The sequence below is a fragment of the Pseudomonas sp. LFS074 genome (assembly GCF_047978165.1).
GTDB classification, from domain to species: domain Bacteria; phylum Pseudomonadota; class Gammaproteobacteria; order Pseudomonadales; family Pseudomonadaceae; genus Aquipseudomonas; species Aquipseudomonas putida_P.
The window spans coordinates 2,963,274-3,018,652 of record NZ_JBFPFV010000001.1 but is presented as its reverse complement, the minus strand read 5'-3'; the positions used below and the strand labels follow the sequence as shown (position 1 = coordinate 3,018,652).

Here is a 55,379-nt window from a genome sequence, read left to right as displayed (position 1 = left end):
ACTCCGCACGCAACTCCACATGCACCTCGACACTGTCCAGGTTGCCATTGCGATACAGATGAATCTCATAAAGCTCTGAAAGCTGTTTTATTTTTAATACCTGCTCCTCGATCTGCGTGGGGAACACGTTGACCCCGCGAATGATCAGCATGTCGTCACTGCGGCCGGTGATCTTGCCGATTCTGCGCATGGGCCGGGCGGTGCCGGGCAGCAGACGGGTAAGGTCACGGGTGCGGTAGCGCACCATCGGCAGCGCTTCCTTGCTCAGTGAGGTAAACACCAGCTCGCCCAGCTGGCCGTCCGGCAACACTTCGCCGGTGACTGGGTCGATGATTTCGGGGTAGAAGTGGTCTTCCCAGATGGTCGGGCCGTCCTTGGTCTCGATGCATTCCATCGCCACCCCTGGGCCCATGATCTCCGACAAGCCATAGATATCGAGGGCGTTGATACCCAGACGCTGCTCGATCGAGCGGCGCAGTTCATCGGTCCAGGGCTCGGCACCGAAAATGCCCAGGCGCAGCTTGAGGTCGTGCGGGTCGATGCCCTGGCGCTCGATCTCGTCGGCCAGGTTGAGCATGTAGGATGGGGTGACCATGATGATATCGGGCTGGAAGTCGCGAATCAGCTGCACCTGCTTCTCGGTCTGGCCGCCGGACATGGGGATGACTGTACAGCCCAGGCGCTCGGCGCCGTAGTGCGCACCAAGCCCACCGGTGAACAGGCCATAGCCGTAGGAAACATGCACCTTGTCGCCTTTGCGCCCGCCACCGGCACGGATCGAGCGGGCGACCACATTGGCCCAGGTGTCGATGTCGTTCTGGGTGTAGCCGACCACCGTCGGCTTGCCAGTGGTGCCACTGGAAGCATGCAAGCGCACCACGTCTTCCTGCGGCACTGCGAACATGCCGTAGGGGTAGTTGTCGCGCAGGTCGTTCTTGCCGGTGAAGGGGAACTTCGCCAGATCTTCAAGGCACTTGAGGTCATCGGGGTGGGCGCCGCACTCGGCAAAGCGCTGACGGTACAGCGGCACGTTGTCATAGGCGTGCTTCAGGCTCCAGCGCAAACGCTCCAGCTGATGCTGGCGCAGGGCGTCGACGCTGGCGGTTTCCATCGGGTCCAGCAGGGCACGATCGGCATCATGGTACATATTCATGGCTTCACTCGAATTGTTCTTGTACGCCGCGCGCCTGCGGTTGCAGGCCGCGCGGTGAGTGTCATGGAGGCAGCATATACGGCTGCGTTCAGTTCGGTAACAGGCGGATGGTGTGAACCGCTCAGAGGCGCTCGATGACCATGGCAATGCCCTGGCCAACGCCGATGCACATGGTGCACAAGGCGTAACGACCGCCCGTCTCTTCCAGCTCGTGCAGCGCCGTGGTCACCAGCCGCGCACCGCTCATGCCCAGCGGATGGCCCAGGGCAATCGCGCCACCGTTGCGGTTGACCCGCGCGTCGTCGTCAGTGAGGCCTAGCTCGCGCAACACGGCCAGACCTTGTGCGGCGAAGGCCTCGTTGAGCTCGATGACATCCAGGTCAGCCAGCGACAACCCAGTCATTTCAAGTACCTTGCGGGTTGCCGGCACCGGGCCGATGCCCATCAGCCGCGGCTCAACCCCGGCCACGGCCATGCCGAGGATGCGACCGCGCGCTTTCAGACCATGCAGGCGGGCAGCGTCGCTGCTGGCCAGTAGCAGGGCGCAGGCGCCGTCATTGACCCCTGAGGCATTGCCGGCGGTTACGCTCCCCCCCTCTCGGAATGGAGTACCCAGCTTGGCCAACTGCTCCAGCGTCGTGTCGCCGCGTGGGTGCTCGTCATGCTCGACCACTTTGGCCGGGCCTTTGCGCTGCGCAATCTCGACCGGCACGATTTCCCGGGCCAGGCGACCTCGGGCCTGCGCTGCGGCAGCCTTGTGCTGGCTGCGCAGGGCGAAAACATCCTGGTCGGCGCGGGAAATACCAAACTGCTCAGCCACGTTCTCGGCAGTTTCCGGCATCGAATCGGTACCGTAGGCGGCCTTCATCCGTGTGTTGACGAAACGCCAGCCGATGGTGGTGTCGAACAGTTCCGCCGTGCGACCGAATGCCTGTTCCGACTTGCCCATTACAAACGGCGCACGCGACATCGACTCCACGCCGCCAGCCAGCATCAGCCCGGCCTCACCACAGCGCAGGGCGCGGGCCGCATTGCCGATGGCATCCAGGCCAGAACCGCACAGGCGGTTGATGGTAGTCCCCGGCACTTCGAGCGGTAGCCCGGCCAGCAGGCTGGCCATGTGGGCCACGTTGCGGTTGTCTTCGCCTGCCTGGTTGGCGCACCCGAGGATCACGTCATCAACGGCCTTCCAGTCCAGTTCGGGGTGGCGCTGGATCAACGCCTTGAGCGGGACGGCCGCGAGGTCGTCGGCGCGAACGCTGCTCAAGGCGCCGGCATAGCGGCCAATGGGGGTGCGCACGGCGTCGATGATCAAGGCATCGGCGAGGGTCGGTTCAGTCATCTTGCGTCTCCTGCGCCAGCACGGTGCCGCGCACTTTGTAGGATTTGCCATGGAACATCGCCACCAGCTCACCGCGCTGGTTGTCGATGCGCACGTCGTACAGGCCGGTACGGCCTTTGCGGCTGACTTCGCTGGCGTGAGCGGTGAGCACGTCATCGCGCAATGCCGGGGCCAGGTAGTCGATGCTGCAGCCCAGCGCCACGGTGGCTTGGTCGTAGCTGTTGCAGGCGAAGGCAAACGCCGAATCGGCCAAGGCGAACAGGAAGCCACCATGACAGGTGCCATGGCCCTGAATCATGTCGGCACGTACCGGCATGCGCAGGCTGGCCCGGCCCGGCCCGGCATCCAACAGGCTGATGCCCAGGCCCTGAGTGGCCTGGTCGCGGGCGTACATGGCGTCGGCACAGGCTTGTGCCAGTTCCACTTCAGTCATGCAGGGTGCCTCCTTTGGCTTCGCAGCGGCGCAACAGCAGGGAAGGGCGGTAGCGACTCTCGCCATAGCTGCGTTGCAGGTTGTCCAGTACGCGCAGGGTGTGGCCAATACCGATGTTCGCGGCCCAGGCCAGAGGGCCGCAGGGGTAATTGACGCCGGCGCGCATGGCCAGGTCGATGTCGGCAGCGCTGCCGACACCCTGCAACACGGCATCGGCGGCTTCGTTGGCGAGCATCGCGACGGTGCGCAGTACCACCAGGCCTGGCAGGTCGGCGACGCCGGTCACTTTAAGGCCTGCGCGCTGCAGCAGGGCAACGGCTTGGTCGCGGGCACTTTCGCTGGTATCGGCCGACCAGCTAATGGCGATACGCGTGGCGCTGCCGTAGTCCAGCGCCAGGTCGAGCAGCACCAGGTTACGCAGGCCGTCTTCACGGGCGCGTTGGCTGGCCAAACGGCCGTCGGACAGGGCCAGGGTGGCATCGCCCACCTGGATCAGGCCGCTGCCGGCGCGCTGGGTCACGGCAATGCCGCTTTGGCGCAGGCGTTCGGCCAGCGGTTGCATCACGCCCAGGCAGCCCTCGACAACGCAGGCACCTGCAATGGCGAGGCTGTGCAGTTCGGCAGGCTGGGGGCGTTCGGCGCCCTCGGCATAGCTATAGAAGCCCTGGCCGGTCTTGCGCCCAAGGCGACCGGCGTCCACCAGTTCTTTCTGCACCAGTGATGGCTGGAAGCGGAAATCACCATAGAACGCATCGAAAACCGAGCAAGTGACAGCGTAATTGACGTCGTGGCCGATCAGGTCGGTGAGTTCGAACGCCCCCATGCGGAAGCCCCCGGCCTCGCGCAGCAGCGCATCGAGGCTGGCGCAATCGGCGGCACCTTCTTGCAACAGGCGCAGGCTTTCGGCATAAAACGGCCGCGCCACGCGGTTGACGATAAACCCCGGTGTAGAGCGCGTGTGCACCGGCTGTTTGCCCCAGGCCTGGGCAGTGGCATAGATGCATGCGGCAACTGTCGGGGCGGTTGCCAGGCCAGACACCACTTCGACCAGCGCCATCAATGGAGCAGGGTTGAAGAAGTGCATGCCGACCACGTGCTGCGGGCGCTCAAGACCGGCAGCAAGGCTGGTGATGGACAGCGACGACGTGTTGCTGGCAAGAATGCAGTCGGCGCCGCACAGGGTTTCGAGCTGACTGAACAGCGCCTGTTTCACCTGCAGGTTTTCGACGATGGCTTCAATCACCAGGCCGGCATCGGCCAGAGCTTCGAGCGTATCGACCGGGCACAGACGGGCGCTGATCGCTTCCCGTTCAACGGCCTGCAGCTTGCCCTTTTCCACTTGCCGGGCCAGCTGCCGATCAATACCCGCCACTGCCTGGGCAGCTGCCCCCGGGCGGTTGTCATAGAGCTTCACTGGGTGGCCGGCCTGGGCCGCCACCTGGGCGATACCGGCGCCCATGGCACCGGCACCGATCACCGCCACCTGCACATTGCTTGCGAGTGCGCTCATGTTCAGCGCCCCTTGAAAACTGGCGTGCGCTTGTTCATGAAGGCACTCACGCCTTCGCGGTAGTCCTCGCTGCGCCCGGCCAGGCGCTGCAGGTCGCGCTCCAGCTCCAGCTGCTCGTCAAACCCATTATCGAAACTGGCATTGAGGCTGCGCTTGATCAGGGCCAGGCCGTAGGTGGGCTGGGTGGCGAGCTGGCGGGCGAGGGCGAGGGCTTCGTCTCGCAGTGCGGCATCATCCACCACCCGGTGGATCAGCCCCCATTGCTGGGCCTGCTCGGCGCCAAGGCGCTCACCCAGCATGGCCAGGGCCTTGGCCCGCGCCATGCCAACCAGGCGCGGCAGCAGCCAGGTGCCGCCAGAGTCCGGCACCAGGCCGATCTTGCAGAAGGCCTGGATGAAGCTGGCGGAGCGGGCGGCCAGCACCAGATCGCAGGCCAGCGGGATATTTGCGCCAGCGCCGGCAGCCACGCCGTTGACCGCACAGATCACTGGCAGCGGCAGGTCGCGCAGGGTGCGCACCAGCGGGTTGTAGAACTTGTCGATCGACTCGCCCAGGTCCGGTATTTCGGCGCCGGGGGCAACGTTGCGGTCGGACAGGTCCTGGCCGGCGCAGAAGCCCCGGCCTTCAGCCGTCAGCAACAGCACCCGCGCTTCACTGCTCTGGCGTACTTGCTTGAGTGCTTCGCGCACTTCCATGTGCATGGCGGTGTTAAAGCTGTTCAGTTGCTCGGGGCGGTTCAATGAAAGGAGGGCAACGCCGTCCTCGATGGAAAACAGGATGTGCTGGAAAGTCATGACAGACTCGCTCCGTCAGTCGAGGGAATGATGTTTAGCGGCCCTGGAAACGAGCCTGGCGCTTTTCCTGAAAGGCCCGGATGCCTTCGTCCCGGTCGGCGGTACCGGCCAGCAAGGTGAACGCATGGCGTTCGAAGCGCAGGCCACTGGCCAGGTCGGTATCACCGGCCTTCAGGAGCGCCTCCTTGGCCAGGCGCACGGCAAGCGGCGCCTTGGCAGCGATGCTGCGGGCGACCTGCATGGCGCGCTCGACGGTAAGTTCGGGCTGGGAAATTTCGCTGACAAGGCCCGCCTGCTGGGCGTGGCGAGCGGTGATTGCTTCACCGGTCAGAACCATCTGCATGGCCAGCGGCTTACCGACGGCACGCAACAGGCGCTGGGTGCCGCCGGCACCGGGAATGATGCCGAGGTTGATTTCTGGCTGGCCGAAGCGGGCATCGGTGCCAGCGATGACGATGTCGGCGCACATCACCAGTTCGCAACCGCCACCCAAGGCGTAACCATTGACAGCGGCAATCAGTGGCTTGGTGAATGCCGCGATGCTTTGCCAGTGGGCTACGCGCGGATCATTGAGTATGCCGACCAGGTCACGCTCGGCCATTTCCCGGATGTCGGCACCTGCAGCGAATGCCTTGGCGCTGCCGGTAATCACAACAGCGCCGATCTGTTCGTCGCCAGCGGCTGCCTGTAACGCAGCAGCCAGTTCTGCCAGTAGCTCGGTGCACAGGGCATTCAAGGCCTCGGGCCGTTGCAAGGTAATGAGCTGAACGCCGTGTTCGGGCGCCTGCACAGCGAGATATCGCGGCATGTCGGGTTCCTCTGGCTGCACGCACGGCACATCGTGGGGCCGGCATTTCTTGGAATTGTTTGCAGGGGCGTGATGCGGGATCACGACCAGGTGCGGCCAGTATATGCATTACGCGATACATAAATGCAACATTCAAAAATGCATCTCGTATCCCTTTATTGTATTTTTTGCCAGCATCATCGACCTTATAAATTCTTGATGAAACGTTTGATCAAGGCATTTAGGCAGACGATTTGCCACTTTCTTTCAGCTTACTTGGCCTGACTGAAGCGATACACGATCTACCCGGTTGACGACGAAATGTCTTGTGATACAAGATCGAATGGCATTTCAAATCATTTCAGGAGCTTTGCCATGCCTTGCTATCGACTGGACGGCCTGACGCCCGTGGTTCATCCCACAGCCTACGTGCACCCCAGCGCGGTCCTGATCGGTGACGTCATCGTTGGCCCTCGTTGCTACATAGGCCCTCTGGCGTCGCTGAGGGGCGATTTTGGCCGCATCGTGCTAGAGGAGGGCGCCAACCTTCAGGACACCTGCGTGATGCATGGCTTCCCAGGCGGTGACACCGTAGTGGAGCGCAATGGGCACGTCGGCCATGGTGCCGTGCTGCACGGATGTCGCGTGGGTGAGGACGCCTTGATCGGCATGAACGCGGTGGTGATGGATGGCGCCCACGTAGCGCCACGCTGCATCGTTGCGGCCACAGCGTTCGTCAAGGCCGGCTTCGAATGTGCCGTGCAGAGCCTGGTGATGGGTTCGCCGGCTCAGGTCAAGCGCCCATTGACCGATCAGGAGCTGGCCTGGAAGCAGCGCGGCACCGCGCAGTACCAGCATCTGGCGCAGCGTTGCATGAACAGCATGGTCGAATGCCCGCCGCTGGCCGAGGCAGAACCGGGGCGCCCACGCATGGAAGACTCCGGTGTCAGGCCCAAGGGCCAGGCAAGCGCATGAACCTGGCAGTGACACGCCATGGCCAGGCGGCCCGCCGCACAGGTATAGTCGGTGCTTTCTCCGCGCACAGTTCGCCCATGAGCAATCTTGCCCCACTGAACAATTTGATTACCCGCTTTCAGGAGCAGACGCCGATTCGCGCCAGCTCTCTGATCATCACGTTGTACGGCGATGCCATCGAGCCCCACGGCGGGACAGTCTGGCTAGGTAGCCTGATCAATCTGCTGGAGCCGATCGGCATCAATGAACGGCTGATCCGCACATCGATCTTTCGCCTGACCAAAGAAGGTTGGCTTACCGCTGAAAAGGTTGGCCGGCGCAGTTACTACAGCTTGACGGGCACTGGCCGCCGACGTTTCGAAAAAGCCTTCAAACGCGTCTACAGCCAGAGCCAACCCGCTTGGGACGGCGCCTGGACGCTGGTGTTACTGTCACAACTCGAGGCTGGCAAGCGCAAGGCGTTGCGTGAAGAGTTGGAATGGCAGGGGTTCGGCGTCATGGCTCCGAACCTGCTGGGCTGCCCAAGGGCTGACCGTGCCGACCTGGCTGCCACGTTGCGCGACCTTGAAGCCAGTGACGACAGCATCGTCTTCGAAACCCACACCCAGGAGGTTCTCGCGTCCAAGGCCATGCGCGCTCAAGTGCGAGAAAGCTGGCGTATCGAGGAGCTGGGGGAGCAGTACAGCGAGTTCATCCAGCTGTTCAGGCCGCTGTGGCAAGGTTTGAAAGAGCAACAACTGCTGGATGCGCAAGATTGCTTCCTTGCACGCACACTGCTGATACACGAGTACCGCCGCCTGCTGCTGCGCGACCCGCAACTACCGGACGAGCTGCTGCCAGGGGACTGGGAGGGAAGGGCTGCGCGACAACTGTGCCGCAATCTCTATCGGCTGGTGTTTGCCAAGGCAGAGGAATGGTTGAACGCTGCGCTGGAAACCGCAGACGGACCATTGCCGGATGTGAACGAGAGCTTCTACAAGCGTTTTGGTGGGTTGGCCTGAAGAAAAAGTGCAGGCATTAACCTGACCTTTTATATAACTACGCTAAATGACTATTTAGTGTAGTTATCGTCAATAATTCACCAATAAATCGCACCAAAGCAGGTAAAAGCATCTGCCAACCACACAAATACGCAACATCAAGCTGCCGCCGCTTGCTTGAAAGGAGCGGGCGGCGGGCTTTGGTTACCCTGCAACCAGTCACAGTAGCGGGCCACGCCTTGCTGGACTGTCAATGTAGGCGCCTTGTAACCAGCAGCGCGCAAGCGCTCCAGGTCGGCACAGGTGTAGCACTGGTATTTGCCACGCAAATGATCAGGAAATTCGCTGTACTCCAGCACCCCCTCAAGCAAGGCCATATCAAGCGACAAAGGGGGTAGGTCTTGCCGTTCGCGCAGCCGATTGATCACAGCCAGAGCAACGTCGTTGAATGGCTGGGCACGACCACTGCCAACATTGAATATGCCACTGAGTTGTGGTCGCTCAAGGAAGAACATATTGACCTTGACCACATCCTCAACAGAGACGAAATCCCGCAGATGGCCACCGCTGGGGAAGTCCCCATAGCTACCGAACAAGCTGACTTTTCCGCGAGCCTGGTACTGATTGAAGCAGTGTAAGGCCACTGAGGCCATCGGGCCTTTATGCTGCTCATGGGGCCCGTAGACATTGAAATAACGCAAGCCGACGACCTGGCTGCGAGCCGCCGTCAGTTGCCGGCGCACCTGTTGATCGAACAGAAACTTGGAATAGCCATAGACGTTCAGCGGGCGTTCACACTCACGCTGTTCGCTAAAGATGCGTCCTGCGCCGTATACGGCGGCCGATGATGCATATAGCAGCGGGATTTCCTGGTGCTGTGCAGACGTCAGCAACTCACGGCTGAACCGGTAGTTGTTGTCCATCATGAAACGACCGTCGCCTTCGACGGTGCTTGAACACGCACCCTGGTGCAGAACGGCGCGCACCTTGCCAAACTGGCCGCGACCGAACCGGTCGAGAAAATCGTCCTTGTCCAGGTAATCGGCAATTTCACTGTCGGCCAGGTTGCTGAACTTGTCGCCATCGGTCAGATCGTCGACGGCAATGATATTGGTCTCGTTGCGTTGGTTGAGTGCCTGAACGAGATTGCTGCCGATGAATCCCGCGGCGCCGGTTACGATGATCGTCATGCCAGATTCCCCGTGAGGGTGCGGAGCTCGCATTTTACTCAAGGTAATGTGAGCCAACCTTAACCTGGATCAATTAAGCCAACGGTTTGAATGAGTGAGGAGCTTGTGCTGGCTTAACATCTGGCCGTCCACGGTACGGCACTGAAATATGAGGTTACTCATAATGCATATTATGTTAAATAGTGTATTTGAGGGGACGACTCCACTCAGCGTCCTCAACTCTTAGCACGGCATCAATTAACGCTATCTGTAACCCTCACTGATTAAGTGGAAACGTGAGCGAGTTAACCGGAAAGCCAGGAACATCAATCTGCTGTGTCTCACAGCTGACGTACTATCTCAATCCGGTGGCTACCTACAGCTCAGTGCTTAATCGGAAACAACCGGCCTCAAGCCATTGATTTCTCGTATCTGCAGCCAACGAGAAATTCTTTTTCGTGTGTACTGTGGCGAAAGTAAATTGGAAAACAGAATTCACCCAGTCCCAGCGCTGACGCAGATTCCTGTTTTCTATCAATTTGTTCTCGCGCCGAAATTGCGGGCCTGTGCCATAGCCTGGCCTTTTGCTGAAAATTAATCGGACAATAATCCCTCTGCATCGACTGATGCGCCCTGATGTTTGCTTTCGCGGCATGTGCTGTCTAAATTTCAGCCCCTGGGATATCTAAGACTCGGGACTATTTCCCTTCGCGATTGCTGGGCCGTGTTCGGACTACAAATTATGAGTTTGAGATTTCATGCCTTGCTGACGCACCCCGACTCGCCTGCCGAAGGTGCGAGCGGAAGATCTTGCGCGGAAAAAAAGCTGGTGAACGTTTACATCGAAAGCCTTCCGCCGGCTTTGCGGGCTCAAGAAAGCCAAGCACTGATGGCTGATTACGCGATTGCTATAAGGGCTACGCCAAATTATACCCGCTGGAATATTTCGGTTTTGGAAAAGTTTTTACTGTGGAGCTTCATTGTTGCAAGGAAATCCCTGGCAGAACTGAACAACAAAGACGTCCTAGATTTCTTGAACTTTTGCAAGAATCCTCCTGAGTCATGGATATCCAAGCATGTCAAGAGATTTATAAAAGAAGATGGTGCTCTAAAGCCCAATCCGAAATGGCGCCCATTTAATGCCCCCTTACGTTCGCCTGACACCAGATGCGTTATTAATAGATTTTTTGCTCTGTGTTCTGAGTCTATTGGTCTCGTGTACTGTCCTCTTCCCCGCTCTGAAATCCCACGAAATAATACATGTTGCTGCAGTTCAGCAGAGTCTTGGTGCCGCAATTATCTGGATGAATTTAAAGAAAACACTAAAGGAAAGGCGGGGTTAGAGCTTGGCTTGCTTTTGTTTGCCACCTCATTTTACCTCAAAATACCCCTGAGAGATTGCGCTGACTACCTTACCTGGGATTGCTTTGATTTATCAGATCGGGACAATGGTCGATTCAAAGTCAACACGGGTCAGGGATCTATTGCTGGTGAGATTCCTGAGGCTTATATGGAGTATTTTTTTCGTTGGAGAAGCATTTCTAAGCTGCCGGCTTACCCTACAACAGATGAAATTCGACCGCTATTTCATTGCCGAGCCAGAAATTACTCGGCAGCGTATATCCCCAAGCTTGGTTCAAGTGGCTTGATTCCAACTAAAATGTTAAGAGCCTTTCTTTTGGGGTGCGCACGATGCCGAGCGCATGGAAGTCCCTGGCAGAGTGGTTTTGATAGGAACAAGCGGCACAGATCAAGGCTAACTAACAAGAAATTAGACTTCTCTGCTATCAATAAGTTTTACCAAGAGGCTGCTGGGCTAAGCCTTTGCACACCTGCCACACCAGTCCCTTTGTATCTCGTGAAAAATGAGATTGCGGCCCCGCTTCCTATAAAGGTAATAACCTATTTATTAACTTCATTTAATCCGGCGGCAAATGGGGATATCTGCTCGGCTGGCGCATCACTGTTCCATTCGTTTATCAACATGGGGCCTAATCACCTTAAGCTTCGAGCATTCGAAAAATTGACTCTGTGGTCGGTGCTTATAGCTGGCAAAAGTCCGGCTAATCTAGTTGGATCAGATGCCGAATCATTCTATCTTTACTGCCTGAACCCTCCGGCACAGTGGGTCGGCGCGAGGATCTATCCTAGATCGAGCATTTTATGGCGGCCATTTCTTAAACTTCGGCCGGGAAAAGAAAACTCAGCAGACCTGGCTCCAGTTAGGCCGCGAAGCAATACCGCTAGGCCATCCCAAAGACGTTGCCGCAGGCTTTGCTTTGCTACTCTGCCCAACCTTTCCAGCCGTTCAATCCTGGCAATCATCAGTGTGATGCCACGTCGTGCACGTTGGCGGCGTCCATTCCTTCTCATAAACCGGTCTCCAAATGTCCCAAGCTGGTCACTCAAATCACTACTGGTAGATCGGTCACCGTACCATTGGCCGCGGCCGCAGTGCCAGCCGCTATGCTGAACCGGTAACGGCCAGTCAGTGAAAACCCACTAAACTGTATTTATATACAGTATCGTTCCAGACCTCGCGAGAGCCTAAATTCGGGATGCTTAAATCCCGCCATTCTGAGTTCGGAGCCATCCAAAAATGGCTCAAAGCAAAGCGCCACAAGGCCTGTAGCCGTTTTTAACCGATTGGTATTCCCGCCGCGTCAGGATAGTTGTCGTGTGAGTTGATTCGATGAGTCTTGGTCGGTGGGCGGAAGTGAGAGCCGTGTGGCGCGTTATTCGATAGAGCATCGGGAGTGGGTGGTGCGGCAGATGATGCCGCCCTTGAACCGGACGGTGCCGGAGCTGGTGGAAGCGACAGGCATTACTGATGCCACCCTGTATGCTTGGCGCAAACAGGCCAGAGCAGCGGGAGCAGTGGTGCCGGCAGATGGACAGCAGGCCGACCAGTGGTCGAGCCAGGACAAGTTTCGGGTGGTGCTGGAAAGCGCCAGCCTCAATGCGGCTGAGCTGGCGGAGTACTGCCGGCGCAAAGGCCTGTATGTCGAGCAGATCAACGCCTGGCGCGAAGCCTGCGAGCAGGCCAACAGCCTGGCTCAGCCGAGCAAGACCCGGCGCGAACGCGAAGAGGAAAAGGCCGCGAAGAAGCGCATCAAGCAGCTGGAGCGTGAACTGCGGCGCAAGGATGCGGCGCTGGCAGAAACCGCAGCTCTGCTGGTGTTGCGAAAAAAAGCCGAGGCGCTCTGGGGGAAGGACGAGGACGAATGATCAGCGCCCCGGATCGCCGTGAAACGCTGCAGTTGATCGAGGGCGCCGTGGCGGCGGGAGCGCGGCGGGCGCAGGCCTGCGCCGAACTGGGCCTGTCGCTGCGCAGCCTGCAGCGCTGGCAGCACTGCCCGGAGGATCGGCGTCCTTCGGCACAGCGAGCTGAGCCGGCCAACAAGCTGACCCCGCAAGAGCGCTGCCGCGTGCTGGAGGTCGCCAACCAGCCCGAGTTTGCCAGCCTGCCGCCGCAGCAGATCGTGACGCGGCTGGCCGATCAGGGCACCTGGCTGGCCTCGGAGTCGACCTTTTACCGGTTGCTGAAGGACGCCGAACAGCAGCATCCGCGCGGCCGTAGCCGCCCACCGGTGAAACGAGCGCTGACGACCCATGTGGCCGACGGCCCGAACCAGCTGTGGTGCTGGGACATCACCTGGCTGCCGACCACGGTCAAGGGCCGTTACTTCTACTGGTACATGATCAAGGACGTCTACAGCCGGAAGCTGGTGGCCAACGAGGTGCATGAAAGTGAAAGCGCCGAGCAGGCCGCCCAGCTGCTACGCCAGGCCTGCCTACGTGAACAGCGGGCAGGCCAGCCGCTGGTACTGCACTCGGACAACGGCAGCGCGATGAAGGGCTCGACCATGCTGGCGGCCATGCAGAACCTGGGTGTGATGCCCTCGTTCAGCCGCCCGCGGGTGAGCAATGACAACGCCTATGCCGAGGCCTTGTTCCGCACGGCGAAGTACTGCCCGCTGTGGCCGGAGCGGCCCTTCGACACGCTGGAGCAGGCCAGGAACTGGGTGAACAGCTTCGTGGCCTGGTACAACCATGAACATCGCCACAGCGCCCTGAAGTTCGTGACCCCGGCGCAGCGACATACTGGCCAGGCAGAAGAGTTGCTGCGCAAGCGTATCGAGCTGTACGAGGCGGCGCGTGCACGGCACCCGGAGCGCTGGAGCGGCAACATCAGGAACTGGGTGCTGGCACCAATCGTGTGCCTGAACCCGGAGCGGGAAGCGGTACTGCAGCAAACATCAAAGGCAGCGTGACACGCTCACGCGACAACTACCTTGAAAATCGCCGTATTACGACTGGAGATCCTCTGCGAAAAGGTCACTGAGGTGCAATTTCGCGGGATGAAATAATAGACTGTATATATCTACAGTATGTAGGCGACACTCGCCTCAGGCGAAGCGCGTTGCTCTGCATCTGGGAGTTCAACTACATCTATTGGTGATGGCTGATCAGTGGATGGGAAAGCATGTAGGTGGGCTGTCGCTCTGGCCGCGGTCGCGCATCGCCGTTGAGTTCAGCTGCAGAAGCTCCAGTGGGTTGGGCACGGCCTGCGGCACGGCTGTCGTGAACCAAGCCCCGACTGCGTCTGGGTCTTGGCCCTCCGGGCTTCCATCCTCGTGTCAGCCTTCATCAGCTTACTCACCAAAGCCAGCCTGCGCTTAACGCCTATTTTTGGATTCAAAGCCAGCGCTTCCTCATAAACCCGGGCTGCTTCAGGGTGCTGGCCCAACTGCTCGTGCGCAAGCCCCTGGACTTTGAGCGCTGTGGGCCTCCAGGCAGGGTTTTCATCTGCGCCGAGTGTACGGGCACGCTGTACAGCGGTCAGGACTTCCAGCGTGCGCTCGTCTGTCAGGTCGCCCTCCCCTAAAATCTTCTCTGCGGCGAGGATGATGCGGTCGTAACGGGAGGAGTTGAGTTTGGCATCGCCTAGCGGATCAGCATCGATGAATTGGCCGTGAACGTTATACCGGAAGCTCCCCATGTCTTTGAACAACGCCATGAGCTCCCCTGTACTCTCGTCCACTTCATAGCTATCAGGCCATCCGGCCTTAGGCGTGACGCTGTACATTTCGACCCGATTGACCAGGTCAAACAGGAACACCTTGTTACCATGATCGGTTGGGCTGTTGGCTGTGGCGCAGAATGCGTATTTCCCATGCCTAGAAATACCGCTGGTGAGAATATTTGCCGTCAGCTCTTTAGCTAAGATCACAGAACCGCTGGGGTCGAAAACGCTGAACGTCCCAGACAGGGTGCTACCAAAATGCCAATCTTCCAGGCAAAACAGGCCGGCGTCACACACGTGGCCATTGTTTGGCCTAGGCATACTCCCGTGGCAGGCAACGGTGCCGCTGCTCACATCTGCAAGCGCGTACGCCCCTAAGCCAGTCGGCACTATCTGCTCGGCAGGCCTGACGCCGGAAGAAGTGGCCGAAAAAGTTCGTGAAGTGAATGGTGGTCGAGGGGTCAATGCATCCATCGATGCAGTCGGTATCAGCAACGCAACCCTGACCGCTCTGGAGGTGCTTCAGAAAGGCGGCCGGATGTGCACCGTCGGCCTCACCAGCCAAGAGGACAAAGGCCAGCTGGATATGCCAGTCGACAAGCTGGTGTTCAACGAATGGTCGATCATCGGCAGCCTCGGCAACCCACATCCTGAGTACAAAAAGCTTCTGTCCATGATTGCAGCTGGACGGCTGAACCCGGCACAACATGTTACCGAGCAGGTCTCTCTCGACCAGGTGCAATCAGTCATTGAGCGCATGCCTACGTTTGATACCAAAGGCTTTGTCGTCATCACCAAGTTTGATTAAGCAGGACGGATCATGCCGCTCATCTACGTTTACAGCCCGCAAGGCACCTTCACAGACTCGGCGCGCGACTTGCTAGCTGACGAACTCACTGACATCGCACTGGCTTGCGAAAAACTGCCAAATACCCCGTTTGTAAAGAGCACCACCTGGATCTACTTCCGTGATCACGATCGGTCGCACGTTTACCATGGCGGAAAATCGACTGGAACAAAGGTCATTTCGCTTGAAGTTAATGCGTTCCAAGGTGGTTTCGATGTCCAGGCCAAAAAAGAGCTCTTTGCTCAGTTTACGGATGCCATCCGCAGGCATGCAGGGCTGCCCGAAAACGATCTAGTGCCCGTCTACATCGTCATGCGAGACGTGCCTCCTGCGGATTTGGGTGTCTTCGGCGACACCATTACGTTGGATGCGCTTCGAAATCCGCCACTGGATGCGAAGCCAGTCTGATCGGCAACTCCCCTGGAGTGGAGGTTGGTCGAAACGCTCCGGCCGACCTCCCCTGGCACCATAAGCAAAGGCGAGACTCTCTGGGCGCCTTTCCTAACCGGCCAGGATGTGCTCAGCTATCTGTCCATATTCTTTCTGTGGATGCGTCCGCCGTGAAATCTTTCATCGACCGAAACCCAAAGGAAAAGGCTGTAGAGGAAGCTTTCGCCACCCTGGCGCGCAATGGCTACGAGAGTGCACGACCCGATCCGGCAGACAACGTGTTTGCAGTTGTTGAGCGATTGAAAAGGCAGCAAGGCCTAACCGAAGCGGCGCCCGAATTACGTAAAGTTTGATCGTGCCTCGCGGCGTCACGGCAAGTCCTTCACCGGCCCCCCCTGTGGTCATGATTCGCCAGTCATATCAGGCTGTTCACCGCGGCAAATCTTCAGTGCTTTGGCTGTATCAGCCAGCTCCTGGCTAAGTTTCACGACATTGGCTCGTAGCGAGGAAATTTCAGACGAGAGCCCCTCGTTGGTATTTTTCACGGTCACCAATTGCTCCTGGAGCATCTCTTTAGCGCCTTCAGCCCTGGCTGTGGCCATGTTTGCGAGCCCCAGATCCCCCTCTAGTCGCTTCATCGAATCCTGATTCTGGTGAGCAAGCTTGCTGTGCTGGCGCGCTTCACTCAGCAGGCGCTCGTTGTCACGATTTAGGCGCGTCAATTCATCCTGGCGAACCATCAGGGCCTGTTGTAGTTGCAGGAGTTCCTGCTGGACTTGCTGAAGCTGGGTCTCATGGCGGCGCTGATCTTGTTCTCGCTGCTCCTTGATGGCGGTGCGGTAGTGCTCCAGCGCATCCCGGGCATGCGTGTGCTTCTCCTCTAGCGAGCGCACATGCCCATCCTTCTCTTGCATTCGCAGTTCCAGGTCTGCACAGCTTTGGCTGAGGCGCGCGTTCCGGGTTATCTCGGCCTGCAAAGAGGATTGGCATGTTCGCAGCTCTTCGGCTTGGGCGATCAATGCCGCATCACGGCTCGCGGTGATTTGTTTGCTGTTTTTGAGTTCTGCATCTAGGTCGCTGATGCGCTGACTCAGGGCTGCGACGCTCTGCTCGTGGCTGACTCGCTCCTGCGCCAGGGCTTCGTTGCCCTCCTCCAAAACACGCTTCAAAAGCTGGCCGACCATCGCTGTCAGCTCATCACTCAGTCGATCCGGATGGGCCTGCGGGCGCACGTCTGCCGACTCCAACTCCTGCATATACCGCGAAATTGTGGTCTTGGATCCCGTATTTCCTAGCTCGATTCGCACCGCGTCAATGCTTGGATTGACGCCGCGGGCGATCAGCGCCGCGCGTGCCTTCTGCACCAAAGCCTTGTTAATGCCGCCGCGAGCCATGACCTCTCCTACGATTTCGTAATGTGTTACATAACACGTTCATACGTGACATTGTAGATGATTTTATGACCAATAAATACCCCGAAATCCAAGAGTAAATAATGGAGAGTTATGTGTTCTTAGGCGGCAAAATGGGTGAAAATCGCCCTCTAGTCTGTATGAATGGCAGGAACGGGAGATGGACAAGGCTCAGCGGTACCTGACGGCGGGAACGCGAGAAAACACACGTAAGAGCTACCGCGCGGCGATCGAGCACTTCGAAGTCACGTGGGGTGGGTACCTGCCAGCGACAGCGGAGGGGATCGTTCGCTACTTGGCCGAGTATGCTGAAACCCTCGCTCTTAGCACGCTCAGGCAACGGCTTGCTGCGCTGGCACAATGGCACATTAGCCAGGGTTTCCCTGATCCGACGAAGGCTCCTCAGGTGCGGCAGATGCTTAAAGGCATTCGCGCAGTTCACCCTGCACAGCAGAAGCAAGCTGCGCCCCTTCAGTTGCGTCATCTGCAGAAGGTGGTGGCGTGGCTGGACATTAAAGCCGCACAGGCCATTGAGGCTGGTGATTACCAGAGCTTGATGCGGTACCGCCGCGATTCCGCCCTGTTGCTAATTGGCTTCTGGCGCGGATTTCGAAGCGATGAACTGGCGCGACTCCGTGTTGAGACGACTCAGGCGGAAGCCGGTGTTGGCATCACCTTCTATCTGCCCTACTCCAAGGCCGACCGCGACTACCAGGGCAGCACCTTCTACACCCCCGCCCTCAAGCAACTTTGCCCGGTCGAGGCCTACATCAACTGGATCAGCCTGGCAGGTATCGCGGACGGGCCGATATTCCGCAAGCTCGATCGCTGGGGTAATCTTTCCGACAGTGGCTTCAGGGCCAGTAGCTTGATTCCCCTGCTGCGCCGGATTCTAGAGGCTGCGGGCATTCCAGCCGCGGCGTACAGCAGTCACTCGATGCGAAGAGGCTTTGCAACGTGGGCGTCGGCTAACGGATGGGACATCAAAGGTTTGATGACCTATGTGGGGTGGCGAGACATGAAATCTGCGTTGAAGTATGTAGACGCCAGTAACTCCTTCGGCAGCTTGGCAGCTCAATCCCAATCGACCGACGTCCTTGAGAAAACCTGAATCGTCGTGGTTTCTCTATGGCGATGCAGGATGCCATCTGGATGAAAACTGTAGTGGTAGACTCCCAAACGACAGTAGGAACCGTCACGATAAGCTCGCGCGCTAGGACGCAAGGGCTACTACACAGCAAGGAGTATAACCAGGCATGCGAACTGATGATGAAATGAGCGGGATGGCCTCATGACACTCAAGGCTTCATTCGCAACAGTCCTACGCGCCAAACGAAATATTTCCCAGCGCGAGTTCGCAGACACGACAAGACGCACCTACCTCTCAAAGCTGGAGGCTGGTAAGTCGAGCATCACCTCGGACAAGCTGCAACAGTTGAGTGACCGCCTATGCCCCAGCCCGCTGACGCTATTGACGTTGACTATCAGCGAAAGCACCGACGAATCGACCACCGAACTGGTCAATAAGCTTAGCGGGGAGATTTACGGGCTTGCCAGCAAAGGGTGAACCGCAAACTCTTCAACCCCTCTGAGGCCAAAGCACCCTACCCCAGTTCCTGTTCGCAGTGCTTTGCTTGCGCTTACCTGCATATTAGAAATCGGAGAAGCTCATCTGGCTCATGGGCAAGGCTTGCTGCGGTAGCTGAACGGAAGGTTATTTCAGCACAGTCGCGTGGTCTGTGCTGACTTGTTCGGAGAATCCCTAGGACTCTTGTCTTGGATGGGCAGCCTGAAGTCAGAGATCAAAAAAAACTAACCAACACACACCAAAAGGAATTAAAGCATTGAACCTTGAGCAGGAAATCGAAAACTTTCATAGCCACCTTGACAAGGTATTCCGTGACGCGTGCCGAGCTTCATCCTCGCCTGCTGAAGTCAAAAGAATTATTTCCATAATTATCGATCAGCAAAATAACGCGCCCGCAGAAGAAAAGTTACCGTTATACTTTTATCAATTAATTTTTGCAACCCAGGCTCTTTACGACTCGTATGCAGTCTATGAGCTTACAGAAATGGGGAGCTGGATTGGGTGGGCGCTATCAGAAGACACCAATGAAAGTCACACAAAAACCTTGCACACAGGAAGAGTTTTTGAGTTTTGTTCGTCACCGCCGATAAGAACTTGGCCAGGTTTCGTACCAGTAATGGTAAAATTTTTTGGTGCATTCTTTTACTACGCTCGCGAGCGTACGGCTATGAATAACATCGCACATGAATTTTGGCCCTTCGCCACGATGATTTTTGAAGCCTCTATGAGCTTGCCTGCGGAGCACATCTTCGCCGATGAAGCATATCTCGGGAGCCACTTGGCGTGCTGGGCTGCGAAAGAAGCGCCCAACTTAGCTAAAGTGTTCATTCCAGTCGTGGAAGATATCACTGAGAAAGACAACCTCTCTGAAAAGGCGCGATCTATTCTATTCTATAGCCTGACCACCATCGCAGGCAACTTTTCAAGCAAGACATCCCATGAATGGGCAATTACAACACTCGACAAGTTCAACAAGATACTTGCTGAGCCGCATAAATTGCAATTACTTTCGACCATTTATGCAGGAGGTGAAAATGAAGATCCGACAGCGCTTCTCAGTCAAATAGATCGCGTTCAAAATTTTTACAAGACAAAACTAGATGGAATAACGTTTTTCCGCGACGCTGCATTCCGAAGCGGTTCGATTCAACCCTTTGTTGTCAAAGCCCTCAGCGCCGGCGACTCCTGCTTAGCCTTACAAGGCTTACTGCTTTGGCACCAGTTGCTAACACCCGGCATGAATGTCTCCGCTGAAGATTTGTGCATATCAATTCCATTCGGTGAGCATGGTTACTTGGCCATCCTTGGCAAAGAACGCACATTCATCGAGCGCGACTCTCAGGCTATTTTAGAACAACTGGTTCCTGCTAGTAATGAGTTCTTAGGTGTAGCAAAGACTCTAGCTTATTCTGACAACTCCGGTGTAACCATACCGACTCGGATAGGAATACCTAAATACGGCTGCTCTGAAGATTATGAGTTAGCTCTTACCAACGGGTACTGCTTTACCCCGTTCCCCTTTCACTCCAAACCCTCAAGCCAATTAATTATTGACACTGAATGCACCCCAATTCAATCAATTCAGCTGAAAGTTTGGGGGGAGACATGGCCGATATCCTCCTCATTATCTATCCCTAAGCCTGACCGAAAACCGCAGCGCATTTTAATTTGGTGTGGCGGAGGGAGTCTGACAGAGGAATTGGAAACGGATGTAATCAGGCACGTTTTCGAATCTGCTGGGGCTGCAGTTGATGTTGTAACCTTCACCGAAGCCACACAACAAAGGTTCCTCGAAGCTTATCAAGACCCTGTTTACGATATCATTTGGGTAGCATCTCACGGTGAATTTGATCACTGGTCACCCAAGTATATGAAGATGCATATCGGTCATGAATTATCCGTTTCGCTTGAAGATCTATGGGAGAAAGCTCCTGTCCTTGAAAAACGGCGGCTGACATTTCTTAACATCTGCGATGGAGCGCGCTTTGAAGAACGAGGCCTGCTTCCTAAAATAGGAATAGCGCCAGGCATCGCGAGCGCCGACCAAGCGACAATTTCCCACTTGTGGCCCGTTATGGGATACCCCGCTGCAGCGTTCGGATCCTACCTCGCCTTCAACTTAGCGGCTGGAGCCCCGTTTTTCGATGCCTATAAAATAGCGATTAATTCGATCCGGAAGTCTACACCAGAGATTGCAGAAGACCTTGCGTCTAAAATCGGAGGGGAGTTTGATCTGATCCGCCAGCTTCGTGGAAAAGAGGAAAATTACGCCCTACTTGAATTCTATGGGTCGGCGGCTTTCTATCAATAGTAGTGCCGCTCTCAAGCTTAAATAATCCAGCAAGGCAGAGAGCAGTCAGGGCGGCAAAGCCCATCCTCAAAAAAGATGGGCCTAATGCTGCGTCAGTTATGCAAGCAGACTTCAACGATCTTCTGGAAAATCGAAGTCTTGGCCGCCTCGCGAAGCCTTACGATGTCGTAGGTGAAGCTGGAGAAGAACAGCTCGCCCAGTGGGTGGTTCAGGACAGGAATACGGGTACCGACCTCATCGGTAATCACAACGTTGTACACCAAGCTTTGCTTCGCGATGGTTCCGTTTGTGGCTTTGTTGGACGCCACAAAGTACCACGCGCCCTCTAGGCCATTGTCCTGGATGAACACGCTGTGCCGCTGGCTCTGCTTTGTTGGCGTGAGGTAGTAAGGCAGAGACGCCACTTCAGCACTGACCTGGCGGGACGGTGAGGTACCCTCGTCCTGCCGCTCCTGGTTATCGAACAGAGTGTTGCCGATGATGCGGGGTACCCGGGGGGTGTTGTAAGCGTTCAGCCAAGTATTCGTCTCCTTGTCGCGGATCAGGAATGCGCCGTCCCAGAGGGCATCAAACGCCTTGGTACCTGCTTTTCTGAGCACCGCGCTCAGCTGCTTGAACTCGTAGTTGAACTCACCCGCGCAGGTCTCATCGAAGCGGCGCGAGCGTTCAATCTTGATGGTCTCGCCATTCACGGTCACGTCGAGCACCTGGATGTAGATGTTCTCCTTTCGGTCACATCGGCAACTCACCAGCTGCAGCGCATGGTCAGGCAAAGCTGCGCCACTGATGGTCACGGCCTTGTCTCGGAAGATCGATTCCTTCAGTGCCAATTCCTGCAGGCTTTTCTCAATAGCTGAATCAGAAGGTTTCTTTTTGAGATCGACGTCGAAACCCTGGCAGATGGTGTCGACGGATGTCGTGAAGCGATGCAGCTTCACCGACGTGTAGTAATCGAACTGCGCACCTGGATTGCGTTGGCTATCGTTGAGCGCTTGCCAGAAGGTGTTGTAGGCCTGCGTCTCCTCCCCTTCCGATTTCGAAATGCTGGAACCGTTCTTGCTCTTACCGGAGGTTTTGACCTTCTCGCTGACGACCAGGTAGTTCGTGTTGCCCACTGCAAGCTCAGTGGGCAATGGCAGTCCATCACCGCTCAGTACCTTGCACGCGCCGAACTTCTCTGCGAGGGTCTTGATAGTGCTTAGCCAAGCTTCACTGTCCGCTGTGTCCTTTGCTGTATCGAGCAGCCAAAGCGGATTTGACATGGTCGGCAATCCTGCCAGGAATGTCCTGACCTGATGGGTGGCTTGGTACACCATAGGACTGAATTCAATGCCCGCACGCTTCAGCAGTCGCTCGATGCGGTTCAGGCAGTCAGTTTGGTGGTAATTGATGCTGTTGTGGTAAAGGTCGAGTGCCTTTGCCTCGGAGTAGTTCGTGGCAAACGCCATGTACTTGCGATCACTGTTGGTGGTCGCGTTGAGAGACTGTACGCGCTGGTAACGTTTACCACTCCAATCGAACATCAACATGCCGGAATCGGTGACTGGCCTGCTCGCTGACTCCACAGACGAAGCGCACTCCATGACTGCACGCTTGAGGGAGAGAACGAGCTCCTGCTCCTTGGAGAAATACAGCTCGTACTCCAGAGCCTCGAACACCTCATTACCGTTTCTGGCCTTACGGCTGAAAACAAGTCCCAGGTACAAATTCGCGTTGTACTCGACAGGTTCTATAGCGTAGCGCTGGTGGACGTCATTGAGGTACGAGAGCTTGAGCTTCAGATCCACCAGTGCTTGGATCACGTAGCAGGGATAGAGTGAGTGCTCGCTGATCACTTGGCGGACATGGCCAGGCGCCGGCGCATGCGTGCTTAGATAGATGAACCCGAACACCCCCTTCCTGCCACTGAATTTGCTGTAGTGCACCTTGGTGGACGCTGGGACGCCCAGCGATTTACGGATGAAGTCCTTGATGGTGGCATCGACCCGCGGGTAATAGACCTCTGACTCTTCACCATACTTCCTGGAGACCTCAACCACAGCCGCCTGAATGTGACCGTAACCCTCATCAATGACTGCTAAGCGGTCAATGATGTCGTCAAGGTTGCCGGGCAGTTTCAGCATGTTGGTGCGCGCCTTGGCAGCAGCACCCATTTCCAGAGGGTTGATAGACGTCATTTCGCGTTCCTTAGCAGCTGTATCAATGTGGGGTTGATCATCAGACGGTCATCCACCCGGTGAACGGTGCCTGCCTCGGTCACTGGCACGTAACGGGTCATGATCTTGAAGGCATTCAGAAAGTGGATCGACTCTCCATGGGTGAACTCACGTTCAGCGTTTAGATCGTTGTCGTCTGGTTGCGTGTTGACGTACAGGAAGCGCGGCGTGAGGTTCAGGCCAGCGCACAACTCACTCATATCCTTGCGTTTGGCTTCTGCTCTGCGAAGCGTTTTGAGCGAGAGCTCGTGGCTATCCAGGCTGCCCGACCAACGCTTGACGTCGATGCAGATGAGCGTGTCTTGCACCCGAACGAAGATGTCATAGCTCTCATACACTGCGGGCCCCAGGCAGTCGATGAACTGGTTGAGGTCAAGTGGAGTGATCTCTAGCACCGCGAGCACTCGGGCGAAAATGAACTCGCCAACGTTGCCCTTCAGTAGCGGTATCAGCGCCGGATTGGGCAAGTGGACATCAATCCCTTCGCTGGCCATGTTGCAGGCCATGTTGATGATGCCAGTACCTGATTCCCGGTCATCGCCATCGTTGCGGACGTAGTCTGGAACAAGCCACTTCCCAGGCTGATACACAGCCTGCCCATGCAGTAGGTCACTCAGGTGGTTGTGGCTCTCGATGGTCGTGCAGATGGTGACCCGATCCGTCACAGCCCGCGGCAAGTAGAAGGCGTTGATGATTTCCTGGTAGTAGCCGGAGGCTTTTACGAGTGGCGAGGCCAGAAGCCTGCGCACGTACTTCTCTGGTGCTGTGATGCTCTCGGGAGATCTAAGCATCTCGTTAAACGCCATCGCTTCCCGGTCACCTTCGCGTGCGCTTCTGAGGATCTTGCTGCGAAAAGCGCCGTTGAAGAACCTATCAATGTCGTCAGCGTCGGCAGCCACCTGAGCAGTGAACTGCTCTCGCTCTTCCTCGGTACCAAAGCAGCGACCCTCTGCTTGAGACAGGCAGAACTGCATAAGCTTGTGATTGAGCAGCGAAAGGCTGTTGATGAGCAGATCATTGCCCTCACGGCGTAGTCGGCTGTACCGCACCACCAGATCGTTGATCACATCACTGGGCAGGAAAATTTCGCTGTGCAGGTGGGTATCACGTCGCTCGACACGCCCCACCGCCTGGATGATGGCTTTGAGCACCGCCAGATCATGCTCTTGATTCAGGATGCGGCGGTTCTTGGGCTGCATCAGATTGGAGTCGAACTGCGACAACCGAACCGCCTCGCTCCCCCCAGACGCGATGTGCTTGAGAAGCAGAATGTGGTTCTTGACGGTATTGAGGCCAGTATCCTTTTCGCGGATGGAGCTATAGAACGGCGTGTTAACCAGCACAAGGCGATCGAAGTCCTGGTGGAGGCCATCCTCGGCGCGCTCAACGAAAAGGTTGAGACCCGTGCCAGCGCTGCCGTAGGACGAGACCAGGCATATCCGCGTGTCAGAATCCACCTTCAGGTATTCATCGATATTGACCTCTCTGGCCAGCTGGGCGCTGAACAGGATGACCCGAATCTTGGTTCCACCCACGAAGGGTTTCAGCTCGAAGATTTTGTCCTGGTACTGCGTCGAAAGCCCCTTAATGCGGCCCTCGATGCCCTGCGCGAACAGCTTTTTGAACAGATCGGCAAAGCGGTTGTTGAGCGAGAGCACGAAGGTGTTCTTGCCATCCCAGGCGGCCATCAGCATCGCCTCGATCTGCCGGCGGTAAGCAGACATCCGGAACTTGTTGTCACGAAAGCCTGGCGGCATCAGGGAGTTTGACCAGAAGCTGAAAGCGCTTTTGAAGGCAGGCTCGCTGCGCAGCCCGCTAATGTCGTCAGCCGATGTTTTGTAGAAAGGCCTGACTTCCATCGTCCTGGCCTTGGCCCGGGCCGCCCGAAGGTCTGCCATCGCATCTACATCCGCGAGGGAGCGCTCAACGACGCGTACATCTAGATTCGATGGTTGGGTCTCACCATAGCGAACCAGCATCTTTCTCGAAAAATTGCCCGAGTAAGAATTCTTGAAACCTGTCGTAGCGCTGAGGCACATCGCGCTGTTCTGGGTGCCATGCAGGATACGAAGCAGCTTCACTTCAGGAAGCTCAAGGATCAGGTCAAGGTGGAAATCGACGAAGACCCGATTCTTCACCGCATCACCGCCAAAGGGGATTTCGTCCACTTTGATCAGCGAAAAGACAATTTTCGGGGCGAAGAAAGTGAAGAAGGCATCTACGAAGATTTCAGCGTCCCTGGCGCGGTCAAACACCGAGGCTACGTAGGCGTGATGCTGCCGGGAAGTTTTGATGAACTCCAGCAACGGTGCGTTCTGGCTGGCCTCCTGGCCAAGCTCCAACAGCTGTCGCAGTGGGCTTTTCTGGGGCACTTTGGAGCAGGCGTACAGAGCGCACAGCATGACCTGCAGAAAGTCGTGCAGTGTGGGGTCGGGATCGTCAGTGGGGCTTCCATCATCGAAATACAGACGGATCTCACTTTTACCGCACACAGACCGCATCCTGATTCGCTTGAGTGCTTCCTCGTTGTAGAAGCGCCTCGGGGTGAGGCTGAAGATATTCCGAGACAGCGCCAGGATTTGTTCGACATCACGATTGTTGATCGTGATGTGACCCACGTTGCCCGAGCACATCATCAGGATGGCATCCAACGAGACGCTGGTTTGGCAGTCCTCTTCGTAATGCCGACGAAGATCCTGCATGAGCTCAACCGTTTCGTTGAACGCGATAGGTTCCTCATTATCGGGGCCATACTTCTCCGAGACCATCTCCATCAGCCGGTGCAGGCCAGCAATGACGTGGGGCGGCTTCACCCGCTCGCTGACCAGCTTTTTCTTGCTCTCCTCGAAAATTCGGTCGTAACTGTCATGTTCCTCGTCGATGACGAGGTTAAAGGTGATTCCGTGGGCCTTGAAGAAATTTGCCTCGTCGGAAATAAAGAAGTCGTCTTTGAGGTAGGCGATTTGCTCGTCATGGGACAGGCTACAGGCGGCGCCGATAGGCGCGATGTTGTCTTCCTCAGCATTCGTGGGCGAACGCTTGGCTCCCAGTATGGCGTCGAAGCTCAGCTTCTTGATGTTTGGTTCTTTCTTCTTGTCGATGTACACGATGAACGCGCGCTTGAGGAATCGCGCAGTGGTAGCGATGAATATGGTTGGCCCCACCTTGGCCCACTCGAACGGCAGGACATGATCAATCACTTCGATCTTCGCGCGTTCACGGTCAGTTCGAGCATCCCTGAAGCGGTCTTCGGTGGTCACGAACTGAGAACCGACTTTCTCCCTGATCACGGCTTTGGCCAGATCCTGCAACGCAAAGAGCAGGCGTTGCTTCGACGCGTCGATTCGACGCCGCAGCTCAATGTCCCGAAGATGATCCATCACGCCTAACTTCAGGTAGCGCAGGTGCTCGGACTCAGTGGCTTTCAGCCCGCTGATGGCGCTGCTCAGTTCGCTGACCGCTTCGCGGTAGTAGTCGGTACTAAGGGCTCTGATCCAGCCGCCGTAAAGGTCTTCATTACGTACCTTGGTCACCCAACCGACGAAATTGAGGTCAGACAAGTCCCGCTCGGCCAGGAAGCTCAGAATGCTGACACCCCGCGCTGCCGCCCTTTCCTGAGTGACCTTGGAAACGTCGATCTGTGCTTTATGCGGGGTGATGAAGAATAGGTTGCGGTGGCCCCCGCTTTCGTTACGAACAGCGGAGTTTTCGACGAACTGGTCAAAGACGTTATAGGACTTGCCAAAGCCAGTCCCATCATTGGCAAAGCTAACTGACGGGTTAGGTTTGGCGTTGCCGTTGAAGAACGGAGCCAGTCGAGCCCGGTGCGAGTTGATTTCGTGGCTGAGCGCTGAACTGATGCGACCGTCCCTGCAGTTCATGGATAACCTCGATGACCTTCTAATGATGGCAATCTAATGCATGTCACAGCCGAGGGTGCTGGCAAAGCGCATGAATTGCAAGTGCGCCAGTTGCTACGCTTGGTGACATTGGGTGTTCAACGACACGCTCTAGAATGTACCTCAGCGGCGACAGCAATAATCCAGCACCGCCCTGTGTGATTCACATTGGTAAGCTGGGATAACGAATTTCGGAGCACCCACCCATGGCAATCAATGCTATCGCTCAGCGTTTGCGAGAAGCCAAGCGCGTCGTTGTTTTCACCGGCGCTGGCGTTTCGGCAGAAAGCGGTATTCCCACCTTTCGTGATGCGCTGACAGGCTTGTGGGGGCGGTTCGACCCTGCCCAACTGGCGACCGCCGCAGCCTATCGAGCCGATCCAAGTCTCTGCTGGGGATGGTACGAGTGGCGCAGGTGCATGGTTCTCCAGGCGCAGCCGAATGATGCGCACCTTGCTATTGCAGAGCTCGCCCAGCATGTGCAAAAGCTGACGGTGGTGACGCAGAACGTAGATGATCTGCATGAGCGGGCTGGGAGCCAGGGAGTCATCCACCTGCACGGTAGCCTTCATTCGCCTCGGTGTATCGACTGTGGCATTGCGCACGAAGCGTTACTCGCCTGCGATCAAATGTCCGAGGATGGCTGCCGCGTCGAACCACCGCGGTGTCATTCATGCAACGGGCACATCAGGCCGGGCGTCGTTTGGTTTGGCGAGATGCTTCCAGAAGCCGCGTGGCGCGCTGGTCTTGAAGCGGCAGAGGATTGCGACCTGTTCTTTTCGATTGGTACCTCCGGCAACGTATTCCCGGCAGCAGAGCTGCCGCTTCGGGCCTTGAGTACGGGGGCGTCAGTCGTGCACATCAATCCTGTGCGTTTTGAAATCAGTGACCAGGAACATTTCCTCCAAGCGCCGGCTTCCGTCATGAGGACGTTGATCAGCGACGCCTTCAGCTGAATCTACTGATACGCGCAGTGCTTATTCGGTACACGCAAGTCACGGCGACTTCGGAGCGGTTGCCCGCAAAACATCGCGAGGAAGGCACTCGCCCCGTTGACTGACTGAATTACAATGGCCTGGCAGAAATCGGCTCGGCACAGCCACTGCATCTGACCGCGACGCACAGCTACGGTACCGAGAACCTAGGTGCCTGTGACAGCCTGCCCGCTCCCCCTCAACTCTCGCCCACTTGGCGAATGCCTGCTAGCAGGCCATCATCCATATGGTTAGATCATGGAAGTAGTCACACTTGTACACGTCACCCTCAACCGAATCGGCACCGCAAGTGAGTCAAGAGGATTGAGAACAGGCGCTAGCCGCCAACGGAAGTTTACAGCAGAGGTCACTGACTCGGCCCCCGCAGCGCTACGCGATCTGGTCATTGAGATCGCCGAGGCCAACGGTGAATCAGAGGGTAGCCTTGAGAAACTGACGCTCTCACGTCACTACGCAGCTGCAGGCGAATCTACCTTCGACATCCAGGTAGGTAACACGTATCACGGGACACCCTACTGCGTATGCCAAGTGCAGGCAGCGCTCAAAGCAAACGGCCAATACTTCGAGCTTCGGGCGATTGACGTGCAGGGCTTTGCGCCTTATGCCGCTAACACTCACGAATGAGCGGATGCGCTATTGCGGCGATTTGAGTCGCCGCCCCTTCTTCTAGTTACCTGCGACCATTCCAGGCAGTGCCAGGACGAGGCTTGCTCTTAGTCACGCGAATAATAGGAGCGCCACTTGAAGTGGCGGCCTATCGCCACTATCTCTATTTAGCCCCAATTTGCGGGTATAGAGAGCAACCAGCCATGACAACATTAACCCGGCAAGACTTGCAGTACGACTATGTGTGGACGACTAGCCCGGGCGACAATCCGAAGCTGATCCACGATGACGGCCACCATCTCAGCCGAAAAGAGGGTTATGAGATGATCCGTTTTCTGAATAACCTCGGCATGGCCAGCGATGGTACTGAGTTCGTGTACGGCAGTGGAAATGACCTTACTAAAGAAGCTCGGCTCCGAGTTGAGAAGATGCTGAAAGTTAACCTAAAAAGCACGTCGCCTGGACGCGGAACCGTGCTCAAGTGGATCAATGAAAAGTGGAATACGATCGCAACCGACTTCCAGCCCCTCAAAGCCAAGAAGTGACTGCGAACACCAGCCGGCGCTAGCAGCAGGCCGGCAATCTTGTGTGCCTGAGACGCCACGCAGGCATCAACAATAGTGCCTCCTCCTTTCCTTCAGCGAGTTGACGCCCCATCTGCTCCAGGGCCTGGCAAGGCTAGCTCGCGAACAGACTTTCACATGGACATTTTGCGCTCAAAGCGGAACATCACTTCGTCCAGCCAGTGTCGGTATGCAGCCGGTGTAGCGGGAATTAGGAGGCTTCGCTCCTCCAGGCTTTCGGTTGAGCGGAACGGTGTCGAGATGCTGTTGGCTGGGGTTGCTGGAGGCTCCGCAAATAGCTTGTGGCCAACGCCATAGAGGCCAATCTGGAACCACCCACTCTTCTCTTCACTCAACAAGCTGAACGCAGCCTCCGCCCCCTGCCTGACCTTGGAGGGCGAAAGGTAGAAGGAGTCCATGATGTTTCGCGAACTGGAGGTGTTAGCGAGAGTTACCGTCAACCAACTCAGCCCACTCTCATGATGCCGCCACTTCAGGTCTGCGGTATCAATCCCGGTCTGATCAGCAGAGTCGAAATCCTTGTAGCCGCCTTTTATTGAACCCAGCCCGGCCTGGCAGAGCTTGAGAAAGAAAGCTTCATGCTGAGTATGTGCGAGGCGCAGTGTGCCCAGAGTTTCGGGTTGCGGAAGGAAAGCCACCTCCAAGCGAGCTTCGTGGTCGTACCCACCCCAGCGCCCATTGCCATTGCGCAGCTGCAGACGCTGCACGAACTCCTGTTCAGTAATGGCCTTACGATTTACAGAAAGCTGGTTGAGGCCTTGGATGATGCCGTCATACAGCTCTGACTGATCGGAGAACGTCACCCGGAACAGACCATCAAGGTAGTCCGATACCTCCCAGGAGAATGCTTTCTGGCGTTCCTCCATCTCCACAGTTTCGAGGAAGGCCAGGATGGGTTTGCCTGAGGCCTTCGCACGCCGGAACTCCTGCTGAGTGACGGATTCCCCTGTCTCCGTCTGATAGCCGAAATTGGCACCTAGGATCAGCACTACGACATCTGCCTGGTCGACCTCAGTCATGCACGCATGCTGTGAAGAGTACGGGCGCGCTCCGAAGTCTTCGCACATTACTGGCGTGTGCCCCAGAAGCGTGATGGCCTTCCGGGCCGCAGCTCGGTACTGCTCAAAACCACTGACGACCGAGCTAACAAATACCTTCATTGTGATCCCCCATGACTGACGGCTGTGCTGTGCAACTGTATGTTCTCACAGGGGCTGATGCCAAGTGCCCTGCCCCGCACATTGAGCACTCGCTATGCCATCTGAACCTCGGCTTCACTCACCATTAGGATCTGTTTCAGGAGCCATACCCATGTTCGATCTGACTCAGCGCCTCGATCACACGCAGCGAGCTTTGGTGATCATTTACGAAGTCGATTGCAGTCAGCCCACCGAATAATTGCTTGGGCGTAGCCAACCACACCGCAGCTTTGGCTTTGTCACCAAACACCTCCTCAGCCTTAAGCCATACCACATCGATATCCTGCATTCGCCATCCCCGCTTGTGATTTTTCCCGACGTACTAACCCGATCGGCCCTCCGGCCTGGAGAGGCGGCCCAGAGTGCGCATCAGCAGCCCTCGCCCCACCAAGAGTAAAAGTTAAGCTGCGACGCGAAACACACCGCGATGAAGAGCAGGCGAATCGCACCGCGGACGCGAAAATCCTTAGCGCAGGCGGTGAAAGATCTGAGGATACCTAGCGCCTTGACAGTTTCACGAGAGCTGCCGCACCATTCGGCCACAGGTACGCCTACAGGTGCCTGAGCCGCCCGCTGGCCAAGTGAGAACACTGTAAGCAAAAATCTGACGAATTCCCAAAAATCTAGGGCCTGAGCGGGCCAGTGCTCCGTATTGGATTATGGGATAGCCATGTCTAAATTACTTGCTCCGTTACAGCCTCTCACCCCTGAGCTGCTGCATAAAATCAAACGCGAAGCCAAGCTTCTTAAGCGCAAAAGCCAAAAGACTTTGCGACATAGAGCATGCTTGGGCATCGTCGCGCGACGCTACGGTTTCGAGTCATGGGAGCGCTGCCAGGAATCATTCCAGGAAGCGTTCAAATCGTGGCGTGACCATAGAAGAGACCTCTGTGCAGCAGCATTTGCGGACAAAAGCCGGTCGTACTACTTCGTTCAGATGCATGATGACTTTGAGCGCAGCTATTTTAGCCACTGGGTGGGATGGTCGGATGACGGGTATGAGCTTCGGGTGCCATCTAAGGTCAATCCCGCTTGGTTTCTCCATCTTTTCAGGGAATCCAGGGCAGAAACGCTTTACGTGATCGAGACAGAGGAAGACTACAATCGCTGGACGCTTTTCTGGCATGGGCCAGCACTGGTTGAGTGCGACCTCATGCTATCGGAGGAGCCTCGATTCTTGAGTCCTGAACCCTCGTATAGCCGTCCTCGCTTGACGTAAATCGCAACGAAGAGAAAGGCCCGAATCACTAAATTCGGGCCTTTCATCGTATCAGTCAGACCAGGACAACGGCTTAAGCAAGTTGTCTTCGATTGCGACTCCTCAATGTGCCTTAATACCTGCCTATCAATGCGATGGCAATTGGGCAATCACTCTGCGCACCAATGGCTGCGTCGGTGATGGCCTTTGGCTAGAATACAGTCCATCGAGGATAACGCTGGCGACTTCATGATTTTGGCAATCGCCCCCAGAACGCAAGGAAGATCCCATCCCATGATCGCCAATGACCCTACTACCCAGCTTGCCTTCTCGGCATACGAGAACAAAGGCGTGTACGCACTACTCCTGGGGTCAGGGGTGTCACGCTCCGCCGGCATTCCGACCGGCTGGGAGATCACGATGGAGCTGGTCAAACGCGCCGGTATCGCCTCAGGGGTAGGTGAGCAGGAAGACTGGCATGCTTGGTATGTAGGTCAGACAGGAGAGCAGCCAAACTATTCGACACTGCTTGAGACCTTGGCTGGGACGCAAAGCGAACGCAGAGCTATTGTCCAAGGTTTCCTGGAGCCGACAGCCCAAGAGCTGGAAGACGGGTTAAAGGTACCTACCCGGGCGCATCGAGCTATCGCAGAAATGGTGCGCGCTGGGCACGTGCGTGTCATCGTCACGACCAACTTCGACAGGCTGATGGAGAATGCACTGCGTGATGCCGGCATTGAGCCCACGATAGTGAGTTCAGTCGACACTTTGGCAGGGGCCGAACCGATCACCCATTCCCAGTGCTTTATTCTCAAGCTTCATGGCGACTACAAGGACGCCAGAATTCTGAATACGGATGTTGAACTGGGTGACTACCCTGCCGAGTTCAACATCTTGCTCGACCGCATCATCGATGAGTTCGGTCTGATCGTCGCCGGCTGGTCAGGGGAATGGGATCATGCCCTGAGGGCCGCGTTTCTTCGCGCGCCTTCCCGCCGCTATCCAACCTACTGGCTCGCTCGAGGAGGTCTATCTGAGCGCGGCCAGGAGTTGGTCACACAGCGCCGCGCATCGGTGGTCAGTGGCACTGACGCAGATACGTTCTTCGAAGCACTTGCACTGAAGCTTGAGACCATTGGGCAATCCCGCCAGCCCAACCCGGCAAGCGTCGAGCTCATGATTACCATGACAAAACGATTCATGGATCGCCCTGAGCATAGGATCCAGCTCGACGACTTGGTAACGGCCCAAACTCGGCAGACGATTTCTGATTTCGCCCCTCTTTTCGCAGGAGGGGGTGACGTGAGAAATCAGGCGTTCAGTGACTGGGTTCCGGAGTACGAGGCCACTGTCGAACCGATCGCACGCATTGCTTCGGTGTTAGGCCGCTGGGGAACGGGAGAAGAGCTCAGTCTCGTACTGGATGCAGTCAAAGGATTGTATGCCGAAGCGCACAGAGAACAGTCAGGCTATACCCATTGGCTAGCACTGAAGGACTATCCGGTAATGTTGATCGTACTCGGCTATGCACTCGGGTTGACCCGTGCTAATCGCCTAGACGTTCTTTTTCGCCTGCTCAGCTCAACCGTGATTAACCATCGTGAGCAGCCAAGCCTGGTGGGTTATGAACTGTCTCCGTTCTATCTGGAGGCCGGCAATGGGCTACTGACGCACTGGAAAACCCTTGAGGGTCAAAGCAATGCCCGCACGCCGCTATCCAATCGACTTGCCAGCCACATCAGCTGTAAATGGGCGCCATCGTTCGCTGGCGTGCAGAATCCCGAGCTGCTGTACGAGCGCTTTGAGTTTCTGAACCTGCTGTACTTCGTTCAAGCGAACGGGGTTAACGAAGAAGAGCTGAATAATCGAATCCAGCAGAATCAATTCCGAAACATCGCGATGGGGCGTCTATCTTGGCACTCGGAGACGATCTCTCGCTTTAGTCAGGAGTACTCTACGCCAGAGTTCAGCGCGCCGTTGCTTGCTGCCGGCTTTGCGTTTGGCAGTGAGAGCTACCTCCAGAAATTCCTAGAGGGTTTGGCGCGATTTAGCAGGTGGTAAAGACGCCTCATCAGAGCGGCGCCATCAACTAATGCTCCCATCATCTGTTGGGCCATCAGTGAAGAGTGTCGTCGCGCCGCCCCATCACCCGCTGCTGGAATTCAGAGACCGCCTGGAAGAGACTCTCAGCCTCCAGGCGTAAACGTTCAAGCTCGTCCTCAGAAGCCTTCGCGGCCTGAGCCTCGTAATAGCGCTTCATCGCATCCAATGCCTGGATCATCAGCGGATTGCCCGGCTCCAAAATCGAGAACATGTGCTTGCTCACTCGCCTGAGTTCTCCGTGCATCAAAACCTGAGCCCCTAGAGACCCAGCAATCCAAGTTGACTGCCCCCAGGTCGCACCGCTGCTCAATGCCGCGACCGCCTCCTGATATCACCTAGGATGCATAATGCGCGTTATGTCAGGGCATGACTCGACGCTTCATGAAATCGTTCATCGACCGCAACTCCAAAGAGAAAGCCGTAGGGCAGGCGCTTTTGGAACTCGCACAGAACGGCTACGTGCCCATCGCGCCAAAGCCCGCCGACTAGGCCTTCGAGATAGCAAACAAATACAAGCGTCAGGCGACAAAACTACGACCAGCCGAAGACCCAGCGTCTGATCCAGAGGGCACCTGATTGCCCCGCTCCCCTAGGAACGACTTAGGTGATCCCACAACGCAGCATAGCTTCCTCCAGCACGCAGAGAACTTGACATGATCGCTTTTGATTTGAACACAAACGACGCCGAGGCCCTGCTTCGCCATTGCGAGCAATTCATCCCGAGATCGGGCGACGCCCGGGAAGACCGTCGTTTAGAGGATGCTCTCCTCACCTTGGCGGAAGCGCTGAGAGCTCACCTCGAGTCTGAGTGATTTCTCAAGTCAGGCCCTCGCCCCTGGATTACCCCCGTCAACTTTCCTAGTTTTTTGGTCGACTCAGGGAATAGCCTGGTTGGTAGCGCACTTCTGGAGATACCACGTTGGCAGCGGATGACGATGCATCCTGGCGGAGATAGCGACCAGCACATCCCATGGCGTGTTGTTCCACTCAAATTCATTCGCCGCCGCGCTTTGTGTTGGCAGGTGCAACGATGCGATCACCTCCTGCTCCGGCGTTTCGCGAAAATCCGAAATGGCCCGAGATACGCCAACCGTATTCAGTGACGTTCTCGAGCCTGTGAGTGTCTGCAATCCGGTACGGGGATACCAGCGCTCCATGGTCACCCCTTTGAGCTGGGGCACGATGCGGCTCGATAGCTTGTGAAGGGTTTCCCGGTCGCCCAGCATTGCGGCGACGGTGGCCAAAAGCGGTATCCAAGTCGTGGTTTTGAAGAAGCGACCGTGACGCCCTTCCTTGCCAGTGCGGAGCGCCATTGCGTCTTCTAGATCGTCAGTGTCCACGGGCATGTAGTGATTATTTCGGAGCGCCGCGCTAAATCGGTCGACGCACTCGCCCAGCATCGTCCTTGTGTTGGCTGTATCGCCTTCTGCGAACAAGGCGGCCATCGCGAGTGACATGTCGATAGCTTGACCGTCGTAGACAGGCAATTGGCACGCTGGATGTACGCTCATGAAGCTGATCAGCTGTACATGAAGCAATGCACGCTCCGATTCGTCGGCATCGATTGCCTGGGCCAGGAGTAAGGCCGTGCCCAAACGCCCAAGCTCCTCGCACACCAAGTCCATATACAGCACGTGATCTGGGCGGTACCGAAGAACCTTCCGAAGGTTAAGGAGTGAGGGGAAAATCCGTTCGTAATACCGGTTGAGCGCGCTTAAGTGAAGCCTCGCCAGGGTCTCAAAGCGCTTGAGAAACTGTTTATCCTGCTGGACACCGAGCGTGATCGCCTCGCTCCACAGTCTTAACAGCAGATATTCGCCGGCGAGCACTCCAGGCTTCTGATTATTTTCAGTCTGGCCCCACACTAGGAGCACAGCCCAGCCCATTGCCGCTGCGGCAGCGCGTTTCAGAAACCGTTTTTTTCGTGTGTTCGCTGAGCCCTCAGCGGCCCCATCAGGTGCTGCTACACAGTCCTCAACAAACCTGATGAAGCGACTGAAGGATGCTTGCGTATCTTCTAGCCCGGCCAGGGCTGCTCTGAGATCCGATTTGCCCCTGTCTAGAAGCAAGGCATCATCAAACAGATGCTGCTCAATGAGCGGACTGAGTCGATTGATGCCCCAAAAATCCAACGAGCACAGCGGGTTGATCTCAGAGACTTCTTTGGTGAGCGCGGCATAGTCTGACTGTGCGTCTTGCTTAAGCTCACCATTGGAAACGACGACGATCGTTTTCTTGCATCGTCTCAGTTTCGCCGGCAATCGATTCTGGATGTATTCCGAGGCAGCCTGGCGCACGCTGGGCTGGATCGCCTGCTGACCGCTGTAGAAGTCGTTGCGGCTTACGTTGCCAAACTTGATCACGTACAGGAATGCCTCCACTGTTCCGTCAGCGTCGGTAAGGGTGGACAGAACATCGACCCCGCCTTGATTGACGCCAACCTGTGGGCTGCTTTCGACCGAGTGCCCCATGGCAATCAGGAGATCGGGCAGAAGCGCGTCCAGTTCTTCTCGTTCGCGTAGGCCTGATAGGTAATGAGAGAGGACTAGCTGGATGCTCATTCGTCAAACCTGTTCCAGAGTGAGTTCATCATCAGTGCGTAGCGCAGTGGGTCGGCGATCCAGGTTTGCGGCAACTCAAGACTCATCTCATGAGTGAACATTGGAACAGTCATGTCGGTAGCCTCGCCATTCGCCACGTACTCCATGGCGATGCTGGATGCGTATTTGAAGTGCTGAGCTGTGACCGTACCGAACAACGAATGCTCATGCGCATGATCTGTCACCGTGCGGCTTTCGTTGCGGCGTAAATATCGGAAGCTGCGCTCCATCGCAGGGGGCATCTCAAGCTCGGTCAGATAAGGAAGGTCTTCCAGTGCGGTACCGGCAGCGACGAGTCGCTTCAAGGCGTCCTGCGCTATCTGTGAATGAGCGAACGGTGAATTTTCCGACTTAAGAAGGCGCATGCAGGTGCCTGGATACTCCGAAGTCAGGAGGCCGACAATCGTTGCGGTTGTGCTTGTGAGCCGCGAGCTAGTGGGTAGATCTTCATTCAGACTGAGAATCCAGCCGAGGGACACAGGCACCGGCACATTCATTACGCACATGCGGCTGGCTGCACTTATGGAGGATAGCTCCAGCCCCTCAGGCAACTGAAACCTCAGCAATTCTGAGTGCTGCAGGTAGCGGACGCTGACATGATGAAGCAATGGCTTGCTGATCCCCACGCGCCCCAGCTCCCCGATCCATCTACAAGCTGCTAGAGGAAAGAGCCTTGTTTCGGCGATGCGATGGAAGCAGTCGTCGGCCTCTTCATTGAGGGTGTCGAGGTCAATCCCGCTCTCCTCTGCCTCGCTCCAGAGGCCAAAGAACCGGTCTAGCAATTTCTCGCCGTTAGCCTGAAGGTCTTCGGTGTACAGACGCAGATAAAGGTCGTGAAACCTCATCATATCCATGTGCCTTCATCTCCTGTTATAAGAGCTCAAATAGGCCCTGTAGGTTGCCCGGAATTGATCGGTGCGCTGATGCAGGACGACTCCCCAAAACTATCTAACTACGGCCTCTAATGGTGGCCAAGCGCCTCATTGAACGACTCACGCTACCTTGAAATGCCCAACTACGCCAATGCTCCACGGAACAGGATATCAACAGTGCTTCCAGATGCATTAAATCGTAACGAGGAGCCCGTCTGGGCTGGCGAATTCAGCCATGAGGAATGGGAAGGCCTGAAAGCCCAGAGCCTTAGTGACCCCTTTGCTTTCAAGATGGCCTGCTGCAACGCCAGGGCGGTGCTCAAAACCAGCATCAATGGTCTCCAGTTCTTCGCGCATTATTCTGACGAGTGCGCCACCGCTCCCGAAACGATCTGGCACATCGAAGGCAAGGATTTAGTCTTCGGCGCCCTGAAGTTTTTTGGAGTGAAACCTAGAAGTGAGGTGCCTGGCGGTACAGCTAAAGATCGGTGGAAGGCCGACATCTATTTTGAGATTGGAGAACGAAAGATTGCAATCGAGCTCCAGCGATCGTACCAACACTTGCGCGACTATGTCCGTCGGCAAGAGCGCTACGCTCGGTATGGGGTGGAATGCTATTGGCTGGTTCGTCCGGAAGCAGCTAGATCGCTGATGAAGTCGATCATGAACAAGCGATGGAAGGAGGAATTTGAGCGCAAGATGCCGCCATTTGGTCATATGATCAACACAACCTCCGCCTTCTACTTCGGGATCCTCACGCCAGATGAAGAAATGAGTATTGTCTCCCCGGGGCTGGCCCTAAATCATCTAGAGTTCCTAGCGCATGTCATCAATAACGATGTGCATTGGAATGGTCTGCAGTGGTCGGTTTGACTGACATAGTGGAGCCATTAGCCTGAAAGAAATGTGCCGGCTAATTGCGCCCCTAACTTCATCCGCTCCACGCAGGCTTTCGACTGGAGCGCAATCAACTCAGTCAGACTTGCTACTTCTAGAATGAGAAATTGGCGATACTCGTTAGGTCGACGCAGAACCCAAAGTATGTCCAGATCAGCTGCAGTAACGCGTGTCAGCAGGTGCATCGAGCAAACTCACCGTGCAAGAAATCTAACCTCGCCCCAAAGCCCTGCTCTCAGGGGCTTTTGATGGCCACCTTGATCTTACTTGGCTACCCAGCCTTCAACCTCATCGGCACCGTACTGGGCTTTCCACTCTTTCAGCAGCTTGTGATTGCCGCCCTTAGTCTCGATGATCTCACCGTTATGAGGATTCTTGTACTGCTTAACCTGGCGAGCACGACGCGGTGCCTTCTCTGCAGCGGTAGGAGTAGCGGCGCGGCGACTGGATTGGGGATCCAGGAGATTGATGATGTCACGAAGGCTAAAGCCGTACTTATTCAACAGATCACGCAGCTTTGTCTCAAACTCGATCTCTTTCTGAAGCTCACTGCTGCCCTTCATAGCTTCCAGCTCAGCCAACTGGGCTGCCAATTTTTGCTCAAGCTGTCTGAACTCTGCAAGACGCGACATGTGCATACTCCGTAATGTGTGGATAATCTTGAGTGAATCCTAACGCATTTTAAGTTCAAACCCAAATTAAAATCAGGGCCACCAGTCATCGACTTGCTTACTGCTGCTCCAGTAGCCGTATTCTGAGTTCGGCAAATCCACGGACAGCTCAATAACTTTAGAGATATCCACTTTTAATGGATCAAGCAGCTGAACTTGTTGTGTAGCCCAGCTAACCCACATCGCCAATGACATTTGACTTGCTTCATCCTTAGACGAAGCTTCGACTGTCGCCTGGATGAATGCTCGCAGCCGCTGAGCGCGCTCCCAGCTTTCTAGATTTTTCATCAAACTCTGGCGCAGCTTGTCCAAGCGACGCTGCTGGTCAATTCCCTCTTTGCGCACCCGCTCCTCTTCTGCCCATCGGCGGCGACTAGCTTCATCGGATAATCGTTGGGCTTTCACGGAAGCGGCAATACGAACGAAACCTGTCATGATCTGACCAAGCTTCGACTCAAGCTTTCCTGTCTTGCTGTCAGTCCAAGTTTTTTGAATGAGAACCTCGGATCGTGCATCGACGATGAGGGAAAATACGCCAGTGGGCTCCCACCCAAAGCGAGCCGCTCTCATCGCGGTAACGTCAGGCCTCCATTGCTGCCCAGGCTTGAAAGGTTTCGGAGGGGGCGGTGGAATATCGAAGCGTTTTATCCGCTCCTGGATCGTGATCAGTAGCTCCTCACCGTCAACTTGCACGAAGCCACCGTTACCACTAATACCCCAGGTGTACCCCGACGACTCACTGGCTTTGATCAAGCTGTCGTAGAGAAGCGCGCAGCGATCCACTTCATTCCGGGATATGTGCGAGTTCAATACCTTTGTTTTGTCGAATACCAGTGCACTGTTGAGCTCCTTTGCCTTCCTCACTGCACTTAGCCATTTTTTTACCAACGGATGGGGGTCAGATAACTCCGTTGGCACGATCAAAATCTTAGGGTCGTTGACTACATTCTCTGGCTTCAGCCTGACAGCTTTCTCGACATTTAGAACGTGAAACGTGACAGGTGTGGTAGAGGCTGGAGGCTTTGGACGACGCGTGCGTTTAGAGACTGGTTTGGCCCAGTGACCCCGGGCTGGCAACGTAATACCCGCTTTGCGGCAGGCCTTCGACAAGCCCACATCCGAGACACCAATCTCCTTAGCGATGACCAGAACGGGTCGCTCCCAGACCATCTCGAATAGCTGTTGAGGTGTGAAGCTCTTTTCGACATACATTACTCACCCTTTGTGTCATCCAAAGCGTTGTACCAATCAGCGTATGGCGAAAGGTCTACCCGACAGCGAGTGTAGTCCGGGCTACCGTCGTCCCACCAAACGGGCCCCCGCTCGCCCAGTTCTACCTTGGCAGCATTCACTCGCGCACGCGCAGATTTGAGCATGCTCGAATCGTCAGCGCGCTTGGCACGCTTGACCTCCCGCCGGGCATCCATCAGGTCATGCACAAGGCATTGCCGCTCTTGCTCGGTCAGTGAAGGGTTCGTGCAGCGCCAGAGCTGACCTTTGACAACAAAATAGCGTCCGTCTGGTGTCGTTGGGTGCATAGAGCAGATCTCGTGAGCGATACATCAAGGACACCAGAGATGACTCAACAGCTGCATGCTAGGGGTAGAAGGACGCCACATGGGCTGAATTCTCATTCGTGAAGGCAGCGCAGCCTGCCGGCTGAATGCACGAGATGAAGCAAGTCAGCTTTCACTAGCGCCACGGAGCACATTTGTACTCCTGCCTCTTGCATTCACTTCAACCGCCAACTTCCCCGACCCTGCGTGCTTTCCGGAGCACCTTTCACACAGGTTAATATCGGTGGCTGATCACTGAGAGACATAGGCAGCGTATGACTGAACATAACCAGCACGACGCACCATCAGGCGCGTTGACGGCGCGGGACGTCTGCCAGGTGTTGCGAGAGGCGGTGTTCGGGCGCCGGACAATGACCAAGATTGGCAGCCAGTCCTGGGAGCAGGTGTACGCCTGCCATTTCGAAGTGGATGTAGAGGGGTGGCGGATCACGATCTACAACGACTGTGATGAGCTGGGCTACTGCGAGCAGTGCGTTAGCCCGGATGGGCAGCGCTGGGATTTCGATCCTGGTGACCGGACAGATCCGGTTGCCCTGTTATCGACATGGGAGCATCAGAGCCTGGAGCACATGTTGAAAGGCTTGTAGAGCGTTTAGGGCGTGGCCTAATAGGCCCGACAGTCGTGAACCGAGCCATCGCCTTACGACGACTCGGCCCTTGGGTGGCCGTTTATCAGCCCGGCGCGCTCCGCTTGCGGACTCTCATTTAGTGATCTTTCGAAGGCGGCTGCCGCTGCAATCAGCCTCACTCCGCTAAGCTGAATAGCATCGGCGAGGGAAGATGGAAAATTGCTCGCCAGGCCCCAGCCGGCCTCTTCTAAAAAGGACAGATACCATTTCGAGGGTGCAAAGGATATGCGCAAGAAAGGTCAATTTTCTGACGCTGCTAGTTCTCCTCGTGATGATCTGGGCCATTGGCAAGAAGGATTCGCCTAAAACTGAGCCATCAGTCAGCCAAGAACCGGTTAGCACTTTGGCCGCAATCTCATCACCAGAACCACAACCTACACAAGCCTTGGCACCTGAGCATTTCGTCAACGCGGACAAGCTGAATCTGCGCGCTCAACCGGGTGGGAAAGTGATTACCAGCCTCAAGCGCGGGGAGAAGGTTCAGGTTTATGAGCAGAAACAGGAATGGGCGCGTATTAGCCTGGACGGCCAGCCGCAACGATGGATCTCCTACAAAACCTCTGTAGTGGCTCGAACTGCTTTGTCACCTCGCAGCCCAGAAGGGAGCGCCCTGCCCCGCAGCGAGTTCGAAGCTCACCACCTGAATATGGATCATCGCGCCCCTGCTCCGCTGGTCGTGTTTGCAAAACGCTATGGCGTGTAACTATTGCTAATGATCGGGCTTGGCTGGGCCGCCAAGGGCGCGAAGCTGATAGTCAGTAACGGCCTGAAACTGATGTTCAGCCAGCAGCCGTAAACGCTCGAGCTCCGCCCCGGTGATGCCTTCGGTTTGTGCCTGGTGATAACGTTTCATAGCCTCTACAGCGTCCGAGTACATTGGATGATCAGGAGGCAGAACGCTGTTGGGATCCTTCGCCATCATGATAGACCTCTGGGTCTATGGGATTAGCTGAACCATAGCCTCAAATAGGTTAGCTTCTGCTGTACTGTTTTCGGACGCTATGCCGGCAGATTTGTTTTAGCGCAGCCTAGCAATCAGGATTGCTATGTTAAGCGGTCTGATGACGGCACATTTAGGATTAGTGCACTGGCTCGCCGAGAGCACCGGCTTTGTGCAGTTGGTAGTCGATCACGGTCTGGTACAGGTGATCCGCCTGAACGCGAAGGCGCTCGAGATCAGCTTCGGGTCGGCCCTGTGCTATTGCCTCGTTGTGGGCTCTGATGGCCTCCAGCGCTTGCTTCAGAAGAGGCTCACCTGCTTCCGTCATTCCCAGCAGTGTTCGCTTCATTTGGGTGCCTCTGCGTCGTTAATCATTCGCTGTCGCGTTCTATAGTATGGGTGTTAGCCCCTTCCGGGGATATGCGATGTGACGCAGCCGCATGGCCAGGTTCCATCGACCTGGACAATTGCTAATCCCACGTATGCTTAAGGCCCGAGGCAGTACAGATATTGGCACTGCCGAGGTCACCAGTGAAACCGTTCAACGCATCGCATGAACTTTGGCGTGCTCGCAAGGCCTTCCCTGCATAGCGGAGGAGCCATGATGAACCAAGCACGAGAAATGCACGCCACTGTCATCTGCCTACAGGAGAGCAAGATTCTCCTTGTACGAAAAGAGGCACCGGAGTGGTCGTTACCAGGCGGGAAGATTGATCCAGGGGAAACCCAGCTCGAGGCTGCGAGCCGCGAATTGCAAGAAGAGACATGCCTGCAACTGACCGGCGCTCAGTTTCTGGGTCACCATATCCTCACCAACGAAGAGCACTGGCTCTACCGAATGACTGTCAGCCAGTCAGCGGCGCCCAGCCCTTCGCATGAGATCGTCGAGTGTCGTTGGTTCGAAGTTGATGATCTGACACACCTATCCCTTAAACCGACCAATCTAGAGCTGCTCAGACGCGAAGGCTTCGTGTTCGAACGCGACCGGAATTGATCTTCTTTTGTAACCGTCCGGCCAACTCACCTTCCTGACCCCGACGCCAAAGGCGATGGTGTCCACCTAATTTAAGTGGACACCATTTCTAGCCTTTTAAGCGGGTCTTTCCATGCAGTCACAACGCCGTTCCTATTCAAAATCCTTCAAGGCCCAAGTTGTCCAAGAGTGCGCCCAGCCCGGCGCATCGATTGCCAGCGTCGCGCAGAAGCACAGCCTTAACGCGAACCTCGTACATAAATGGATTAGGGTACTCACGAACAAAACTATGGCGCTGCAACCTGCTTTCATTCCAGTGCCCTTGCCGCTAGCCGGAGGACATTCGCAGGCAGCTTCATCAAGTATCTGCATTGAAATCCAGCACCCGCGTGGCACCGTCAAAGTGAACTGGCCGACCGAAAGCGCTGTCGCCTGTGCCACCTTTCTGCGAGACCTGTTGGAATGATTCGGATCGATGCCATCTGGCTTGCCACCGAGCCTATGGACATGCGCGCCGGTACCGAGACCGCGCTGGCCAGGGTGATCGCGGTGTTCGGTGTGGCGAAGCCGCACTGCGCATACCTCTTCGCTAATCGCCGTGCCAACCGAATGAAAGTCTTGGTGCATGACGGTGTGGGCATTTGGCTGGCAGCGCGACGATTGAACCAAGGCAAGTTTCATTGGCCCGGCATCCGTCACGGATCGGAAGTCGAACTCGATAACGAGCAACTTCAAGCCTTGGTACTGGGTTTGCCGTGGCAGCGGGTCGGCGCAGGCAGCGCGATCACAGTGCTTTAGCCCCTGCCATTAGCCCATCGGTTTATCGCTGTTGACGACCTGCTCTGACACAATCAGCGGCATGACTTCCTCGCCCAATCTCGACCAGATGACACCGGAACAGCTGCGCGGCTTGGCCGAACAGGCTATGCAGTTGCTGTCCCAGGTCGACTCCATGAGCCAGAAAATCCAACGCCTCGAAACGGTCAACGAGCAACTGGCTCATGAAATCGCCATCCTCAAGCGACACAAGTTCGCCAAGCGCAGCGAGCAACTGAGCCCCGACCAAGGCAGTCTGCTTGATGATCTGCTCGATACCGATATCGCAGCTATCGAAGCCGAGCTGAAGGCAGCCAATCCGCCGGCCGCACCGGCCGAGCCACGTCATAAGCCCAAGCGTGCACCACTGCCGCCGCAGTTTCCGCGAACCGTGATCCGTCACGAACCAGAGAATACTCAGTGCGTGTGCGGCTGCCAGCTTCAGCGAATCGGCGAAGACGTCAGCGAGAAGCTCGATTACACTCCGGGCGTGTTCACAGTTGAGCGGCATGTGCGTGGAAAATGGACGTGCCGTCAGTGTGAAACACTGATCCAGGCGCCTGTACCGGCCCAAGTGATCGACAAGGGCATCCCGACCGCAGGCCTTTTGGCCCACGTGATGGTGGCGAAGTTCGCCGACCATTTACCGCTGTACCGGCAGGAGAAGATTTTTGGTCGGGCCGGACTGCCCATCGCCCGTTCGACACTGGCGCAATGGATCGGACAGACCGGTGTGCAGCTCCAGCCTCTGGTCGATGCGCTGCGTGAGCATGTGTTGGCCCAGGGCGTGATCCACGCCGATGAGACCCCGGTTCAGATGCTCGCACCAGGCGAAAAGAAAACCCACCGCGCTTACGTGTGGGCCTATAGCACCACGCCTTTCTCGGCCCTAAAGGCCGTGGTCTACGACTTCAGCCCCAGCCGTGCCGGCGAACATGCGCGTAACTTCCTGGGCACGTGGAACGGTAAGCTGGTCTGCGATGACTTCGCCGGCTACAAGGCCAGCTTCGAGCTGGGCATCACCGAAATCGGCTGCATGGCCCATGCACGCCGCAAATTCTTCGACCTGCATGCAGCCAATAAAAGCCAGTTGGCGGAGCAGGCGCTTCACTCGATTGGCGGGTTGTATGAAGTCGAGCGACACGCCAAGGAAATGAGCGACGAAGCCCGCTGGCGATTACGTCAGGAAACAGCGGTGCCCATCGCTGAAAAACTGCATGAGTGGATGTTGGCCCAACGCGAACTTGTGCCCGAGGGTTCGGCCACGGCCAAGGCCCTGGATTACAGCCTTAAACGCTGGGTAGCGCTGACGCGCTACCTGGAAGATGGTGCTGTGCCCATCGACAATAACCAGATCGAGAATTTGATCCGGCCGTGGGCGCTTGGGCGCTCGAACTGGTTATTTGCCGGGTCGCTGCGCAGTGGAAAAAGGGCGGCGGCAATCATGAGCCTGATCCAGTCGGCGCGTATGAATGGGCACGATCCGTATGCCTATCTCAAGGATGTACTGATGCGGCTTCCGACACAGCGGGCGAGCGAAATCACGCAATTACTCCCGCAGCATTGGATGCTTGCCTGAGGCAGGCTAAGTGGACTTCGCCAAATAGTCAGCTCAAAGGCTGATTGGCATCAACAATTCGGAAGCGACTTTTCTCAGCATGTAGGTTTCGCGCAGAATTGACTGCCCCATCGAAGACTCGTGACGCTGCATGACGGCTTCATTGTGTGCGATGGCTTCATGCAGGTTGATCCAGACAGGCCGCATACCATTAGCGATTTCGTGGCTTTCCATTCTCACCGGCTCTAGCTGGGGCGCTACTTCGCATTGATAAAAATGCGAGGTCATGTGCATCAGATCGTACTGTGGCTTTTGGTAGGGCCGGTACTCCTCGATGTAACCGTAGTGCTGGAGCACCTGTATTTCACGAGCACCAGTCTCTTCCTCAAGCTCACGCTTCAGGCCTGCGACAATGTCCTCGTCACCATCAAGGCCGCCTCCAGGAAAGCTGAAATCGTTATAGCGCTCGGTGAACAGCAACAGGATCTGTTCACCCCGCATCACGATGCCGCGAGCTGCATGTCGACGGAATACTCTGCCCTGCTTGGATTTCAGCTCGGGGTGAACAATTTCAGTTATGAGTTGCATGTGGTCTCGTAGCGGCAAGATCAGTTAGTCATCGTCCAGGGTGGCCACGGTATTTCCTCAGTTCTGGAAATACTGTGGCCAGTGGAACTGGCTCAGCGAAGCAGCAATAAGGGTACAGTGGATGTACGCAGCATCGTCGTGGTCGTGCTGCCTATCAGAAAGTGCCTGATGCGTGAGTGCCCGTACGCCCCCATGACCAAGAGGTCAATGCCGTGCTCTGCCTGATACGCATGCAGTGTGGACTCTACTTCGCCTGGGCGGATCTCGGAATGCACCAGCGAGCCGGAAGACGCAAGCGTGGTTCGTGCCTTCTCCAGCGCGTTCTGGTTGTCTTCAGAATCCGTTCCAACCATGACGATATGAATTGGCAGGCCTTCGCACAGCGGGCTTGAAGCAAGCATCTGTAAGGTCTTGTGGCCTGTTGCGCTGCCGTCAAATGCCACCATGACCGTTTCAGGTTTCCTGAAATGGCTGGTTGTAATCAGGGTGGGGCGGTGGATAGTTCGGACTATCGCTTCAATCTGGCTGCCAAGACTTTGGGCACTGCGCGTGCTGTCCTCACCGACTCTTCCAATCACCAGTAACCGAATATCGTCTTGGAGATCGCTCAGGCTCTCGACGAGATGGCCATGGCGCTGCTTCATATCAGGTGACATGGCGCCAGAGTGAACTGTTCGCTCGCGAGCTTTTTCAAGCATGTGCTGCCCATGCTCCAACGCCAGTTTTGCCCGCTGCGCATCCAGCATGGCCAACTCTTCCAGCAGATGTTCTCTGCTACCGAGACCGATATTGCCGCTGAGGTCAGCGGATGCAGGATATTTCTCCTTATCCAGCACATGAAGCAAGGTCAGGGGAGCGCTGAGTCGTTGCGAGGCCCATGCTGCGTAATCGCAGACCGCCAATGAGGATTGTGAGTTATCAATGCATGCCATTACGCGGGTCATTGTCGTTCTCCTTAGTGGCTCATGAGCTTGTCGATGGCACCGGGTTTGTCATGCACGCCGAAGCGGTCAACGATTGTCGCGCTGGCTTCATTGAGACCGAGCACTTCAACCTCAGCGCCTTCGCGTCGGAACTTGATCACGACCTTATCCAGCGCTGCGACGGCGGTGATATCCCAGAAATGCGCCTGTGTGAGATCGATGGTGACCTTGTTGAGCGCCTCCTTGAAGTCAAAAACCTCAGTGAACTTGTCCGCAGAGCTAAAGAACACCTGGCCCACGACGCGGTAAGTCCGATGCGATTTCGTCTCTTCAAGAGTGCTCTTGATATCCAGGTAGTGCCCGACCTTGTTTGCGAAGAACAGGGAGGCCAGCAGCACACCTACCAGTACGCCGTAAGCCAGATTGTGAGTGGCCACGACGACCACGACGGTCGCCACCATGACGAGGTTGGTCGACAGCGGATGCTCTTTCAGATTACGCAAGGAATCCCAGCTAAAGGTGCCGATGGACACCATGATCATCACAGCCACGAGTGCCGCCATAGGGATTTTGGAGAGCCACTCGCCAAGAAATACCACCATCAGCAGCAGGAAAACGCCGGCACACAATGTCGAGAGACGGGTGCGGCCACCAGATTTCACGTTGATGATCGACTGGCCGATCATGGCGCAACCTGCCATGCCGCCAAGCATGCCGGCAGCGATGTTGGCCACACCCTGGCCTTTGCACTCGCGGTTTTTGTTGCTGGTGGTGTCGGTAAGGTCGTCGACGATGGTCGCGGTCATCATTGATTCGAGTAGACCCACTACTGCCAACGCAGCCGAGTACGGGAAAATGATGCGCAGGGTTTCAAAATTCAGCGGAACTTCAGGCCAGAGGAAGATCGGGAGCGTATCAGGCAGTTGGCCCATGTCACCGACGGTGCGGATATCCAAACCGAGGTAAATGGCGATGGCAGTCAGCGTCAGAATGCACACCAATGGAGAGGGAATCACCTTGCCGATTTTCGGTACATACGGGAACAGGTAGATGATTCCCAGGCCCGCAGCGGTCATGGCATAGACATGCCAGGTGACATTGGTCAGCTCAGGCAATTGCGCCATAAAAATCAGAATCGCTAATGCGTTTACGAAGCCGGTGACTACCGAGCGTGAAACAAAGCGCATCAACGAGCCGAGCTTCAGGTAGCCGGCAAGGATTTGAAGTACGCCACATAGTAGCGTCGCGGCCAGCAGGTACTGGAGTCCATGCTCTTTTACCAGCGTAACCATCAGCAGTGCCATGGCTCCTGTCGCCGCCGAGATCATTCCGGGGCGCCCGCCGACAAAGGCGATGACAGCACAGATACAGAAGGAGGCGTAGAGACCGACTTTGGGATCTACCCCGGCGATGATGGAAAAGGCGATGGCTTCCGGGATCAGCGCGAGTGCGACCACCAGCCCCGCGAGCACGTCGGCACGGACGTTGGAAAACCACGTTTGTCTAAGTTTTTGCAGCATATAAATATCCAAGGCAAAGCATCGCGCACGCCAAGGGAGTGGCGAGCGAATCGATACAAATTCAAATTTTGAGGATTTTTTGCTGTGTGCTTAAGGTGTAAAACCAGGCGTACAGCAGTGAGCACCCGCGAGCGAGGCTAGCGGAAGCAGGTTGTTGCGAGGGGGCGTAGCGCTAAGGCGGCGTAGGCTGCCAGTAGATCGTTTGGAGTACAGTCATGCTGATGTTCCTGTAGCTCAAGGGGTATGCGGAGCCGAAGTATACAATGAAGCCATCGTCGATTGCGACCCGCTGGCAGGCTCTGCATGACCTACGTCAGATACAGGCTTATTCAATGGGTATACCTGCGGGCAAGGCTTTGTTTTCCACCCGTTCTTGTCCGAGCTGGTCTGTGTGCTGAGGGGTGGAGTTGGCCAGACGGTTACCTTCTTTTGACCTCAAGGCTCTCTACAACGAACGAGTAAGCGCTAGGGAAGCGGCCTGCCCGACGCTCGATCAATAACTAAAAAAAGGAACAGAGAATGGTCACATTCGATCTGCAACGGATGCTGATAGGCGAATTTCCAATGACCTTCCTCCTAGAGGTTGCCTTGCGAGTTTCTGCAGCTTTCCTGGCCGTGTTCTTCTTCTTGAAGTTCAGTGGTCGACGCGGAATCAGGCAGCTCTCCCGATTCGAGCTCGTGGTGATCCTCACCTTGGGCTCAGCCGCAGGCGATGTGACTTTCTACGAAGATGTACCCCTCCTCCCGGTCGCATTGGTTTTCCTCACGCTTTTGCTGCTCTATCGCGGAACCGTCTACATGATGAGGCGCAGCAGAACATGCGAGGCCTGGATCGATGGGTTGCCCATCACAGTCGTAAAGGAAGGAATGTACGAGATCCATTCGCTGCGGAATTTGAACATCTCGTCCAACGAGCTCTTCATGGAGCTGCGCCAACAAGGCGTGGAGCATCTCGGCCAGGTTCGGCTCGGCATATTGGAAACTGATGGCGATCTCAGTCTTTATTTCTATGGGCCAGACGACACCCGGCCAGGGCTGTCAGTGCTGCCAGTTGAACATCGTCCAGAGTACCTTTCGCCGCCGAACGCTGGCCTGCACTGTTGCGTCAGCTGCGGCTTCCCAACCTTCCATGAACCTCAAGACTCAGTCGTGTGTGAACGCTGCGGACATAAAGTCTGGTCACCTGCACTGGATACCTTACGCAACCGCTAGACCACATCCACTCAAGAGCGCGGGGGTTTGACAGGTACAGCCTTCACCGCCGAGTTTATTGACGTCATTTTCACATGCGTTGTGGGAATGTTAGCTATCCCTACGTGTGATACAAGCTCCCTTGCCCGTCTAGCAGCGGGCTTTCTTTTGCCCGCAATTCCTCTTCGAACCCGGCCATTCGTCCTGTGGGTTGTCCGCTTCTAAGACCTAGGTTGTCCTCTAGGAACAATACTAGAGGTGCGCTCATGCGACAGTTGATTCAGTCGATATCCCTTCCCCTCGCCTGCACCCTACTGGGGGCTTGCTCCGCTCCCGAAACAAAGTCGCCTGTAGAGTCACCCGGCAGACCTATATCAGCCACAACCCAGCTGCTGGAAGCCGGTGCAGCGGCACTACAGTCCAAGCCGCCCATTGAGGCCATCAACGTCTACCTAGATGGCTTTCATTTCTATAATGGGCATCCCGGTGTGCAGATGGAGGCGCATCACTACTGTTCAATCCTGAATGAGGATGTTATCCAGTGCGTGATCTTCGACGGCAACACAAAGGGCGCGAAGGTCATGGGCGTGGAATACATCATCAACGAGAAGCTTTTTGCCGGGTTACCAGCCAAAGAGAAGGCGATGTGGCATAGCCATGTCTACGAGGTCTCTTCTGGGCAACTGATCGCCCCAGGCATTCCTGCACCAGCTGAACATGCTCTGATGGAGCGACTTGCGCATACATATGGAAAGACATGGCATACCTGGCACACCGACCAGGACAAAGCGCTGCCTGTGGGTGTGCCGCAGTTGATGATGGGCTTTACCGCAGATGGGCAGGTTGATGCTGCAATGGTTGAGCAGCGCAATCGACGCTTGGGCGTTGATGCGACAAGAATCAAAGCTCAGCGGGCCGACATTCGTATTCCTGCAGCTGATCCTCAGGCGGATGGATGGGAGTACGGCAACGTCATCCAAATCACCGATCCAACCGGCGCGCATCTGCACCGCCCCGTTACATCCACGCCGGCGAATACCAACAGCCGTTCCAGTAGATAGCGGAGGTCGGAAGCAGATCTCCCACTGGGCGTGCCCCAGCGGGGGGACGGGTGTCGTAAACCGCACCCTGGCGCTGCCAGGGGAACGGCCCTACCGGGCTTCCATCCTCACGCCTCTGCCCATCCATGGGCTGCGCGCTCCGCTTGCATTAGGTGATGCAAATGGCTGCTGATACAGCAAGAGTAAGCTCGTCATGCAAAATAAGCTTGCCTCGCTGGCGGTCGGTGTTGACAGCTAGCATTCGGGTCGAATGCGGTCAGCCGCGACTGTCCGCTACCGACCCATTGCGGACATTCAGATAGAAGCCCCAGCCATCTAGGTATAGGCTTTGCGCTTCTGAAATGGATTTCCAGGTGAGGGCAAGTAGCTTATGGCAAGTTCCGAAATTCACGAGCGGTTGAACAACCGTCGATTCACCGTAGCCAACAACTCCCAAGGGCTCTCTGGTACTGGAACGATATTTCACTATTTCGTCGACGGTGGGGCCATCACCGGCACATACCACGGCGGCCGGATCCGCTTGGGCAGTCAAGTGGGGCGGGTGACCGGCAGCAACACAATCGAGCTTCTTTATCACTGCCTTACCACTGAGGATGAGATCCTTGCTGGCTGGTCGCGGGGTGAGATTGGCCAAGACGATCTCGGACGCACGACGCTTCATTTTGTTTGGGGATGGTTATCCGGTGCGACGGGTGAGGGCGAGTCTAGTTACGTTGAGCTTCTCGACTAGCTTATCTATCGCAGAAGCAGTGATTCTCCCCTGCAATGGGTCGAAAGCAGCCGGTTCGACTGACCACGATTGACCCAGACGGAACATTGAAGGGACGTCAAACAGTCAAATCCTTGATCATTTTTAGAACCTCATAACTACCTGTGGCGGATGTGCGAACAAATCTGTCGCAAACACGGAAACCACAACCCAGATAGCATTTGATGGCACGCATATTGGTTGACCGTACGTTTAGCGTTACTGCCAGCAGGCAGTGGTCTACGCCAGTTGATCAAGCGCAAGCTGCATGGCTCGTCGTCCGATCCCTTGCCCCATCAGAGCGGTGTCGCCCAGCAGCACGCCAAGGCTGGCATGGGTTGGATGGTCGCAGGACTCTACCCAGATCGTGCCGATGTCTCGCCCATCGACAACGATAACTTGCCAGAGCAATGCCTTTCGACTGGGTTGTGTTCGTGCCATGTAGTGCAAAGCACGCGCTCCAATTGCCCAGCGCTCCAGCGCCGCTTGATCGGCCAGAGTGAATGCACGCAGAGCGACCTGTTTCGTCATGAATCGAGCATCAAGCCATAGCGGGTAAGCGAGAGGGGTTCACAATTTTCTTCAAAGATGCGTTGGCTTCCTGCCTGCGCTGAAAAACCATGCTTGCAGTAAAAGCGTGTGGCTCGCTCGTTGCCGTCGAGCACCCACGCACAAACCTGTTGATAGCCATGGCCCATCAATGCCTGCCGGGCCTCTGCCCAAAGAGCCGTGCCAATACCACGTGCCCAGCATAATGGGTCGAGGTAGATTGCCATCAGTTCAGCAGTGCCGTTGGGAGCATCCTGGTCACGGCTAGGGCCGAACGAAACCCACCCAATCACTTGCCCATCCAATTCGGCCACGCGAATTGAGGGGCTGCCAGACTCGATTGCCTGCTTCAGGAACACCACACGGCGTTCCACACTGGTGTCTAAGGCGCTCAGGTATCGTTTCGACAGCAGCCCTACGTAGGCGCTTTGCCAACTGCGGATGTGAAGGATGGCTATGGCAGCGGCATCGTCACTGACAGGCTTGCGGACAAGGAGCTTGGGTAACAAGCTGATGCTATCCATGAGATAAGACCTAAAAGGGTACGCCGTAGACATGCTGCATGCGCCATGCCAGTTGGCGAGTTACGATCAACTGGCGCTTGTAATGGCTAATCAGCAGATTTGCCCTGCTCCGCAGCCGCGCAAACTGTTTCGGCAGTGTTTCCAGACCAACAGTAACGGTTTGGTTCCATCCAGCCATGCCTATCGGGGGGATTATGTTTCACACGAGAAGGTCAACAACATGAGTGTTTCGAAGGCATGGCTGGAGTCAGCCATTCACGCGCTGGAAGTACGTCTGCTTGAGCGCAAAACTCGTCTTGATCGCGACATACTGAACAGCTTGCTGGCTCCAGATTTTGTAGAATTTGGCGCGAATGGTGTCGTTTGGAACCGAGCACAGATCATCGACGCCTTGCTGGAACAAGACTTTGTCCAGCGTCAGATCTACGATTTTCAGATACGCATCCTCTCCGAAACAGTGGTGCTGAGCACCTATCGATGCGCTGTTCTTGATCCGAGCGGCGGTAGCGAGTCTTTGAGAAGCTCGATATGGCGCCAAGTAGGATGCGATTGGCAATTGGCGTTCCACCAAGGAACGGCGAGGGCAAGAGAATAATAAATAGCGCCAGCAGTTGGATGGCCGCTATGGGTCGTTAGCGGTCAATCGTGAATTACTGCTTGCGCCTCTTAGCCATGTGGGCGATTGGTCGTAACGATTGCAAGTGGCTGGCCACGTCGAATGCAAACGGCTGGTAAGCATCGATAAAAATCACTGGTCACGTACATGGCAAATTTCCACACCTTGCATGCAGGGTATCGGCCTGATGCAGGCCGCCTGTTAATGACCTTTCTCTGTGGGCCCGCCTAGGGCGTGCAACTGGTAGTCGGTGAACGCCTGGAAGCGATGCTCGGCCATCAGCTTGAGCCGCTTCAGCTCCGCTCCGACTACCCCTTTCGCCTGGGCTTGGTGGTACAGCTTGAGTGCTTCCACGGCCTCGGTGTACAGGGGTGGTCAGGCATGAGTACCTTGCTCAGATCTCTTTTCACGATCTCTTCCTTTCGCCATTGCTATCCCACACGACGCCATCCCACCCGGGCGTGTATTTAGCCTACCACTGCGGATCAGCTTGGACGGAGTGGGCGTACATCAATGCTTCGTCCGCGAGCTCCAGCATATCGGCCAAGGTTCCTGAGTCTACGGCATGCGTATCACGTAGCGCATATGCGTGATGCAGAAGCTCCCTGTGATGTTTCTTAGGTGCGAGGAGCAGGGCCTCGGTGTCGTTGAGCAGCTGCCGCCACTCTTGGATCGACATTACGGGCAGATTGGTGCCTGTCATGGCGGCATTCTCTATAACTGTATGGGAATACAGTATTCGAAGGATCCCCGGCTGCATAGGTAGTGCGGACGAAACGCGCCTGCGATGAGAGTCACAGTTGGCCGAAATTGAGCAGGGCTTGCCGAGCATCCCTCAAAGCCTGGTTTCGGCTTACACATCCTGGGCTCACGCAAGCGGTTTGCGATAGACCTCGCCCGATATTATTCATGCCCTTTTCACATACGGTGTGGGAATGTTAGCTATCCCTACGTGTGATAGAAGCTCCTTTGCCCGCCCCCAGCGGGCTTTCTTTTGGATACTGTTCCACGATCAATTGGGAAGTTGTCGGCCCTACCCTCTCAGCCTGGGAAATCCAATCAAGTTGGCGTTTCAAGCCTGAATAGCAGCGGAAGCTTGATCGCCACCTTGACGTGCCCCTCTGGGGACGGCTGTCGTGAACCGCACCCTGCCGTTGGCAGGGTACGGCCCGGTCGGGCTTCCATCCTCACGCCTCTGGCCATCCTGGCCGGCGCGCTCCGCTTGCGGGGCGTATTGCAACGACCTTTATCGTGCAAGACGTTACCATTTACGACCTTTCGCGCCCCCGGTCAGCCAGTACGAAAGTATTGGGAGCGGGATGCTGTTGCTCGGTATCTCAAGGAAACACAGGCTCCCTGTGTGAACCTTCGAGGTAAGTGATCATGGCAAACGATCCAGACAAGACCGGTCAACAAGGCGGCACCGATCAGAACAATCCTGGTGGCTTCGAGAATGACCCACACCCGCCATCTGAGCCCGGTCAAACGGGCGGACAGACGTGGGAAGGCGAATCCGACCCTCAACGAGAAGTCCCTCAAGGTGATCAAGACTTAGGCGGTGGATACCAAAGCGATCACCAGGGCGCAGCTGGTGCAGCTCATCAGGGTGGGATGGGAGGCCATACCACGGGGCCCAAATCGGACAATGGGCAAAGCGAAATTGATGAAGCTTCGCAAGCGGTACAGGATGAAGACAGTGGCATGACTGAGGACAACCGATAACGTTGTTCAGGGCCAAAGAGAATGGACTGCTAGCAGAAAAAAGCCCGCGCTCCACGCGCGGGCCGCCCAGAGAGCAATACCCGCCCTGATCAGTTATCCAGTTCGTCTTTGATGATTTTGCCGTCGTGCGGATCTACCTGGAATTCGTACTGCTTGCCGTCAGCCTTGATGCCCTCACCTTCCCAATGACCATCGTCAGCTTCGATTTTGGTGATCTGGGTGTAGCCTGCCCCTTTCAGGGCTGCCTCGGCCTGATCCTTATTCACCTTCCAGTCAGCTCCGGGCGTATCAGCCCAAGCGGAAGAAGCCCCCATAGCACCAACCAATGCCAGGCCAGTGAACACTCGAGTCATCGCTTTCATCGCTAACATCCTTTTTCATGACAGTTAACGATCCGACCCAAACGCTGATCTTGACGTTCAGTTTGTGTTGAAAGCCCACACTCATTCCAGTCGCCCATCATGGTAAACGAGCTCCTGCAGGTCTCGTGAAAGCAAAGCAGCGGCTGTGGGCTTCAGCATGGTTGAACTCAAGTCCTCCCAACAAATCCACTTACAATCAACGATGCCTCTGCCAAGCGCGACGCAGCAACCGTCGGGTACGTCAGTCGTAAAAATATGGTGGAGAACGTTGCCTACCTCGACAGTGCCCACAGCGTTCAAGCTTGTGCGATGAAGCGCTAGCCCCTTCCAAAGCTCACGGGCAGCGGCGACGATTGGCGCTTCACCGGTCGCGAGCACGCCGCTTGGAAACTTCCATTTAGCACCCTTCCTGCGGACTAGCAGAACCTTGTCATTTCGTGAGCAGATGATCGTGGCCTTAGCTCTGACCGGGCGATGCTTGGTGACGCTCATGAGGGATCGCACCTGGAGAATGGGCGACATCCT

55 protein-coding genes and 1 pseudogene (1 of these 56 only partly in view) are annotated in these 55,379 nt (G+C 56.2%); 26 read left to right on the top strand and 30 right to left on the bottom strand.

Annotated elements, in window-relative coordinates:
* From paaK to paaF, 6 genes are all read right to left on the bottom strand, one after another.
* Nucleotides 1–1,153: the 5' portion of a phenylacetate--CoA ligase PaaK gene (gene paaK, locus ACNQP3_RS13820; RefSeq protein ID WP_012272257.1), read on the bottom strand. 167 nt of this gene lie to the left of the window's left edge; 1,153 of the gene's 1,320 nt are visible here — the first part of the coding sequence; the start codon lies at nucleotides 1,151–1,153; its stop codon lies beyond the left edge, outside the window.
* Between the two features lie 121 nt (nucleotides 1,154–1,274).
* The gene (gene pcaF / locus ACNQP3_RS13815) at nucleotides 1,275–2,495 is read right to left on the bottom strand and encodes a 3-oxoadipyl-CoA thiolase (protein ID WP_060492379.1); all 1,221 of its coding nucleotides are present in this window, start codon (nucleotides 2,493–2,495) and stop codon (nucleotides 1,275–1,277) included.
* Nucleotides 2,488–2,928 carry a hydroxyphenylacetyl-CoA thioesterase PaaI gene (gene paaI, locus ACNQP3_RS13810; protein WP_012272255.1) on the bottom strand — a complete coding sequence of 147 codons (441 nt, stop codon included), beginning with the start codon at nucleotides 2,926–2,928 and terminating at the stop codon, nucleotides 2,488–2,490. The genes pcaF and paaI overlap by 8 nt, the downstream gene beginning before the upstream one ends.
* Entirely contained in the window at nucleotides 2,921–4,438 is a 1,518-nt protein-coding gene (gene paaH / locus ACNQP3_RS13805) for a 3-hydroxyacyl-CoA dehydrogenase PaaH (RefSeq protein WP_012272254.1), read from the bottom strand. Before paaH ends, paaI begins: the two co-directional genes overlap by 8 nt.
* Nucleotides 4,439–4,440: 2 nt before the next feature.
* Nucleotides 4,441–5,232 carry a 2-(1,2-epoxy-1,2-dihydrophenyl)acetyl-CoA isomerase PaaG gene (gene paaG / locus ACNQP3_RS13800; RefSeq protein WP_012272253.1) on the bottom strand — a complete coding sequence of 264 codons (792 nt, stop codon included), beginning with the start codon at nucleotides 5,230–5,232 and terminating at the stop codon, nucleotides 4,441–4,443.
* 34 nt (nucleotides 5,233–5,266) lie between these two features.
* Nucleotides 5,267–6,040, bottom strand: a complete 774-nt coding sequence (gene paaF / locus ACNQP3_RS13795; protein WP_060515272.1) for a 2,3-dehydroadipyl-CoA hydratase PaaF — start codon at nucleotides 6,038–6,040, stop codon at nucleotides 5,267–5,269.
* Nucleotides 6,041–6,394: 354 nt separating this feature from the next.
* Between paaF and paaY the strand changes: the two genes are divergently transcribed.
* Both paaY and paaX read left to right on the top strand, forming a co-directional pair.
* The gene (paaY, locus tag ACNQP3_RS13790) at nucleotides 6,395–6,994 is read left to right on the top strand and encodes a phenylacetic acid degradation protein PaaY (RefSeq protein WP_012272251.1); all 600 of its coding nucleotides are present in this window, start codon (nucleotides 6,395–6,397) and stop codon (nucleotides 6,992–6,994) included.
* A gap of 77 nt (nucleotides 6,995–7,071) precedes the next feature.
* A complete protein-coding gene (gene paaX / locus ACNQP3_RS13785; protein WP_176729444.1) occupies nucleotides 7,072–7,995 on the top strand; it encodes a phenylacetic acid degradation operon negative regulatory protein PaaX in 924 nt (307 codons plus the stop codon).
* A 137-nt stretch (nucleotides 7,996–8,132) separates the two neighbouring features.
* Here the strand turns inward: paaX and rfaD are convergent, their stop codons facing one another.
* Nucleotides 8,133–9,164, bottom strand: coding sequence for an ADP-glyceromanno-heptose 6-epimerase (gene rfaD, locus ACNQP3_RS13780; RefSeq protein WP_012272249.1), 1,032 nt, complete (start codon nucleotides 9,162–9,164; stop codon nucleotides 8,133–8,135).
* Between the two features lie 808 nt (nucleotides 9,165–9,972).
* On the opposite strand from rfaD, the gene ACNQP3_RS13775 reads away from it, so the two are divergent.
* Together ACNQP3_RS13775 and ACNQP3_RS13770 are read left to right on the top strand one after the other, a co-directional pair.
* Nucleotides 9,973–11,616 (top strand): hypothetical protein, encoded by a 1,644-nt coding sequence (locus tag ACNQP3_RS13775; protein ID WP_264317233.1) that lies wholly within the window; start codon nucleotides 9,973–9,975, stop codon nucleotides 11,614–11,616.
* A gap of 254 nt (nucleotides 11,617–11,870) precedes the next feature.
* A protein-coding gene (locus tag ACNQP3_RS13770) for an IS3 family transposase (RefSeq protein ID WP_264317232.1) occupies nucleotides 11,871–13,417 on the top strand; the annotation gives its coding sequence in 2 pieces (ribosomal slippage) (nucleotides 11,871–12,357 and nucleotides 12,357–13,417; 1,548 coding nt in all).
* Nucleotides 13,418–13,677: 260 nt separating this feature from the next.
* On the opposite strand, the gene ACNQP3_RS13765 is transcribed toward ACNQP3_RS13770, so the two are convergent.
* Entirely contained in the window at nucleotides 13,678–14,466 is a 789-nt protein-coding gene (locus ACNQP3_RS13765) for a tetratricopeptide repeat protein (protein ID WP_264317231.1), read from the bottom strand.
* Nucleotides 14,467–14,509: 43 nt separating this feature from the next.
* On the opposite strand from ACNQP3_RS13765, the gene ACNQP3_RS13760 reads away from it, so the two are divergent.
* The 3 genes from ACNQP3_RS13760 (at nucleotide 14,510) to ACNQP3_RS13750 (ending at nucleotide 15,759) form a co-directional block, all read left to right on the top strand.
* On the top strand, nucleotides 14,510–14,977 hold the full coding sequence (locus ACNQP3_RS13760; RefSeq protein ID WP_264317230.1) for a zinc-binding dehydrogenase: 468 nt from the start codon (nucleotides 14,510–14,512) through the stop codon (nucleotides 14,975–14,977).
* Between the two features lie 12 nt (nucleotides 14,978–14,989).
* Nucleotides 14,990–15,424 (top strand): tautomerase family protein, encoded by a 435-nt coding sequence (locus ACNQP3_RS13755; protein WP_264317229.1) that lies wholly within the window; start codon nucleotides 14,990–14,992, stop codon nucleotides 15,422–15,424.
* Between the two features lie 152 nt (nucleotides 15,425–15,576).
* Nucleotides 15,577–15,759, top strand: coding sequence for a hypothetical protein (locus ACNQP3_RS13750; protein ID WP_264317228.1), 183 nt, complete (start codon nucleotides 15,577–15,579; stop codon nucleotides 15,757–15,759).
* 48 nt (nucleotides 15,760–15,807) lie between these two features.
* Here ACNQP3_RS13750 and ACNQP3_RS13745 read toward each other — a convergent pair whose 3' ends face one another.
* Complete coding sequence (locus ACNQP3_RS13745; RefSeq protein ID WP_264317227.1) at nucleotides 15,808–16,800, bottom strand: DNA-binding protein; 993 nt, start codon at nucleotides 16,798–16,800, stop codon at nucleotides 15,808–15,810.
* Between the two features lie 178 nt (nucleotides 16,801–16,978).
* Between ACNQP3_RS13745 and ACNQP3_RS13740 the strand changes: the two genes are divergently transcribed.
* The 3 genes from ACNQP3_RS13740 to ACNQP3_RS13730 all read left to right on the top strand — a co-directional run bounded on the left by ACNQP3_RS13740 (nucleotide 16,979) and on the right by ACNQP3_RS13730 (nucleotide 20,717).
* Nucleotides 16,979–17,929, top strand: coding sequence for a site-specific integrase (locus ACNQP3_RS13740; protein WP_264317226.1), 951 nt, complete (start codon nucleotides 16,979–16,981; stop codon nucleotides 17,927–17,929).
* Nucleotides 17,930–18,109: 180 nt separating this feature from the next.
* Complete coding sequence (locus ACNQP3_RS13735; protein WP_264317225.1) at nucleotides 18,110–18,385, top strand: helix-turn-helix domain-containing protein; 276 nt, start codon at nucleotides 18,110–18,112, stop codon at nucleotides 18,383–18,385.
* Between the two features lie 277 nt (nucleotides 18,386–18,662).
* Nucleotides 18,663–20,717 (top strand): hypothetical protein, encoded by a 2,055-nt coding sequence (locus ACNQP3_RS13730; protein WP_264317224.1) that lies wholly within the window; start codon nucleotides 18,663–18,665, stop codon nucleotides 20,715–20,717.
* Nucleotides 20,718–20,809: 92 nt separating this feature from the next.
* On the opposite strand, the gene ACNQP3_RS13725 is transcribed toward ACNQP3_RS13730, so the two are convergent.
* Nucleotides 20,810–22,894 carry a hypothetical protein gene (locus tag ACNQP3_RS13725; protein WP_264317223.1) on the bottom strand — a complete coding sequence of 695 codons (2,085 nt, stop codon included), beginning with the start codon at nucleotides 22,892–22,894 and terminating at the stop codon, nucleotides 20,810–20,812.
* Nucleotides 22,891–26,814: a hypothetical protein gene (locus ACNQP3_RS13720; RefSeq protein WP_264317222.1), complete on the bottom strand. Its 3,924-nt coding sequence runs from the start codon at nucleotides 26,812–26,814 to the stop codon at nucleotides 22,891–22,893. Before ACNQP3_RS13720 ends, ACNQP3_RS13725 begins: the two co-directional genes overlap by 4 nt.
* 224 nt (nucleotides 26,815–27,038) lie before the next feature.
* Between ACNQP3_RS13720 and ACNQP3_RS13715 the strand changes: the two genes are divergently transcribed.
* The 3 genes from ACNQP3_RS13715 (at nucleotide 27,039) to ACNQP3_RS13705 (ending at nucleotide 28,978) form a co-directional block, all read left to right on the top strand.
* Nucleotides 27,039–27,788: an SIR2 family NAD-dependent protein deacylase gene (locus ACNQP3_RS13715; RefSeq protein WP_264317221.1), complete on the top strand. Its 750-nt coding sequence runs from the start codon at nucleotides 27,039–27,041 to the stop codon at nucleotides 27,786–27,788.
* A gap of 276 nt (nucleotides 27,789–28,064) precedes the next feature.
* Complete coding sequence (locus ACNQP3_RS13710) at nucleotides 28,065–28,451, top strand: hypothetical protein (RefSeq protein WP_264317220.1); 387 nt, start codon at nucleotides 28,065–28,067, stop codon at nucleotides 28,449–28,451.
* Nucleotides 28,452–28,636: 185 nt separating this feature from the next.
* Nucleotides 28,637–28,978 (top strand): hypothetical protein, encoded by a 342-nt coding sequence (locus ACNQP3_RS13705; protein ID WP_063914665.1) that lies wholly within the window; start codon nucleotides 28,637–28,639, stop codon nucleotides 28,976–28,978.
* A 152-nt stretch (nucleotides 28,979–29,130) separates the two neighbouring features.
* On the opposite strand, the gene ACNQP3_RS13700 is transcribed toward ACNQP3_RS13705, so the two are convergent.
* The gene (locus ACNQP3_RS13700) at nucleotides 29,131–30,177 is read right to left on the bottom strand and encodes a DUF4062 domain-containing protein (protein ID WP_264317219.1); all 1,047 of its coding nucleotides are present in this window, start codon (nucleotides 30,175–30,177) and stop codon (nucleotides 29,131–29,133) included.
* Between the two features lie 136 nt (nucleotides 30,178–30,313).
* Nucleotides 30,314–30,505 (bottom strand): MbcA/ParS/Xre antitoxin family protein, encoded by a 192-nt coding sequence (locus ACNQP3_RS13695; RefSeq protein WP_264317218.1) that lies wholly within the window; start codon nucleotides 30,503–30,505, stop codon nucleotides 30,314–30,316.
* Between the two features lie 1,203 nt (nucleotides 30,506–31,708).
* On the opposite strand from ACNQP3_RS13695, the gene ACNQP3_RS13690 reads away from it, so the two are divergent.
* A complete protein-coding gene (locus tag ACNQP3_RS13690) occupies nucleotides 31,709–33,475 on the top strand; it encodes an SIR2 family protein (protein ID WP_264317217.1) in 1,767 nt (588 codons plus the stop codon).
* 55 nt (nucleotides 33,476–33,530) lie between these two features.
* Here the strand turns inward: ACNQP3_RS13690 and ACNQP3_RS13685 are convergent, their stop codons facing one another.
* From ACNQP3_RS13685 to ACNQP3_RS13675, 3 genes are all read right to left on the bottom strand, one after another.
* Nucleotides 33,531–33,728, bottom strand: coding sequence for a hypothetical protein (locus ACNQP3_RS13685; RefSeq protein ID WP_416469803.1), 198 nt, complete (start codon nucleotides 33,726–33,728; stop codon nucleotides 33,531–33,533).
* A gap of 664 nt (nucleotides 33,729–34,392) precedes the next feature.
* On the bottom strand, nucleotides 34,393–36,078 hold the full coding sequence (locus ACNQP3_RS13680; protein WP_264317215.1) for a hypothetical protein: 1,686 nt from the start codon (nucleotides 36,076–36,078) through the stop codon (nucleotides 34,393–34,395).
* The gene (locus ACNQP3_RS13675) at nucleotides 36,075–36,971 is read right to left on the bottom strand and encodes a hypothetical protein (RefSeq protein WP_264317214.1); all 897 of its coding nucleotides are present in this window, start codon (nucleotides 36,969–36,971) and stop codon (nucleotides 36,075–36,077) included. Before ACNQP3_RS13675 ends, ACNQP3_RS13680 begins: the two co-directional genes overlap by 4 nt.
* A 129-nt stretch (nucleotides 36,972–37,100) precedes the next feature.
* Here ACNQP3_RS13675 and ACNQP3_RS13670 point away from each other — a divergent pair, with 129 nt between their 5' ends.
* The gene (locus ACNQP3_RS13670) at nucleotides 37,101–37,862 is read left to right on the top strand and encodes a competence protein CoiA family protein (RefSeq protein ID WP_264317213.1); all 762 of its coding nucleotides are present in this window, start codon (nucleotides 37,101–37,103) and stop codon (nucleotides 37,860–37,862) included.
* A 287-nt stretch (nucleotides 37,863–38,149) separates the two neighbouring features.
* Here ACNQP3_RS13670 and ACNQP3_RS13665 read toward each other — a convergent pair whose 3' ends face one another.
* The 3 genes from ACNQP3_RS13665 to ACNQP3_RS13655 all read right to left on the bottom strand — a co-directional run bounded on the left by ACNQP3_RS13665 (nucleotide 38,150) and on the right by ACNQP3_RS13655 (nucleotide 40,095).
* Nucleotides 38,150–38,518, bottom strand: coding sequence for a histone-like nucleoid-structuring protein, MvaT/MvaU family (locus ACNQP3_RS13665; RefSeq protein ID WP_264317212.1), 369 nt, complete (start codon nucleotides 38,516–38,518; stop codon nucleotides 38,150–38,152).
* Between the two features lie 72 nt (nucleotides 38,519–38,590).
* Entirely contained in the window at nucleotides 38,591–39,769 is a 1,179-nt protein-coding gene (locus tag ACNQP3_RS13660) for a hypothetical protein (protein ID WP_264317211.1), read from the bottom strand.
* Nucleotides 39,769–40,095, bottom strand: a complete 327-nt coding sequence (locus ACNQP3_RS13655; RefSeq protein ID WP_264317210.1) for a hypothetical protein — start codon at nucleotides 40,093–40,095, stop codon at nucleotides 39,769–39,771. The genes ACNQP3_RS13660 and ACNQP3_RS13655 overlap by 1 nt, the downstream gene beginning before the upstream one ends.
* 293 nt (nucleotides 40,096–40,388) lie before the next feature.
* On the opposite strand from ACNQP3_RS13655, the gene ACNQP3_RS13650 reads away from it, so the two are divergent.
* Nucleotides 40,389–40,721, top strand: a complete 333-nt coding sequence (locus tag ACNQP3_RS13650; RefSeq protein ID WP_264317209.1) for a DUF7693 family protein — start codon at nucleotides 40,389–40,391, stop codon at nucleotides 40,719–40,721.
* A gap of 313 nt (nucleotides 40,722–41,034) precedes the next feature.
* A complete protein-coding gene (locus ACNQP3_RS13645) occupies nucleotides 41,035–41,466 on the top strand; it encodes an SH3 domain-containing protein (protein ID WP_264317298.1) in 432 nt (143 codons plus the stop codon).
* A gap of 6 nt (nucleotides 41,467–41,472) precedes the next feature.
* Here ACNQP3_RS13645 and ACNQP3_RS13640 read toward each other — a convergent pair whose 3' ends face one another.
* The gene (locus ACNQP3_RS13640) at nucleotides 41,473–41,682 is read right to left on the bottom strand and encodes a hypothetical protein (protein ID WP_264317297.1); all 210 of its coding nucleotides are present in this window, start codon (nucleotides 41,680–41,682) and stop codon (nucleotides 41,473–41,475) included.
* A gap of 160 nt (nucleotides 41,683–41,842) precedes the next feature.
* Entirely contained in the window at nucleotides 41,843–42,052 is a 210-nt protein-coding gene (locus ACNQP3_RS13635; protein ID WP_264317208.1) for a hypothetical protein, read from the bottom strand.
* A 255-nt stretch (nucleotides 42,053–42,307) separates the two neighbouring features.
* Here ACNQP3_RS13635 and ACNQP3_RS13630 point away from each other — a divergent pair, with 255 nt between their 5' ends.
* The 4 genes from ACNQP3_RS13630 to tnpC all read left to right on the top strand — a co-directional run bounded on the left by ACNQP3_RS13630 (nucleotide 42,308) and on the right by tnpC (nucleotide 45,071).
* A complete protein-coding gene (locus ACNQP3_RS13630) occupies nucleotides 42,308–42,697 on the top strand; it encodes an NUDIX domain-containing protein (RefSeq protein ID WP_264317207.1) in 390 nt (129 codons plus the stop codon).
* Between the two features lie 112 nt (nucleotides 42,698–42,809).
* Nucleotides 42,810–43,142 (top strand): IS66-like element accessory protein TnpA, encoded by a 333-nt coding sequence (tnpA, locus tag ACNQP3_RS13625; protein WP_009684096.1) that lies wholly within the window; start codon nucleotides 42,810–42,812, stop codon nucleotides 43,140–43,142.
* Complete coding sequence (tnpB, locus tag ACNQP3_RS13620) at nucleotides 43,139–43,474, top strand: IS66 family insertion sequence element accessory protein TnpB (RefSeq protein ID WP_009684097.1); 336 nt, start codon at nucleotides 43,139–43,141, stop codon at nucleotides 43,472–43,474. The genes tnpA and tnpB overlap by 4 nt, the downstream gene beginning before the upstream one ends.
* Nucleotides 43,475–43,535: 61 nt before the next feature.
* Nucleotides 43,536–45,071, top strand: coding sequence for an IS66 family transposase (tnpC, locus tag ACNQP3_RS13615; protein ID WP_009684098.1), 1,536 nt, complete (start codon nucleotides 43,536–43,538; stop codon nucleotides 45,069–45,071).
* A gap of 33 nt (nucleotides 45,072–45,104) precedes the next feature.
* On the opposite strand, the gene ACNQP3_RS13610 is transcribed toward tnpC, so the two are convergent.
* The 3 genes from ACNQP3_RS13610 to ACNQP3_RS13600 all read right to left on the bottom strand — a co-directional run bounded on the left by ACNQP3_RS13610 (nucleotide 45,105) and on the right by ACNQP3_RS13600 (nucleotide 48,081).
* Nucleotides 45,105–45,638, bottom strand: coding sequence for an NUDIX hydrolase (locus ACNQP3_RS13610; protein WP_009684099.1), 534 nt, complete (start codon nucleotides 45,636–45,638; stop codon nucleotides 45,105–45,107).
* 92 nt (nucleotides 45,639–45,730) lie between these two features.
* Nucleotides 45,731–46,582, bottom strand: coding sequence for a universal stress protein (locus ACNQP3_RS13605; RefSeq protein WP_264316680.1), 852 nt, complete (start codon nucleotides 46,580–46,582; stop codon nucleotides 45,731–45,733).
* Nucleotides 46,583–46,593: 11 nt separating this feature from the next.
* Nucleotides 46,594–48,081 carry a SulP family inorganic anion transporter gene (locus ACNQP3_RS13600; RefSeq protein WP_009684101.1) on the bottom strand — a complete coding sequence of 496 codons (1,488 nt, stop codon included), beginning with the start codon at nucleotides 48,079–48,081 and terminating at the stop codon, nucleotides 46,594–46,596.
* A 519-nt stretch (nucleotides 48,082–48,600) separates the two neighbouring features.
* Between ACNQP3_RS13600 and ACNQP3_RS13595 the strand changes: the two genes are divergently transcribed.
* From ACNQP3_RS13595 to ACNQP3_RS13585, 3 genes are all read left to right on the top strand, one after another.
* Nucleotides 48,601–49,293: a DUF421 domain-containing protein gene (locus ACNQP3_RS13595; RefSeq protein WP_264317206.1), complete on the top strand. Its 693-nt coding sequence runs from the start codon at nucleotides 48,601–48,603 to the stop codon at nucleotides 49,291–49,293.
* A gap of 245 nt (nucleotides 49,294–49,538) precedes the next feature.
* Nucleotides 49,539–50,333 (top strand): OBAP family protein, encoded by a 795-nt coding sequence (locus ACNQP3_RS13590; RefSeq protein WP_264317205.1) that lies wholly within the window; start codon nucleotides 49,539–49,541, stop codon nucleotides 50,331–50,333.
* Nucleotides 50,334–50,703: 370 nt separating this feature from the next.
* Nucleotides 50,704–51,063, top strand: coding sequence for a hypothetical protein (locus tag ACNQP3_RS13585; protein WP_264317204.1), 360 nt, complete (start codon nucleotides 50,704–50,706; stop codon nucleotides 51,061–51,063).
* 258 nt (nucleotides 51,064–51,321) lie between these two features.
* Here the strand turns inward: ACNQP3_RS13585 and ACNQP3_RS13580 are convergent, their stop codons facing one another.
* Nucleotides 51,322–51,612, bottom strand: coding sequence for a hypothetical protein (locus ACNQP3_RS13580; RefSeq protein ID WP_264317203.1), 291 nt, complete (start codon nucleotides 51,610–51,612; stop codon nucleotides 51,322–51,324).
* Complete coding sequence (locus ACNQP3_RS13575; protein ID WP_264317202.1) at nucleotides 51,609–52,154, bottom strand: GNAT family N-acetyltransferase; 546 nt, start codon at nucleotides 52,152–52,154, stop codon at nucleotides 51,609–51,611. Before ACNQP3_RS13575 ends, ACNQP3_RS13580 begins: the two co-directional genes overlap by 4 nt.
* 82 nt (nucleotides 52,155–52,236) lie before the next feature.
* Here ACNQP3_RS13575 and ACNQP3_RS13570 point away from each other — a divergent pair, with 82 nt between their 5' ends.
* Complete coding sequence (locus ACNQP3_RS13570; protein WP_264317201.1) at nucleotides 52,237–52,749, top strand: nuclear transport factor 2 family protein; 513 nt, start codon at nucleotides 52,237–52,239, stop codon at nucleotides 52,747–52,749.
* Nucleotides 52,750–52,971: 222 nt separating this feature from the next.
* On the opposite strand, the pseudogene ACNQP3_RS13565 reads toward ACNQP3_RS13570, so the two are convergent.
* A pseudogene (locus tag ACNQP3_RS13565) lies at nucleotides 52,972–53,180 on the bottom strand (hypothetical protein).
* A gap of 62 nt (nucleotides 53,181–53,242) precedes the next feature.
* Entirely contained in the window at nucleotides 53,243–53,473 is a 231-nt protein-coding gene (locus ACNQP3_RS13560; protein ID WP_264317200.1) for a hypothetical protein, read from the bottom strand.
* 680 nt (nucleotides 53,474–54,153) lie between these two features.
* On the opposite strand from ACNQP3_RS13560, the gene ACNQP3_RS13555 reads away from it, so the two are divergent.
* Complete coding sequence (locus ACNQP3_RS13555) at nucleotides 54,154–54,492, top strand: stress-induced protein (protein WP_264317199.1); 339 nt, start codon at nucleotides 54,154–54,156, stop codon at nucleotides 54,490–54,492.
* Nucleotides 54,493–54,581: 89 nt separating this feature from the next.
* Here the strand turns inward: ACNQP3_RS13555 and ACNQP3_RS13550 are convergent, their stop codons facing one another.
* Nucleotides 54,582–54,854, bottom strand: coding sequence for a PepSY domain-containing protein (locus ACNQP3_RS13550; RefSeq protein WP_264317198.1), 273 nt, complete (start codon nucleotides 54,852–54,854; stop codon nucleotides 54,582–54,584).
* An 81-nt stretch (nucleotides 54,855–54,935) separates the two neighbouring features.
* Nucleotides 54,936–55,346, bottom strand: coding sequence for an NUDIX domain-containing protein (locus ACNQP3_RS13545; RefSeq protein ID WP_264317197.1), 411 nt, complete (start codon nucleotides 55,344–55,346; stop codon nucleotides 54,936–54,938).
* Nucleotides 55,347–55,379 lie beyond the last annotated feature (33 nt).

Excerpts from the sequence above, each read along its gene's own strand:
- ACNQP3_RS13640 (WP_264317297.1), bottom strand. The coding sequence starts at position 41,682 with ATGGCGAAGGATCCCAACAGCGTTCTGCCTCCTGATCATCCAATGTAC.
- tnpC (WP_009684098.1), top strand. The coding sequence starts at position 43,536 with ATGACTTCCTCGCCCAATCTCGACCAGATGACACCGGAACAGCTGCGC.
- pcaF (WP_060492379.1), bottom strand. The coding sequence starts at position 2,495 with ATGACTGAACCGACCCTCGCCGATGCCTTGATCATCGACGCCGTGCGC.
- ACNQP3_RS13560 (WP_264317200.1), bottom strand. The coding sequence starts at position 53,473 with ATGACAGGCACCAATCTGCCCGTAATGTCGATCCAAGAGTGGCGGCAG.
- ACNQP3_RS13645 (WP_264317298.1), top strand. The coding sequence starts at position 41,035 with ATGATCTGGGCCATTGGCAAGAAGGATTCGCCTAAAACTGAGCCATCA.
- paaG (WP_012272253.1), bottom strand. The coding sequence starts at position 5,232 with ATGACTTTCCAGCACATCCTGTTTTCCATCGAGGACGGCGTTGCCCTC.
- ACNQP3_RS13740 (WP_264317226.1), top strand. The coding sequence starts at position 16,979 with ATGGACAAGGCTCAGCGGTACCTGACGGCGGGAACGCGAGAAAACACA.
- ACNQP3_RS13590 (WP_264317205.1), top strand. The coding sequence starts at position 49,539 with ATGCGACAGTTGATTCAGTCGATATCCCTTCCCCTCGCCTGCACCCTA.
- ACNQP3_RS13745 (WP_264317227.1), bottom strand. The coding sequence starts at position 16,800 with ATGGCTCGCGGCGGCATTAACAAGGCTTTGGTGCAGAAGGCACGCGCG.
- ACNQP3_RS13755 (WP_264317229.1), top strand. The coding sequence starts at position 14,990 with ATGCCGCTCATCTACGTTTACAGCCCGCAAGGCACCTTCACAGACTCG.
- ACNQP3_RS13575 (WP_264317202.1), bottom strand. The coding sequence starts at position 52,154 with ATGGATAGCATCAGCTTGTTACCCAAGCTCCTTGTCCGCAAGCCTGTC.
- ACNQP3_RS13635 (WP_264317208.1), bottom strand. The coding sequence starts at position 42,052 with ATGAAGCGAACACTGCTGGGAATGACGGAAGCAGGTGAGCCTCTTCTG.
- ACNQP3_RS13600 (WP_009684101.1), bottom strand. The coding sequence starts at position 48,081 with ATGCTGCAAAAACTTAGACAAACGTGGTTTTCCAACGTCCGTGCCGAC.
- ACNQP3_RS13695 (WP_264317218.1), bottom strand. The coding sequence starts at position 30,505 with ATGCAGGATATCGATGTGGTATGGCTTAAGGCTGAGGAGGTGTTTGGT.
- ACNQP3_RS13655 (WP_264317210.1), bottom strand. The coding sequence starts at position 40,095 with ATGCACCCAACGACACCAGACGGACGCTATTTTGTTGTCAAAGGTCAG.
- ACNQP3_RS13715 (WP_264317221.1), top strand. The coding sequence starts at position 27,039 with ATGGCAATCAATGCTATCGCTCAGCGTTTGCGAGAAGCCAAGCGCGTC.
- ACNQP3_RS13735 (WP_264317225.1), top strand. The coding sequence starts at position 18,110 with ATGACACTCAAGGCTTCATTCGCAACAGTCCTACGCGCCAAACGAAAT.
- ACNQP3_RS13685 (WP_416469803.1), bottom strand. The coding sequence starts at position 33,728 with ATGTTCTCGATTTTGGAGCCGGGCAATCCGCTGATGATCCAGGCATTG.
- paaY (WP_012272251.1), top strand. The coding sequence starts at position 6,395 with ATGCCTTGCTATCGACTGGACGGCCTGACGCCCGTGGTTCATCCCACA.
- ACNQP3_RS13570 (WP_264317201.1), top strand. The coding sequence starts at position 52,237 with ATGGCTAATCAGCAGATTTGCCCTGCTCCGCAGCCGCGCAAACTGTTT.
- ACNQP3_RS13705 (WP_063914665.1), top strand. The coding sequence starts at position 28,637 with ATGACAACATTAACCCGGCAAGACTTGCAGTACGACTATGTGTGGACG.
- ACNQP3_RS13725 (WP_264317223.1), bottom strand. The coding sequence starts at position 22,894 with ATGACGTCTATCAACCCTCTGGAAATGGGTGCTGCTGCCAAGGCGCGC.
- ACNQP3_RS13555 (WP_264317199.1), top strand. The coding sequence starts at position 54,154 with ATGGCAAACGATCCAGACAAGACCGGTCAACAAGGCGGCACCGATCAG.
- ACNQP3_RS13595 (WP_264317206.1), top strand. The coding sequence starts at position 48,601 with ATGGTCACATTCGATCTGCAACGGATGCTGATAGGCGAATTTCCAATG.
- ACNQP3_RS13720 (WP_264317222.1), bottom strand. The coding sequence starts at position 26,814 with ATGAACTGCAGGGACGGTCGCATCAGTTCAGCGCTCAGCCACGAAATC.
- ACNQP3_RS13710 (WP_264317220.1), top strand. The coding sequence starts at position 28,065 with ATGGAAGTAGTCACACTTGTACACGTCACCCTCAACCGAATCGGCACC.
- paaF (WP_060515272.1), bottom strand. The coding sequence starts at position 6,040 with ATGCCGCGATATCTCGCTGTGCAGGCGCCCGAACACGGCGTTCAGCTC.
- ACNQP3_RS13545 (WP_264317197.1), bottom strand. The coding sequence starts at position 55,346 with ATGAGCGTCACCAAGCATCGCCCGGTCAGAGCTAAGGCCACGATCATC.
- paaH (WP_012272254.1), bottom strand. The coding sequence starts at position 4,438 with ATGAGCGCACTCGCAAGCAATGTGCAGGTGGCGGTGATCGGTGCCGGT.
- ACNQP3_RS13675 (WP_264317214.1), bottom strand. The coding sequence starts at position 36,971 with ATGGATATGATGAGGTTTCACGACCTTTATCTGCGTCTGTACACCGAA.
- ACNQP3_RS13650 (WP_264317209.1), top strand. The coding sequence starts at position 40,389 with ATGACTGAACATAACCAGCACGACGCACCATCAGGCGCGTTGACGGCG.
- ACNQP3_RS13660 (WP_264317211.1), bottom strand. The coding sequence starts at position 39,769 with ATGTATGTCGAAAAGAGCTTCACACCTCAACAGCTATTCGAGATGGTC.
- tnpB (WP_009684097.1), top strand. The coding sequence starts at position 43,139 with ATGATTCGGATCGATGCCATCTGGCTTGCCACCGAGCCTATGGACATG.
- ACNQP3_RS13630 (WP_264317207.1), top strand. The coding sequence starts at position 42,308 with ATGAACCAAGCACGAGAAATGCACGCCACTGTCATCTGCCTACAGGAG.
- ACNQP3_RS13700 (WP_264317219.1), bottom strand. The coding sequence starts at position 30,177 with ATGAAGGTATTTGTTAGCTCGGTCGTCAGTGGTTTTGAGCAGTACCGA.
- ACNQP3_RS13610 (WP_009684099.1), bottom strand. The coding sequence starts at position 45,638 with ATGCAACTCATAACTGAAATTGTTCACCCCGAGCTGAAATCCAAGCAG.
- ACNQP3_RS13605 (WP_264316680.1), bottom strand. The coding sequence starts at position 46,582 with ATGACCCGCGTAATGGCATGCATTGATAACTCACAATCCTCATTGGCG.
- paaX (WP_176729444.1), top strand. The coding sequence starts at position 7,072 with ATGAGCAATCTTGCCCCACTGAACAATTTGATTACCCGCTTTCAGGAG.
- tnpA (WP_009684096.1), top strand. The coding sequence starts at position 42,810 with ATGCAGTCACAACGCCGTTCCTATTCAAAATCCTTCAAGGCCCAAGTT.
- ACNQP3_RS13690 (WP_264317217.1), top strand. The coding sequence starts at position 31,709 with ATGATCGCCAATGACCCTACTACCCAGCTTGCCTTCTCGGCATACGAG.
- ACNQP3_RS13665 (WP_264317212.1), bottom strand. The coding sequence starts at position 38,518 with ATGTCGCGTCTTGCAGAGTTCAGACAGCTTGAGCAAAAATTGGCAGCC.
- ACNQP3_RS13680 (WP_264317215.1), bottom strand. The coding sequence starts at position 36,078 with ATGAGCATCCAGCTAGTCCTCTCTCATTACCTATCAGGCCTACGCGAA.
- paaI (WP_012272255.1), bottom strand. The coding sequence starts at position 2,928 with ATGACTGAAGTGGAACTGGCACAAGCCTGTGCCGACGCCATGTACGCC.
- ACNQP3_RS13550 (WP_264317198.1), bottom strand. The coding sequence starts at position 54,854 with ATGAAAGCGATGACTCGAGTGTTCACTGGCCTGGCATTGGTTGGTGCT.
- ACNQP3_RS13585 (WP_264317204.1), top strand. The coding sequence starts at position 50,704 with ATGGCAAGTTCCGAAATTCACGAGCGGTTGAACAACCGTCGATTCACC.
- rfaD (WP_012272249.1), bottom strand. The coding sequence starts at position 9,164 with ATGACGATCATCGTAACCGGCGCCGCGGGATTCATCGGCAGCAATCTC.
- ACNQP3_RS13580 (WP_264317203.1), bottom strand. The coding sequence starts at position 51,612 with ATGACGAAACAGGTCGCTCTGCGTGCATTCACTCTGGCCGATCAAGCG.